The sequence below is a fragment of the Alkanindiges hydrocarboniclasticus genome (genome assembly GCF_001982605.1).
Taxonomy (GTDB): Bacteria; Pseudomonadota; Gammaproteobacteria; order Pseudomonadales; family Moraxellaceae; genus Alkanindiges; species Alkanindiges hydrocarboniclasticus.
The window spans coordinates 1-57,671 of the sequence record NZ_MLCN01000006.1; the positions used below are offsets into that span (position 1 = coordinate 1).

Genomic DNA, 57,671 nt, shown 5'->3' on the forward strand with positions numbered 1-57,671 from the left:
CCGGGTGGGAGTGGGCCATTTTAGATGACAGTCAATACCAATCAGGCCGTTGGCAATATGCAGCGTTTCAGTCCATAGCTTCATGGTAATGGACGCTGTTTGCCAGCCACTGGCTGCCAGACCATTAAACAGGGTGTCCTTGGCCAGCTCATCATCCAGATGAAACGGTTGGGGATCATATTCCCCTGCAAATTCCAGTAGTTGATCTTTTTCCAGTGTATAGGCAGGACTGGTAAATCGGTCGCCAATGTTTAAATCATCCAGATACAATGGAGCAGTCATGCAGCTATCCTCATCACTAAGGTTAAATGTTAGTGTTAAATTGTTTGGTGCCAAAAATTAATTATTTAATGATTTGGTGTGGTTGTCCATGCATAAAACTTTACCCTTTAGTCGATAAGCAGTTTGGTTAATACTCATTTTGCGATATGCCATTGCGACAGGAGGGGATAAAAAAATAGTCATCCTAAAATGCAGATAGGATGACTACGTGAGTAAAGCGACTTAAATCAAGTACAATAAAATGACTTGGCTACTGATTTTTTTAACGCTATAAAAGTTAATCAGGGTGTCAGGATCACCTTGCGGCATTCCTGCTCACGCTGCTCAAAAATACGATAACCTTCAGCGGCATCTTCCAGCTTCATGCGATGGGTAATGATAATTTCCGGATTCAGGTCGCCATTTTCAATGTGTTCGAGCAACTCTGGCAGGAAGTGATGCACATGGGTCTGGCCCATTTTAAAGGTCAGGCCCTTGTCAAATGCATCACCAAACAGGAAACCATGAATTGGCCCGGCATACACACCCGGTACACTGACTACACCACCACGGCGTACCGCAGCAATACATTGACGCAGTGCAGCGCCACTGGAACCTTCAATTTTCAGGTTGGTAAGTACCGTTTCTATCATGCTGCCCTTGGCTTCAAAACCAATGGCATCAATCACTGCATCTACGCCTCGCTGGCCTGCCGTATTGCCAATAATAAATTCAGCAGCATCCACGCGATCAAAATTTACCGGAATAGCACCATAGGTTTCACGGGCATAATTCAGGCGGTATTCGTGGTGATCCACCATAAAAATCTGTTCTGCACCCAGCAAACGCGCGCAAGCTGCTGCCATTAATCCTACGGGACCAGCCCCGTAAATGGCCACACTGGAGCCTTTTTTAACTTGTGCATTCACTACCGCTTGCCAGCCTGTGGGCAAAATATCGGTAAGGAATAATACTTTTTCATCCGGCAGGGAACCGGGAACCTTAAATGGCCCGACATTGCCTTTAGGGACGCGTACATATTCTGCCTGACCGCCGGGCACGCCACCATACAAGTGACTATAGCCAAACAGGGCTGCACCGGGTGGAATCTGTTTCTTGTTTAAAATGGCACCACGGTCAGGGTTAGTATTTTCACAGGCGGCTGTCAGGTCATGTTCGCAGAAGAAACAGTGACCACACGCAATTACAAATGGAATAATAACGCGGTCACCTTTTTTCACTTCAGTAACAGCCGGGCCAACTTCTTCCACAATGCCCATAAATTCATGGCCAAAAATATCACCATGCTTGGTGGCTGGAATCTTGCCGCGATAAAGGTGTAAATCAGAGCCACAAATAGCCGTTGCAGTGACCCGCAGGATCACGTCATCCGGTTCCTGAATCACCGGATCGGGTACGGATTCTACTCGAACATCCTTGGCACCATGGTAAGTTAATGCACGCATTGTTATATCCTCAAGCCTTGAAAAGATAAGCTGAAATAAACAGGACTTATTGTCATTTACAAAATACCGGGCTTCTAGATTGAAAACAGCTAAAAGCTTGGTCTGCATAATCAGGTCTGTAAAAAACGTCCATCCATACTGCAACGTTGCAGCTTAACCCTCAATTCAGGTTGAGTATTAAAAGCACTACAGGGATAGTAGTTAGCGTTGGTTTATACACGCTTAAGGTTAAAATTTATGCAAATCAGTAAATGAAACCAGCTATTTTAAACAGCGTTTCAGTTCTTTTTGCCAATAACTATGGCAATAGAAGCCAGCAAAAAACTGGCAGTGTGCTGCCAATGGCAGGCTTTTCTGCTATGATTGCCGCCTTATTTTTTCCTAACACTTAGAGGCAGATGATGACGCAGTCAGGTCAGCACAATTCAGGTCAAGTCACGTCGGATCAAAACACCAACGATCAGCAAATTTCTGAAAACGACTTAATTGCGCAGCGTCATGCCAAGCTGAATGCCATTGTAGAAAAGGCCAAGCAAACAGGCAGTAATGCATGGCCTAATCATTTCAAGCGCGAGCATTATGCCGGTGACTTGCAGGAACAATACAAGGACAGCAGCAAGGAAGACCTTGCAGCGACTTCGGTTTTGGTCACTGTTGCTGGTCGCCTGATGCTAAACCGTGGTTCGTTCATGGTGATTCAGGACATGACGGGTCGCATCCAGCTTTATGTAAACCGTAAAGTATTATCGGCTGATGAACTCGAACTGATCAAGCAAATGGATCTGGGCGACATTATTGCAGCCAAAGGTACACTGGCGCGTTCCGGCAAGGGTGATTTGTATGTGGACTTGACCAGCATTGAACTGCTCACCAAATCCCTGCGTCCATTACCTGACAAGTTTCATGGTTTAAATGATACCGAAGTCAAATATCGCAAGCGTTACCTTGATCTGATTACCAATGAAGATACCCGTCGTACCTTTGAAATTCGGGCCAAGGTCATTGCTGGTATCCGTGAATACCTGATTGGCGAGCGCTTCATGGAAGTTGAAACGCCCATGATGCATGTAATCCCCGGTGGGGCGGCCGCGCGGCCGTTTGTCACGCATCACAATGCGCTGGATATGGAGCTGTATCTGCGTATTGCCCCAGAGCTTTATTTAAAGCGCTTAGTCGTTGGCGGTTTTGAGCGGGTGTTTGAGATTAACCGCAATTTCCGTAATGAAGGCGTGTCAACACGGCATAACCCTGAATTTACCATGATTGAGTTCTATCAGGCTTATGCAGACTACAAAGACCTGATGCAACTCACTGAAAACATGCTGGAAAAACTGGCGCTTGATATTCTGGGCAGCACTGATGTGCCGTATCAGGGCGAAGTATTTAGCTTTAAAGGCCCTTATAAAAAGATTTCCATGGTGGATGCCATTTTGGAAAACAATCCTGAACTCACCCGTGACCAAGTCAATGACCGCGAGTTTCTGGCTGGCTTCGTGCAAAATACCCTAAAAGAGCAGGTTAAATCCGGTTTTGGTCTGGGCAAGCTGCAAACCATCGTGTTTGAAGAAACCGTAGAAACCAAACTGCGTCAGCCCACATTTATTACTGAATATCCGGCAGAAACCTCACCGCTGGCCCGTCGTAGCGATACCAATCCGCATGTGACCGACCGCTTTGAGTTCTTTATTGGTGGGCGCGAGCTGGCTAACGGCTTTAGCGAGTTAAATGACCCGATTGATCAGGCTGAGCGCTTTCAGGCGCAGGTGGCTGAAAAAGATGCGGGTGATGATGAAGCCATGCATTATGATGCCGACTTTGTTGAAGCGCTGGAATATGGTTTGCCACCGACAGCAGGGCAGGGCATCGGTATTGACCGTCTGGTGATGCTGTTTGCCGATGCGGCCAGTATCCGAGATGTGATTTTATTCCCGCATATGAGACGCGAAAAGTAGAGCACCGCTCTACCGCGTCGCAAGACTGAGAGCTATGCCCGAAGTGCGCGAAAAAGAAGCTCAATAATTGTTGGGTATAGATTTTTGCTAGTCGAGAAAGCCTCTGTTTAGAGGCTTTTTTATGGCTAAATGTTTAGCCAATCGACCCATCTATTTTTAATTTTTAAAGATTTAGATTAAGTCGTAAAGGTTCATTATAGATTGACCCTACTGAGTTATTATCATAGTGTAACCACATGCTTAGTTTACTAAGGAAAAAAAATAATGCGTTTAACCTTAGTCACTCTAGCACTTGCCCCTGTTCTCTTTGGTCAAGGAAAACGTGTCAAAAAAAACATGCTTCGTTTGCCTGAACCTGTAGGCGAAAGAGCTGGAATAGTTGGCACTGGTCAGCCACTACGACTATTAATACTCGGTGACTCAGCGGCAGCAGGCGTGGGGGTGGAAACGCAGCAGCAAGCCTTATCTGGACAACTGGTTCAACAGCTATCACAGCACTATCAGGTGCATTGGCGGCTTGAAGCCAGCACGGGACATACTTCAGAAGAAGTGATTGAGCGTATAAAATCACAAATTGAGCCGCAGCCTTATGATGTGGTGGTGACTTCTGTTGGGGTGAATGATGTAACGCGATTAGTATCACCCAAAAAATGGATTGGCTTACAACAGCAATTACTGCAACAGATTAGGCACAAATTCCAACCGAAATTAATCCTGCTGACTAGTGTGCCACCCATGCATTTGTTTTCTGCGTTGCCGCAGCCGTTGCGCTGGCATTTGGGAAGTTATGTGCAAGCAATGAATAAGGCATTGGCTGAGTTATTAAAGGCTAATCCTGAATGTGTACAAATCACTCTGCCGCTTGAACAAGGGCAGGGTGATATTCCTTTAGCCAATGACGGTTTTCATCCCAGTGCTGAGGTTTATCAGGCATGGGCGACGTTGCTGGCGGGGGTTGTTGGAGGATGGATAGGGGATTTTAAAGTAACACCGAGTTAGGCTGCTATTCTCATTTCTGATTAATCATCACCTCGTGAAGAGCGTTTTTAAGCCTTTCGATGGATTTCGGGTTAATCATTTCAGACAGTGGTCGCTTAACGTCAGCATAAGGTATGACTTTCCCATTTAACAGAATCAAATTTCCGTCCTTGTAGCTTGCAAGTGCTGAGCCGCAAGAAGTGTTAAATACAAATCCACTACCGTGTCCATCTGATGAGCCATAATTTTCAGGGATGGCAAACCATTCGCTGCCTACTGGAAATTGAGTACCGTTAATGCCGTCAAATATTACGAACACGTCTTGAATGCTCTTCTCGGGTATTCCGAACATATCTCCTACTGCTGATTCGAGATCGAAAAAAATTTCCTTTGGTTCGAATAGAACTTGGCAAGATGTATGCTGAGTTGAGCAGGTGCTCTTGAGTACTTTCCCTAGAAATGGGAATCTGCTGTTGGCATTTAGATTAATATGGTCGCCAAAAAGACTCAAAAGTGATTGTTTTGCGTATTGTGTAAGCGATGGATCAATGCACTCATGTGCAAATGCTGTTTTACTGATGCTTTGCACAAGCAGTATCAATGAAATGACGCACGCTTTCGATGTTTTCACGATAGAAACTTCTAATAATGGATTAACTAATAAACAACACACAGTAAAATTACTTCTCGTTCAGTGCTTAAATAATATGCTTTCAGAAATATATAATCTGATATTATTTAAATGTCTGAGAGTTATGTTGTATGTTATGTAAAGCACACCCCGGCAATGTATACCACTTATACATTAGCCGAGTTCATCGACACCAGAGCTTTATTTAACAATCAAATAAACCGTCACTTCTTCACGGTCATGGTACAACTGGCGAAATTGCAGTCGTTCAATTTTTTTGCCTGCCTGTTTTAAACGTTCTTCAATAATCTCGCGGCAGTATTCCACTTCATCCAGCCGGGTTTTCATAGGCAGTTTTAAGTTAAACATCGCACGCTGCGCATCGCCATCCGCCAGCCAGTCGGCCATCAATTGCGCCACACGAGCTGGTTTTTCCACCATGTCACACACCAGCCAGTGCACCGGACGCGGTGGACGATAGACAAAGCCATCGGCTTTGATGTGCTCAACCTGTCCCGTTTCCATGATTTTTTCATTCATGGCACCATTATCAATTGCAATCACCTGCAAGCCATGTTTGACCAGTTGATACGTCCAGCCACCGGGGCAAGCGCCCAGATCCACCGCTGTTAAGCCTTCACGCAACCATTCGGTCTGTTCTTCCTTGTCCATAAAATAGGCAAAGGCTTCGGCCAGCTTTAGGGTAGAGCGACTCGGGGCATCCTGCGGCATTTTCAGGCGTGGAATACCCATTGGCCATTTCAGGGTTTCACCGGGTTCGCTAATGCCAAGCCATGCTGCTGTGCCATCAATAAACACCAGATGCGCGCGCTGAGAGGCTTCACGGTTTAAAATATTGGCTTTGCCAGCCGCAGACAGCAGTGGTTTTTGCAGGCGATGAAACAAATCCGCCATGCTGTTGCCATCATTGGTGTCGGTATTATCAAAATAAATCGCGCTGTAAGACTGGCCTTCAAGTGCACTTAATATCGGCGTAATGCGGTCTTTATTATCAAAATAAACCGGTGTTTTACTAATCAGCTTAACCACTTGGCGTGCAAAAATAAGTTCGGAGGTTTTGGGAAATTGTTTGGCCTGACCAAACCAGATGACCTGACCGCCCAGTTTTTCAAATTTGACATAGCCATCTGCGCCACGTTCGCCAAACCAGCGTTCAAGCTCGCTACTGCACTCGCGCTCAAAGCCAATGCGGCACAGTGCCAGTACGCCAACTATGGCCGGAGTTTTAGAGGAATATGACATAACAGTGCTTGGCAATACAAAAAATAGACCTACTATTATAGGCGGCTTTTACCGTTGATAGGACGTTTAGCCATTTTAATTTTTCAGACGCTGTTTTGCGCTAAAACAGCCAATTGAGGCGTTGATAAACAAGTAATTTTTTAAGACAAATTTAAGAAAAATAGGAATATCTAATTATTTTTGCTGGAATTTTACTAAAAGCTTACAGCAAGCCTACATCGAATTGAGAATCGTTTGCTACGGTTAGGGGGTATTTGATCAATGACAGTTAAGGAGCAGGCCGTGTCGGTTTATTTTCGTTCTTTGGGTATTTCCGCACTCATTGTGTCCAGCTTGGGGATGGCAAGTGCTGCCTTTGCCGAGTTTAAGCAGGCACCATTACCTTATTCGTCAGATGCGCTGGAGCCATCCATTGATAAGCAAACCATGGAAATTCACTATGGCAAGCATCACAAGGGCTACGTCGATAACCTGAACAAGGAAATCAAGAATTATCCCGCACTGGACAAAATGAGTATTGAGCAGGTACAGGCACAAATTTCCAAATACAACACTGCCGTGCGCAACAATGCAGGTGGCCATTATAACCACAGTTTTTTCTGGGAAAGTTTAAGCCCTAAAGCCAAAGCCGGTAAGCCAAGTGCCGCCTTGCTAAAACAAATTAAGGCTGACTTTGGCTCGTTAGAAGCTTTTGAGCAAAAGTTTAATGAGGCCGCAACCAGCCGGTTTGGTTCTGGCTGGGCTTGGCTGATCATGACACCTGATCATAAACTGGCAGTGACTTCTACACCCAATCAGGATAATCCATTAATGGATGTTGTGGAAACCAAAGGCCAGCCTTTACTGGGTCTGGATGTTTGGGAGCATGCCTATTACCTGAAATATCAGAACAAGCGTGCCGACTACACCAAGGCATTCTGGAATGTAGTGAACTGGAATACAGTAAACCAGCGCTTTGAGGCAGCAATGAAGTAGCTATCAAATTTAAAGCTAGGGCTGAAAACAGCTTTTAGCTTTTGAAATAAAACCAGCTAAACTATGGCTGGTTTTTTTATTGAATGGGTTTAGCTGTGATCCATATTGTTTTATTTGAGCCGGAAATACCCAGTAATACCGGTAATATTATTCGCCTATGTGCCAATACGGGTGCCAAGCTGCATCTGGTTGAACCACTGGGCTTTGAACTTGAAGACAAAAAATTAAAACGGGCCGGGCTGGATTACCACGAGTGGGCACAACTTAAGATCTGGCCATCCTTGCAACCTTGTCTGGATGAGCTAAAAGCACTGGGAGTTGAAGCCATTTTCCCACTCACTACCAAAGGCCAGCATTCGCCATTTGACAGCAACCTCAATCGTAACGTGGCCTTCCTGTTTGGGCCGGAGACCCGTGGCCTGCCAGAAGAAGTACGCATGAGCTTTCCCTTTGAGCATTGGTTGCGCTTGCCGATGCAGCCTGAATCGCGTAGTCTGAATTTGTCTAACTCAGTGGCAGTGATGATCTATGAAGCATGGCGACAGCAGGGCTTTCAGCAATAGGGTTTTCAGCAATAAGCATGACGCGAGTAGGGGTTTTTATCGCAACGCACTAGGCAACTGGCAATTTCATAGTATCAGTCAACCTGCTTTACCGGACTTTATTCAGCCTGGCCATAAAATTGTCATGTTTGATGCGGTGTGCAAGCTATGCACCGGCTGGAGCCGGTTTTTGATCCGGCATGATGTGCTGGAAAAATTCAAGTTGTGCAGTGTGCAGTCGCCACAAGGACAGGCCATTTTAAAGTCGCTTGGCATGCCAACAGACCACTTTGACACCATGCTACTGATTGAAGGCCATCAGGTGTATGAGCGCAGTGATGCCCTGTTGCGCATCATGCAGCAATTGCCTTTTCCATTTAGTGTGCTGGCTGCCGGGCGCATTATTCCCAAGGCTTGGCGAGACTGGGCCTATGATCAGGTGGCAAGCCGGCGCTATACATTATTCGGGCAGCATGCACAGTGCATGGCTCCTACGCTGCAAATCCGTAAACGGTTTTTAGACCATGCAATCTAGTACCTTAGCCCGTTTAGGTTTGGGTTTTTTATTTATCTATCAGGGACTCGTGCCCAAGCTGGTTTTTCTGGATAAAACTGAGCTATCTATTAATCAACAGCATCTGGCGCTAATGCCTATGTCTATGCAAGGTTGGCTCAATTCTGAGCTGATAGCGCAAATGGCAGGTATGGGTGAAATCCTGCTCGGTTTGTTAATTCTGGTTTTTTATAAAAAGAACTGGCCAGTCTGGCTGGCTTTTACTGCACTGGCTGTACTGCTGCTGGATATTATCGTGATCACGCCCGAGTTGCTAACTGGCGCATTTAATCCGGTTATCAGTAATATTAGTGGCATGCTACTGGCGTGGATAGCATTGAAGGATAGAGGAGATTCCTGGAATATCACGTTAAGTCGTCAATAATAGCTAAGCGCTAAAATAAGCTTGCCAATAAAAAATCCCGCACTCGTGAATACGGGATTTTTATGTTTTAAAAAGAATAACTGCTTTAAAAAGGCTTATTTGAGCCAGATTGCCAAATCAATCAGCGCAGGTGTGGTGTTTGTACCAATTTTGGAAGCTTGCAAGTTAGCGGTGCCGCCTACTGCAATAGCAGGGGTAGCTGCCCCAGTGGTCAGGTTAATGCGATAGATGCTGGAAGTATTGCCACTCGCATCAGCCACGGTAGCCAGCGCCAGTCCGTTATCCCCACCAGCAATATCAAACCCACTATTTGTACCCAGCGTAATACCTAAAGCTCCAATACTGACCAAATTCCCGTCATTAGGTGGAATTTGTTGCAGTAGACGGTTGCTGGTATTGTCCAGATCAAACAGTGCGGTGGAGGAAACTGAACCCTGATAGCTGTTGGTATAGGCCGCCGCAGCCACTTGTGGATTGAGCAGGCCATTTAAATTGCCATCGGTAATGGTTGCACCAGTATCGACATTAATGCGCAGGTTTTGACCTGTCTGGCTAATAACCCGTAGGCGGTCTGCTGCCGGATTAAAGTCAACGGCAAAGCTATTGCCATTTAGCCCGGTAAAGGGCAGGGTGCTGTCATCTGCTGCTGCCGTGAGTGCCCTGCGATTGTTCGCTGCGCCAGTGCTGGCATTAATGGTATACAGATTACCTAGGCTAGACAGGCCATACAGTACACCAGATTTGTCGGCTACATCGGTACGCAGGCGATAGTCAATGCCCACAATGGTTTCACCGGAAGTCAAACCAGTGATGGCCACCGTGCTGACATCGGCAGGTTTAGTGAGTTTAAAGGAAATTAGCTGGTTGCTGTTACTCAGGCCCTGAATTGTGACACCAGCATCACTGGCTGGTTTTAAAGCCAGACCGCGTATAGCTGCGCTAGTCAGGCTTGATGGCAGATTGCCTACCAGCATGGCTACATTGGCAGAATCAGTAGCTGCTAGCTTATTAATATCAATTTTGTAAAACTGTTGTTTGCTTCCTACATTTAAAATGGCATAGCCCTGATTATTATTACTGTCAATATCAAAGCCACTGCTACCTTCGGCATTAACACCTAACGGTGCAGAAACTGCCAGTGTGCCATCATTAGGCGGGCTTTGTAGATAAAGACGATCGGCCTTAACATCCAGATCAAAGAGCCTTGTTGTTGCAGTTCCTGCAAAACTGTTGCTGTAGGCCGCAGAAGTAATGGTCGCATCTGCTCCATTAATAGCCCCATCTGTGGTGGTTGCACCCGTATCCACATTAATGCGCAGGTTCTGGCCATCATTGCCAATGACTCTTAACCGGTCTGCAGCAGGGTTAAAATCTACGGACATCAATGCCGGATTGCCACTAATTGCTGTATAGGGTGCAGTAGTATCAGCTGAATCGGCGATTAGTGTGGATTTAAGTTCAGCCCGGTTGGTAGACGGATCAATAGTATAAATAGTGCCCAGACTACCCACGGCATACAACTTGCCATCAGCAGGGCGATAATCAATACCAATCAGGCTATCGTTATTTTTTAGGCCGGTAATTTTTTCACTGGAAATCAGGGTATCGGGCTTGTCCATATTAAACGAAGCCAGATGGTTATTATCTGTTAAAACCAGCACATTCCCTGTTACAGTAGGTTTGGATTCAATCGGCATCCAGTCATCAGAGTTGCTATCATTACAGCCTGCCAGTACTAAACCACAAAGGGTAGCCACAGCAACCACCAGTGTTTTCTGTTTCATCATTTATTCCTTGCACTATTTATCAATCGGCTTTGGTTTTTACTTATTAAGGCTGATGTAGCATTTAGTAAGTTCTTGCAGCAAACCATAAAGACAATGCGGAATTCCGTAGCAGTCTAGTAGGAAAGATAGAGTGTTTTGCATCGCCAACACTGGTTAGGTGAGAGAGTTTATGCAGATTACGCAAAATTAAGCTAGATTTAATAATTCGGGTTTTTTTGTTAGTTGATATAAAAAATCCTGCCGAAGCAGGATTTTCCTTAACGATACCTTTAATGCAGTTTAGTCAAAGCAATTTAAGCCCAGGCTTTTTGTAAAATGGCTTTTAAATCTGCTTTTGACGCTTCACGCGGATTAAAGATAATCGAACCGTCATCCAGTGCCTTGGTTGCAATGTCATCCAGTTGCGCTTCAGTAACCTTGCCGGTTTCTTTCAGGGTACGTGGCAATTTGGTTCGCTCAAACAGCATATCACGCATTTGGCGAATCGTTTGAATGGCCTTGTTTGCACGCTGATCCGCAGGGGTAGCGGCATAGACTTCTGCACCAGCCAGCGGCAACAGCAGCTCAGCAATCTTGTCACCATTCACAGACTGGTTATATTCCAGCACATAGGGCATAAACAGGTTCATACACAGGCCATGTGGCAAATGAGCAACAGCGCCAGTAGCATGACCCAGCGAATGCACCAGACCAACCATGGCATTGGAGAATGCAATACCTGCCATGGTAGACGCCTGTGCCAGTTCCAGACGTGCATCCGCATTTTTGGGTTCATCCAGCACTTTAGTCAGGTTTTCACTGATCTTTTTAATGGCAGCAAATGCATAGGCATCACTGATTGGATTAGCCGCCAGACAGGTATACGCTTCTACCGCATGGGTCATGGCATCCATGGCAGTCATGGCTGTGATGTGCGGTGGCAGGGTTGAGGTCATACGCGGATCAAGAATAGCCGCATGTGGCATCAGGAAATAAGAGGCAAAAGGCAGTTTTACATTCTTTTCAATATCAGATATTACCGCAGCCAAAGTTACTTCAGAGCCTGTACCGGCAGTGGTCGGCACCACAAAAAATGGTTTTAATGGACGCGGCAGGTTATGGGCACCAGAATATTTCAGCAGGTCATCCCCACCTTCTGACACCAGAATATTCACGCCTTTAGAGGTATCAATCACTGAACCGCCGCCTACAGCAATAATGGCATCACAGTTATTTTGGCGATATAGTTCAGCGGCTGTACGTACCGTTTGCAGACTGCTATCCGGTGGAACATCATCAAAGATTACTGCAATTGTGCTGTCAGTATTTTCAAATGCTGCCTGAATCGGTTCCAGCAGGTTATTACTGCGCACACCCTTGTCGGTAATAATCATGGCGCGCTTGGCACCAAGGGTTGCCAGCTCAAAAGGAATGTGCTCAAGGGCTGCATTCCCTGCAATCACTTTTACTGGACAAAAAAATTCATAATACGGCTTGGCCATGATTAGCTCCGTTTAATATAGGTTTGAGCAACTTTAAGGTAAATTCGGGAGGCCAGATTAAGCTTCTGAGTAAAGCTTAATTGTTCCGGGTATTCTTTCACAGCTAGCTTGGCCACAACTTTTGGCAGGATCAGGGCTTCCATTTTATTCAGGCAGCGCACCATGCGAATGGCATAAGACACATCACCATCGGCTACCATGCGATCATTGGCAAACGCCCGTGCTGTTCCTTCCTGAAAGGAAAACACTAAAAACGCATGTGACATATGCTTAAAGGTAATGGTGAGGTCTGGCTTACCGTCAAAGCCATTAAACAGCTTGAGGGAGCCGTCCTGTTGTGCTTGCGCGGTAAAGTTTGGCCCTTTGGGAAATACCGTCATTCTTACAATAAAACCAGCCGGGAATCCTTTCGTTTCATTATGAATCTCAGGGTCAACCTGACTTGCTGAGGTAAGGCCGCGTCCGATGACATCCATCATAAGCGCGACATAAGCACGCTGTGCTGCCGGAAGAAGTTTATTGGTCGGTTTCACTACGCATTCTCAATCATCAATATTTAAGTGAAATGGGTAAAACTTATCTTTAGAGTATTTACTCTAATTTTCACCCCTACAATAACAGATTGTTTAGACAAGTCCAGTCTTAATGCTGGAAAATATATGCTGTTTTTCGATTAAATGCTGTATTTGCTGACAGATCTGCGCAAAATTTGGTGGATTGTCCAGTACATCAATCAGCCTGATCATTTGCAGGCCCGCATAGCCACAGGGGTTAATCCGGGAAAAGCCATCAAGGCTGCAATCCATGTTCAGGGACAAACCGTGATAGCTGCAACCCTTGCGAATCTTGAACCCTAATGAGGCAATTTTCTGCTCATTAATATAAACACCCGGTGCATCTTTTTTGGCATAGGCAGTTAAGCCATAATGTTTGAGCAGGTCAATGATGAGCTGTTCGGTAAAGTTAACCAGATCGCGCACATTCCATTTAAGCCGATTCAGGTCAAACATCAGGTAACCCACCAGTTGGCCTTTGCCATGCCAAGTGACCTGTCCACCCCTGTCTGTTTGCACAATCGGCAAGTCTGGGGAAGGAAGTAAAACATGCTCCGGTTTACCAGCCTGACCTTGGGTGAGGACATCATGATGCTGCAACAGCCAGAGCTGATCCGGATCGTATTTAGTCCGGTTTTCAGTAAACTGCTTCATGGCTGCAAAGGTAGGCGCGTAAGGTTGCAGGGTGGAGAATTGCGTAATGTGAAGAGAGGGCTGATTAGTCATAGAAATATTAATTTGTTTAATGAGGAGTACATTCCCACCCATTTTTTTGCCAAAAGCTGAGATGATGAAAAGCCATTAAATAACCTATTTTGAAGTCATCTAAATCTATATTTAGATCAGAAATAGATAACTTAAATCCCCAGCATGTAGGAAGTACGGCCATTATTGCACCTATTGACTTGCTTGATAGTCGAGAAGATTCCAAACAGTCTAAAAAATACCTTAAACCTTCTTTTCGAGTTTGGAGTGCAAAAGCTACAGCTAATTGAGGGGATATATAACTACCTCGAGAAAAACACTCTTTTAATTCTTCAGTGAAAAAATTCGACTTATTCGTCATTATCAACATATAAGCTATGAGATGTTCACGCCAAGATTCAGAAGATAGTAATATTGTGATTTGAGCTGGATCATCAATTATATTGAAAAGCTTATAATAGTAATTTAAATCAATATTTTCTAGATCATGTAGCGCGCGCAAATAGTAGGTGTTTTCACCACTTATATTAAAAAGTTGCTGAAATATATTTATCATGAAAAAATCTTTGATTAATCAATTTATTAGTCAGTAATTATTAAAAAAGCGCTGATTTCTCAACGCTCCTTTTTATGTTGCATTACAACGCGGTTTTAATATGCTCACACGCCTTTAAATCGGCATACAGGGCATGAACCTGTTGAATATTTTCAAAGCGCAACTGGGCACGAATGGAGTGATAATTACCTTTGCTGGAGGGCTGCACCACAATATTATTCGAATCAAAATCTGGAAAATGCTTGAGCAAAATGGCCTGTACCTCATCGCGTAACTCGGGCACAGCATTACCAATTAGCCTAATGGGATAATCCATCGGAAATTGCCACAGTTCTTCATTTAAGGGTTGAATGTTTTGATTGTCGCTCATCATGTACTCTCTAATTTTGCTTAAATTCTATATTGGGATGATTTCATTAAACTAAAGGCTAGCACAGTGTCTCAAGATCAATTGATCAAAAAATAGTTAATGCCATATTATCAATAGCATTAGCAATCTTTGCCCAATAAAAATGCCCGCATTCAGCAGGCATTTTCAACTTTTTCTGAAGCAGAAAAATTAATCATTTTCCAGGAATGAACGCAGGTGTTCAGAACGGGAAGGATGACGCAGCTTGCGCAATGCCTTGGCTTCAATCTGGCGAATCCGCTCACGGGTGACATCAAACTGTTTGCCCACTTCTTCCAACGTATGGTCGGTTGGCATATCAATACCAAAACGCATTTTCAGAACCTTGGCTTCACGTTCGGTCAGGTTAGCCAGCACTTCACGAGTGGCTTCACGCAGGCCTTCGGAGGTTGCTGCTTCCACGGGTGAAGTGATATTGGTGTCTTCAATAAAATCGCCCAAGTGTGAATCTTCATCATCACCAATCGGGGTTTCCATGGAAATCGGTTCTTTGGCAATTTTTAATACCTTGCGAACCTTCACTTCATCCATTTCCAGACGTTCGCCCAGTTCTTCAGGAGTAGGCTCACGACCCATTTCCTGTAACAACTGACGTGACACGCGATTGATCTTGTTGATGGTTTCAATCATGTGTACCGGAATACGAATGGTACGCGCCTGATCCGCAATGGAGCGGGTAATTGCCTGACGAATCCACCAAGTGGCATAAGTCGAGAACTTGTAACCACGACGATATTCAAACTTGTCTACTGCTTTCATCAGGCCAATGTTGCCTTCCTGAATCAGGTCAAGGAATTGCAGTCCGCGGTTAGTGTATTTCTTGGCAATCGAAATCACCAGACGCAGGTTGGCTTCGACCATTTCCTTTTTGGCGCGGCGGGCCTTGGCTTCACCAATTGCCATGCGCTTGGAGATATCCTTGATTTCAGCTACACGCAACGACAATGAACTTTCGATATCAGCAATTTTTTGCTGGAAAGCAATGACGTCAGCACGTACTGCATTCAGATAAGAGGCAATGGCTGGTTCCTGCTCAATCTGTTCATCCAGCCAGTCGGTACGGGATTCACTACCGGGGAAAGTCTTGCGGAAACGGTCACGGTTCATGCGGCCACGGCGGACACTGTAGCGCATAATTTCACGTTCGCTCAGGCGAATCTGCTCATGGGTGTCACGAATCATGGCCGTCAACTGGTCAGACAGACGAGGTGTTAGCTTGAACATCATGAACACGGTGGCCATTTCAGTCAGGGCAGTTTCAGCCTGCTTGGAATGACGACCATGCGCTTCGATGGCAGCTTTAACGACGTCCAGACGATCCTGCAATTCAGTAAAGCGAACACGCGCAATTTCAGGATCAGGACCGGACTCAACTTCATCATCGGAGCTGTCGCCGTCTTCTTCCTCTTCGTCATCATCAGCTACTTCTGCTTTGGCAACAGCCGGGGCCGCTTCATCGGCCAGCAATTCTTCATCAATGACTTCTGGAATTTCTTCATCGCTATCCGGGTCAAGATAACCAGACAGGATATCGGCCAGACGGCGTTCACCGCTAATGGTTTCCTGATATTCCTGTAATACCACATCCACGGCACCCGGCCAGTGGGCAATGGCATGCAGCACATCACGGATACCATCTTCAATGCGTTTTGCAATACTGATTTCGCCTTCGCGGGTCAGTAATTCCACCGTACCCATTTCACGCATATACATGCGCACCGGATCTGTGGTACGACCCGGTTCATTTTCTACAGAGGCAAGTACGGCAGCCGCTTCTTCGGCAGCTACTTCATCATCGCTGGCATCCGGATTATCTTCCAGCAGAATTTCATCGACTTCAGGGGCGCGGTCGTGAACAGGAATGCCAACATCGTTGAGCATCTGAATGATGTCTTCAATCTGCTCACTTTCTGTTATGGAGTCCGGTAGATGATCGTTGACTTCGGCATAGGTCAGGTAACCCTGTTCCTTGCCTCGGCTAATTAGAGCCGCTACTTGCGAGGTAGGGGATTGCAAATCGCTCATCGTTCGTCACTCTTAATGTTTATCAGTGGCTTAGGGCAATCGCGCATGGTAGCATATTTTTTACTACAGTTTTAGCCCTAACTCACAAAGCTGATTAAATTTGGCGCAACACCATTATTGTCCATCACTAGGCAAATAACGGTGTATGCAATACTAGCCAATATGAGGGATATTTTTTATTTTTCAAGTCGGTGCTTCAAGCAGCCTGCCAGTCATGGACTTAAAATTGACTGTTAAATAGTCTGCTGGGCAGCGTAAATGCTGGATTTTAAATCTGATGAAAAACAACAGACAGACCACAGGTTCTACTGTTGCACAAAAAAATTGCTTGACTTTATTTTCTTTCAACGATAAATAGCCGCCAGAACAAAATTTTTTTGGGGGTGTGCTATGTCTGGTTCAGGTCAGGATTTTGAGTTGGATGATAGCTTTAGTGAAGAAGAAGCGCCGTTTGAAGATGAAAGCGGTAGCAAGGCCGCCAGTGCCAAGGACTCCCTGTTAAAACGTCGCCTGATTGATGATTTGCTGGCCGAGCGTCGTTTGCAGCGTGAGCTTAAAGACCTTGAGTACGATTTTGATGATATTGATGATGACGAAGATTTCTAGCCCGGTTTATGCCGTACTGATCTCAGGCTAAACTATTGTCAGGTTTTAAATGGGTCATGCCGGCCTAACGGCCCCATTTAGTATGGGGCTGATAAAAAAACTAAAAGCCGCTTTGTGCGGCTTTTAATATGCGTATTGATCGCTTCTAGCTATTATTTGCATCTTTAGACTGAATGCCTGAGTAGGCAGACCCTGGAAAGCCCTTGTATCAGAATTGACCAACCTTTCACTATCAAAAGCGATTGTAATATTCGGGACCTAATACCATTTTTTAATAGCGAAGTCATGTTCAATCTTTTAAAAAAGCCTTACAACAAAAGGACATTGAGTTCTATATTTTATAGGCATTCAAAAATTTAATTTTTATTAAAACAGAGCGGTTTAACAGGATGTTTTTAGGAAGCCTGCAAATAGTCATTCACAGTTTTTAATATTTAATTTTGCAGGGGTTGTATGTCACAATACAGGAAATTTTAAATAACTGGTAAACGATATGGCAACGCTGGATTTGGATTTGCTGGCCGACTTTCTGGATGGCGAGAACAATGAGCACGGTCTGGATTTTGCAGCAACACACGGTTTTTTATGTGCTACTGTGGTTGGTCCGGAACTAAAAGACTGGTTAAGCCAGTTATTTGAAAATAATGAAGGCAAGATTAATAAGGATATCATTGAACAAATCCGGTTATGGCGTGAAGATATCCAGCAAACCCTAATCAATGAAGAAACTGTTGAATTTCCATTTGAAATTGAGGAAGCCACAGAAGATTCCAGCCTTGGCGACTGGAGCGTGGGTTTTGTTGATGCATTGTTTTTAAATGATGAAGCATGGTTTGGTGCTACAGAAGACGAAGAAGCCATTATCATGCTAACCCTGCCAATGATGGTGTTTAGCGGTATTGAAGGCGAAACAGAGATGGATAATATTCGTCGTAATGGCGACCTGATGGACGAGCTGGCTGAAGAAATTCCAGAAAACCTGACCAAGCTGTACCTGTTGTATCATGCACCGGAAGAATAATTGAAAGATCAGGGGTTTTAGTTTTTCAGGATTAAAGTAAAAAACAGGCTGCCACGTAATCAAATAGCTGCATGATTGTGCAGGGTAGCCTGATTTTTAATTCATTAAATTAGACTTATTTCATTAGTGTTTATCTGGCCATTAAAAGGCTGAAAAACATGTCACACGATACCGAAAACTTATTTTTAAAAACCTTGTTAAATTAAGCTGAAGCTTTTTTGGATTCCTGCTTGTCAGACTGACCTTTATGTTTGTAATAGCGACGAATTGCAAAGCCGGCAGCAAGTAATAAAACCACTACGATGACATTGCCTATTCCAGATAGCCAGTGCGAGAATTTTTCAACATTATTACCCAGATAATAACCCGCCAACGCTAAAATACTGGTCCAGATAATAGTGCCCATACTGGTATACAGTAAAAACAGGCCAAAGGGCATGCGTGCTATACCCGCAGGAATACTAATAACGGAGCGGACAGCCGGCACCATACGACCAAAAAACACAATTTTGCGACCATGCTGGTTAAACCAGCCTGTGGCTTTTTTGAGGTCATCCGGCTTTAGAAATAACCATTTGCCATGGTGTTCAAGCCATGTAGTGAGGCGGTCTTCATGCAATATCCGGCCAATCCAATACAGGGTAATAGCTGCCAGAATACTACCGCAGCTTCCGGCAATAATAACCCCGATAATATTCAGATCGCCCTGCGACGCCGTAAAGCCCGCAGCAGGCATAATCAGTTCAGAAGGGATGGGTGGGAATATATTGTCCAGAAACATCAACAGGGCAATTCCGAAATAGCCCAGTTGCTGCATGACTTCGTTAATCCATTGCGCAATTGATGACATATTTAATTAATCCTTAGGCTGCATTATTCATTAACTTTCAATAGCTCATCCTATAGTTATAAAAAAAGCACCCGAAGGTGCTTTTTAGTCAATGCACTTAGTGAGTAACACGGTTCCATGCATCACGGGTTGCATTTTTAGCTTGTTCCCATTTTAGACGGGACTCGCCTTTAAACTCTTCCCAGTTGCGTTCAAGATCGCTCTCGGCATCTTCAAAGCGCGCATCATTGCCATAACGTGCACGGTTTTCATAACCCAGACGATACGCAGGGCTATAATCACGGTCATAGTCCAGATCAGAATACAGGGCTGAATTGCTGGAATGATATGGGGTAGTGGTATAGCTGTTGCGCCAGTAGTTATCTTCTTCGGTTGGATTCATGGCTTCACCAGCGGCATGCCCTGCAACACCACCAGCGACTGCGCCAATTGCACCACCCACTACAGTACCTACCGGACCAGCAGCAGAACCAATGGCTGCGCCAGCCGCTGCACCACCAATGCCACCAACACCTGTACCTACAGGATGAGAACCGGGTTCACCAGTGATTGGATCACGGTTTAAGTCATTGTCAGTACGGGTTGTACTGTCATAATGACCAGTGCTACGGGTAGTGGCACGATCCCATGCATCACGGGTTGCATGCTTGGCCTGATTCCACTCTAGGCGTGATTCGCCTTTTACTTCATCCCACTTACGGCTTAGATCAGTTTCTGCATCTTCAAAGCGGTGGGTCTGGTTATAGTGCGCACGGTTTTCATAACCTACGCGGTAGGCAGTACTGTAATCGCGGTCGTAGTTCAAGTCAGGATGCTGGCTGGCATCAGACTTATAATATGAAGTGTTGCTATAGTTTTCACGCCAGTAGGCTTCTTCTTCGGTTGGATTCATGGCTTCGCCGGCAGCATGACCAGCCGCTGCACCAGCAATTGCACCAATAACACCACCAACCATAGAGCCTATCGGGCCAGCAACAGCACCAATAGCTGCACCAGCCGCTGCACCACCACCAGCACCTAAGCCAGTACCAACTGGATGGGAGCCAGGTTCTCCAGTAATCGGATCAGCATTTAAATCATCGCGCGCCTCATCCGACATATTTTTAATTTGGTCGCGGTCCATGTTGTCTAAATTATCACGTGAACTACTCATCGCTTTACTCCAATTGACTTTCAAAATTTTTAATCTGAACAGTTACCTGAATTACTAGTACTGCATTTCTTTCCATAAACAGGGCTGTACCCTATGTCGCTACTGTAGTTTGTCGCAAATGTAGTTGCTAAGCGTTTCTTGTTGGAGGGTTGAAGTAAAAAAAGCGTGAAGCGTAATGAAGCGTGACAGTTGTAGATGATGCGTAAACAATCCTTTAAGTCGGCCTAAAGATTGCTACTTTAAGGCGGTATCCGGTTTGAGTAGTGCACGTTAATAAATAGGTAAAAAATGCTGCAAGCGCTTAAAATTTTCAAAAGTGATGTTTTAAACCATGTCAATTTTTTTAATAAATTTAGTTGTTAACATACTTAAATACCAGATCTAAAAAACGGGCCAGTAAAAGCATACTGTCCCGTTAATTGTTGCTCTAATTGGCTGATCACTACATTAGCCGCTTAAACCTTGGAAGAGTTAAAGTCTCTTGCGCTTGGCACGGGTTAGTTGCGACTGACGCATACGAAAGCCTGCTTTTTGCTGTTCAGTGGTTTTATCAATGCAGTAAACACAGCTTACCCCAAGCTCATAGCTGGATAGCTCTACTTCTTCAGGTGTAAGTGGCCAGCCACAGGCATGACATTTGACACTTTCACCTTCCTGCACGCCATGAGTTACACCAGTACGGTTATCAAATACAAAGCATTCGCCTTCCCACAGACTTTCATCTGCCGGGATTTTTTCCAGATAGTTTAAGATACCACCCTTGAGATGATAGACCTCTTTAAAACCCTGTTGTAGTAGCAGACTGGTGGATTTTTCACAGCGAATACCACCCGTACAGAACATGGCAATTTTTTTGTCTTTGGCATCGCTCAGGTTTTTTTCAACATATTCCGGGAATTCACGGAAACTTTCGGTTTGGGGATCAATGGCATTTTTAAATGTACCGGCTTTATATTCATAGTCATTGCGGGTATCAATTAAAATTACATCGTCCTGTTGAATAAAGTCGTGCCACTCTTCAGGATTAAGATAATGGCCTACCTGCGAACGGGGCTGAACTTCTACTCCCAGGGTAACAATTTCTTTTTTTAGTTTAACCTTGGTTTTACGAAATGGCTTTTCGGAACTCGATGATTCCTTATATTCCATATTGGTAAAGCCATAATCCAGCAGGTAGTGACGCATCTGGTCAATGGCCGCACGCGAGCCTGCCACAGTGCCATTAATGCCTTCGCCCGCAACAATCAGGGTGCCGCAGATGTTAAGTGAGCTAAGCAAATCTAGTAATTGTTGCTGTAATGCTGATGGATCGGCAACCGGATGAAACTGGTAGAGCGCCGCCACAACCCAGTTTTGATCAGCCGTGCCTGCATTGACAGGGTTTTGATCGATGGTGGTTGTAGAAGACGCAGGTGCAAGCTGCTGGTCTAATGTTGCGGACATGAAACGCTCCTAAAGAGTCTGCCTAAATACATAAACAGGAAAATGAGACGCGCATATTCTACTGGTTTGAACTACAAAGCGCGATAAATTCCATAAAAAAATTATGGTTTAATTGCGCTCATGGCCACAATAATAAAATAGCTAAAATTTTCATTGGTTAAACGCCAGAATAAAAAACTGATATTGTCTATATATAGATTTTAATATTTAATAAAATACTAGATATTGTGTTTTTATTAATCAGTGTAGAGCATGGGAAACAAACCGTGAATAATTGGAGGTTCAATTGACTGCTGCCTTAACGCCTTGCGCCGGAAAATGCTCAACCGTATTTGGGGATAGTGTTTGCCGTGGCTGCCGTCGTTTTAGCCATGAAGTTATTCACTGGAACCGTTATTCACCAGAAGAACAGCGCCTGATCTGGCAACGACTGGATAGCCAGCTTGACCAGATTTTGTTACCACTGGTGCAAATTCGGGATGAGCAGGCACTGGACGAATTGCTGCGCTCGCAGCAGGTGCGCTTGCTGGAGAAGGCCTCGGCAGGTCGCAAGATTTACCATGCCCTACGGATTTGCCAGCGTAATCCGGCTTGTCTTGAGCGGGCAGGTTTGAACGTATCAGCCCTGCATTTGCAAAAAATATGGCAATTGTTTGAGCAGCGCATTTATTCACTGGCGGTGGCCAGCTTTGAACTGGCGTGGTTACGGGCAGCCCAATTTGGTGAAACTGCCGCAGGCGCCAATAGCTTATAAAGATTTTATAAGGAAAACCCATGAAGCAGGCAAACCCCAAAATGTTATTTTCTAATTAAAAGATTGATTTATAAAGATAATTATTAATTATTCCATTGCGATCATCTTCCATTTTGTTAATTTAAATTCATTATAATGAAAGCAATATTGTAAGTTTTTGAGTTATTTACCCACTGTTATTTACAGGATAACTTAATAATAACCAGAAAAATGCTAACTAAATAGCAAAAATTAACTTGTCTAAAATTAATTTTAGATATATCTTTTTTATATCTAAATTAAAATAAGGCCAATCTAATGGTGTCTGAATCGGCTTTACCCGCAGGCAGTAAGCAGCGTGGTTTTGGTCATGGTGGTTTACGTCTGGTGCTGCTTACCTTAATTAATGAACAACCGCGTCATGGCTATGATTTGATTAAAGCTGTTGAGGAGCTTACGTCGGGTCATTATCGCCCAAGCGCAGGTATGGTTTATCCCTTGTTAAATCAACTGGTAGACCAAGGCTTAATCAGCGCTGAAAGTACCGCGCTGGATGAAAATAAAAAGCAGGTTTATGCCATACAAACAGCCGGCAAGAAACTGTTGACTGATGAATCCCTACGGGTTGAGCATATTTTTGCCCGGGTTCGCCAGCGTGCCAAGCAGCCGGTGCAAGTAACACGCGCTATTGAAAACTTTAAGCTGGCTGTGCGGCTCAAGCTTGGTAATGAAGTATTAACTGCGGTACAGGCCAGCCAGTTGACCGAAATTCTGGACCATGCTGTCCGTCAAATTGAACAACTGTAAATCATTTAAAAACCGCTCTAAACATAGCAGAGGTAAAAATATGCAACAGAACGACCTGAACCTGCAAAATGACCCCAACAGGGAGCCACGTAAAGCGTACCGGGTTCGCCATCCGCTGAAGTTGCGCACGGCCAGCGTACAGCACATTGAAGAACTTGGCCCCAACATGCGGCGTTTCGTATTGACAGGAAGTGATTTTGCCGATTTTACCAGTGCCAGTTTTGATGATCATGTCAAAGTATTTTTTCCGGATGCACAAAGCGGCCAACTGATACTGCCACAAGTGGAAGGGCAGGGCATTGCAGCCAGTGAGGGGCCAAAGCCAATCATGCGGGACTACACCCCGCGCTATTTTGATACCAGCCAGCTTAGCCTGACCATTGATTTTGCATTACATGAGGCAGGCCCGGCTTCGGACTGGGCCAGACAGGCCAAAGTAGGGGATATACTGGGTATTGGCGGGCCACGCGGTTCTATGGTTATTCCCATGGATTTTGCAGGTTATGTACTGATTGGCGATGAAACCGCAATGCCTGCCATTGGCCGCCGTCTGGAGGAGCTACCCCGGGATGCGCAGGTGCTGGTCATTGCCGAAGTGGATTGCTTGCAGGATCAGTTGAGCTGGGATTGCCCACAGGATACCGAAATCCTGTGGTTACAGCGCATGGGCCAACCTATGGGGCAAGCTGACCTTTTTTTGCAGGCACTGAAACATGCGCCGTTTCCAATTAAGGATTTTCATACCTGGATTGCTGCAGAAACCAGCGTGGCGCGTCAATTGCGCAAAACCCTGATTGCGGAATATGGTGTGAATAAAAATTACATCAAGGCAGCAGGTTACTGGCAGCAGGGCAAAAGCGATTCGCATCAGGTACTGGAAGATGAATAAAGCTTTCAGTTAAGCAGGCCATAAAAAACTTTTGTTAATGCGGATCATATAAAAAGGTTTTTTATGGTCAGGTTAAACATGGCCGGGTTAAATAGGGTTGGGTTAAATAGGGGCCTACGTTATTGAAACTGCCACAATATTGAATTTCCAACCGCTTAATGCATAACCTAAATTGCAATACCTAGGTAAGCTAAGGCACAACAATAATAGTGACCCGACGGTTTTCAGCACGGCCTTCCAGCGTGTCATTACTGGCAATGGGCTGTTTGTCTGCCATGCCGTGCGTGTGAACTTCCGTGGCGGGCAAGCCACCGGCAAAAAGAGCCATAGCCACGGTCGCTGCCCGTTTTTGAGAAAGTTCCTGATTAAATTCGGCTATGCCCGTGCTGTCGGTATGGCCATTGATATTCAGGCGCAGGATGCCTACCTGTTGTAGTTGCTGGGCTAAAATTTTTAAGTTGGCTTGGGTTTCCGGCTTAATGGCAGATTCATTGCTGGCAAACAGCAGGCGCTCGGGCAGTGCCAGGGACCAGCCGTCATCAGTAAGTATGAATCCCTGTTGTTGCAGGGTTTTAATCTGTTTTTTATTTAGCCCGTGCATGGTCTGGCAAGCAGCCAGTACAGCAAATACAAGTACCAGACTAAGTGTTTTAAGCAAACTCATGGAAGTTTCCTTGTTGGGCCACATCAGGGTTTAAGGGTTAAATACGGCATTGTTGAGTAAAGACCAACTATTGTTTGGCACCAGTTTGGCGCGATACATGGCAGCATCGGCCTTGGCCAGCAGTTGTTCTGGTGTCTTGCATTGGGAGGACAGCGCAATACCAATACTTAAGCCAATATTGACAGATTCGCCTGTCGGTAAAATGACAGGTTCTTCTACACCGGACAGAATACTTTCGGCGACAGCAATGGCATTTTTCTTGTCATGGATTTCAGGCAGAATCACTGCAAACTCATCACCGCCCAGCCGTGCCACAAAATCATTCTGGCGCAGGCGTGCCACCAGTCGTTTACCCATTTCAATTAAAATATGATCACCCGCAGCATGACCATAGGTATCGTTAATCTGTTTAAAATGGTCATTGTCAATAAACAGCAGCGCCATGGGATTACTGTCCTGCGCCTGTGCAAACAGGGTATCCAGCTGGGCTTCAAAATAACTGCGGTTGGCAAGGCCAGTTAAACTGTCATGGGTAGCTTTGTGCAGCAAGGTGTCATTTTCGGCCTTGATGTGCTGGTGCCAGCGCTCGATTTCATCCAGCAGGCTGTTAAAGTCCTGACTTAAGTCTTCCAGTTCACGGATTTTGGCAGGGGGCAAACGCAGGTTAAAGGCCCGTTGTTCACGTACCAGATTGGCCACATTGGTGATTTTTTTAAACGAGTTGACAATATAGGTGTGAGTGCGCAGTGAACAGTAACTTACGCAAATTATTGTAATAATGAGGCAGCCAAGAAGGCCCAGCAATACTTGGCCCAGAAAGTTGATAATGCCGGCCGAGTTACCTTTTAGCCAGACCAGTCCAATTTGCTGGCCATCATGCATGATGGGTTCAGTCACCGTTTTAGAAAAAATCCACTGGTTAAAGGTGTGCTTGATAAAATCCAGCGAGCCATGATCTTCAGGCTTGAGCTGCGCAATGGTTTCGCCCTTGTTGCCCAGAACGCGGATTTCATTAAATTCATCACGATAGGTAAGCTGGTTAATGGTGTCCTGTACGGCCTGCCGGTCATTAAATACCACACCAGCCTCAACCCGGTAGCTCACCGTACTGGCAATCAGTTGCAGGTTTTTTTGGGCATAGCTGTTGAGCGAGACAAACGATACCACAGACAGTAAAGTACCCGAAACCAGCAAGGTCATTAGCAAAACCAGCAGATGGGTATTCCTGAACAGCCGTTGCAAGCTGGGCTGCGAGTGCTTGGAATTCTTCTGTTGATTCTTGGGCTGCTCCTTGGCTGGAGACTGGCCTTGCGAATGCGCAGCTGTCATGGGGCTACCTTTTTCTTGCGACCAAGTAAGAGCACATTGGGATTAACATGAATGCCACTTCTGGCCAGTGAATCCAGGTTAACCTTGAATGTAACGGGTGATGCAGTGGTATCCAGACAAAACATGCTGCCCAGCTCGCAGTCTGGATTGGCTTCACTAATGGTGAGCACCGGATGAGCCTTGCTACCAGATACCTTTTGCTGTTGCTGCGGTGAAATTTCGCCAAAATAAATGACATCGCACTGGGTATTTAGACGGTTAATATCGTATTCCTGTCGTAAGGTGACTATCTTCAAAGTTTTCTCGGGTAAAACAGCCGACTCCAGTACAGCACTATATTGTGTAGGGGCTACCACACACAGCTGCACGGGGTTTCTGGCTGGTTGCCATTTGGTATAACTTAAAATGCCCAGAACAATCCGAGCGACCTCTTCGCTTTTTAGCGCCTGCTTTGCCTCGCTGTGAAGCGGTGTAGTGGCACTAACCGTAGTAAAATATCCCATCATCAATAGCGCCATAAAAAACTGGCATGCCAGACCCCGACGCAACGGGACGGCACAACAATAAGCTGTTTTACAGGCAGCAGCCTGCAAGGCACAGCAGTACCTTTTAACTGAATTAAGGATTTCCATACCCGGGCATTGTTACAATGTGTTAAGCAAAATAAGACGCCATCATAATCTGTTTTGATGACAAGCACAGTAGACTGGAACGCTAAAACCAGCGCAATTATTGTACGGATGCCATTAAAAAAATATGGCAATAACGCCATAAACAAATTATTTTCTGGCAAATCCTGCTTATTTTGAACTGATCCGCTATGCTTGGCGGCAATTTTTGGCAACATACGATTTTTCCAATGGCCCTTAAAGCAACCATTTATAAAGCTGACCTGCAAATTGCCGATATGGATCGCCACTATTATGCCAGTCACCAGCTTACACTGGCCCAGCATCCTTCAGAAACCATTGCGCGGCTTATGATACGTATTCTGGCCTTTGCCCGTTTTGCCGATGAACAACTTGGCTTTACCAAGGATTTATTTGAAACGGATGAACCCGCCCTATGGCAAAAAGACCTGACCGGCCAGCTGGAAAAATGGATTGAAGTGGGTTTGCCGGATGAAAACAAGGTCAAAAAAGCCAGCGCCCGCTGTCCCGAAGTCGCTGTGATTGCTTACGGCACGCAAGTGGATGAATGGTGGAAGCGCAATAGTAAGCTGGCCACTATGAGTAACGTAAGTGTATGGCAGTTGTCACTGGCCACCACACAGGCTATTCAGGACTTGTGTGAGCGCACCATGCAATTGCAATTGAATATCATGGATGGTGAATGGACATTATCCAGTGATAAAGGTAGCGTGCCTGTAGAGTGGATTGCCTTAAAATAACTGATTAAGCCGCCTAATCAAGCCATATAATCAATCTATGAGTAACATCAAAAAAACAGTAAAAATGCTGCGAGCTGGTGTAGCACTTCCGGTGGCTTTATTGCTTGCTTTGGGAGTGTCATGGGCAGCACCAAGCCAGCAGCATAAAAAACACCCGGCTGGGATTGAGCCGCTCATTGCCGCCAAGGGCATTTATCCGGTAATTAACGGCAAAGCATTTAAGAATTTAAGCTCACTGGCTGCGGTGTATCAGCAACTGGGTAAGCCGATTAAGTTACTGTCACAAGGTTATGATGAATGTAACGGACAGGATTTTCCTCAGTTACTGGACTATGGCTCGTTTCAGGTGAATGAACAAACGCTTAAAGTACAGACGTTGTATTTTAATAATTCGCACAACAGTATCATGCTGCTGGGTAAGCCCGTTTCTGGCCAAACGACAGAACCGGAATTTTTAAAACGCTATAGCGGAATGTATGAGTTGAACGCTTCCCATCAATATACATTTGAGCAGGAAGGCGGCTTAACGCAATATAGTTTTGAATTTAACAAGGGTAAACTATGGCGTTATACATTTTTTCAGGATGATTGCTAGGAGTATCTCCATGACCACTGAACTGCAAATGACCGATCTGCTGGAAGGCACTGGCAAAACCTGTGTAAAGGGGGCGCTGATTACCACGCATTATACGGGCAGGCTGGAAGATGGCACCGTATTTGATTCATCGCTGAACAAAGGCCAGCCATTTCAGTGTGTGATTGGCACTGGCCGCGTGATCAAGGGTTGGGATCAGGGCCTGATGGGTATGAAAGTTGGGGGCAAACGCAAACTGGTTGTACCTGCGCACTTAGGCTATGGCGAACGCCAGATTGGCAAAATTCCACCGAATTCCAACCTGATTTTTGAGATTGAGCTGCTGGAAGTGCTGACAAGGGATGATTAAGTATGTCGACGGTCAAGCTAACCGGTTTAACAAAGTTTTTAGCAGGGTAGTATCGATATAAGCTGAAAATTAAGTAAATTTTCAGGAATGGTCACAAAAGTTAATGATATAATTTTTGTGTTTAATACTCAGCTTCATTGAATATTAACATACATTAAAAAATGACACGGACTCTGCTATGGCACATCAATTTACCATCAATGCAACCATTCACGGTATTTCAATAGACGACTTTAAACGACTGGCTGCTGATAAATCGCTGCACGAAGCGGTGTGCCGTCGCATTCCCGGAGAAAATCTGGAAATTCTGGAATCTAATATTAATGGCGATACTTATACACTCCGCCGTGAATATAATCTGGACGTGAATATTCCTGATATTGCCAAGAAATTGCTGAAAAACGCTTTCCGCTTAAAGCGCTCAGACGTGACCAACCTAAAAGCAATGACTTCAGTCGTTGAGCTGGGCGCCAACCTGCCTTTGGAAGCAAAAGGGGAGCGGACTGTAACAGGTGATAAAGATAAACTGAATATCACCATGGTGTGGACAGTGAAAGTAAAAGTACCGTTGGTTGGCGGTATGCTGGAAAAACATGCTGAGGGGGAAGTTCGCAAGTTTACCCAGCTGGAACTGGAAATTGTTGAAGATGAAGCCAAAAAGCAGCTTCGGGCCTGATGTGTAAAGACTCTCCGCAAGGAGAGTTTTTTGTTTTAGGATTTGAAAAATAAAGCTTTGAACCGCGTACTTAAAAACACATAGATGAAAAAGAAAGGTTAAACACTAAATGAGTGCTGTTTTACCGGTGGCGCAACGTGGCGAAATCATCCTGACGCTTAAAGCTGTACCTGTTGCCGCCAGTGAATTTAATTCACCGTGGCTTGAGCAACTGGCACAAGCGATGCAGGCCACCATGCTTGCGCGCAATGGCGTGGGGATTGCCGCGCCGCAAGTGTATGTGTCCAAGCGCGTGATTATTGTGGCATCCCGGCCAAATCCGCGTTATCCCGATGCACCAGATATGGCGGCGGTGGTGATGGTGAATCCTGAAATTTTGCAATTTTCAAAAGAGACTTGCTTGGGTGAAGAAGGCTGCTTGAGTGTGCCGGATGAACGTGGGACTGTAGCGCGGGCACAACGGATAATAGTTCGTTATTTCACATTGCACGGTGAGTCAGTTGAAGCTACCTATGAGGGCTTTCCTGCGCGCATTGTGCAACATGAGGTGGATCATTTGGATGGGGTGTTGTTTGTGGAGCGGTTATAAAAAAACCTTTTTAATCATAAGCTTGTTGTATTGTGGTAGCATATAATATGACCTATTTGGGCCATGCATCAATCATTTCTAGACCAATTTCATCACACCATGCTGCTATAGCGGTGTTGGCAGCAGTGAGAGCGTCTTCCAGGGAGTTGTATATTATTGCCACTTTCCCAAATAGTGCCTCCAGCATCGGTAATTCTAATAAAAACATGATCATATTCGCCGTATCCAAGTTCGATTTGGCTATCTTGAAGCCAGTTATGTAAATGTGGATATTTATTCTTTAATGCTTGAGTAGACATAAAATTTCCCTTTAACGCTTAAGATAACATGCCGGATAAAATCGCCAGCAATTCCTCAGGGGCATAAACTGGAACAGACGAATTTTTAAAATCCTTGATGTTGCGTGTTACAAGTGCATCACAACCAGCGGTTTTGGCAGCACTATATAACACAGCATCTTCAAAATCAGTAAACTTGGCAGATAGTGCATAGTCAATGACTGATTTATCAATCGTTGCCACTTCAAATAATTTTAACAGTAAGTTCATGTTTTGTTCAGCGGCAGTTTTACCTAATGTTTTAGCCATTAAATAAAATAAAGTAGTTACTGTCGTTGCACCTAAAAAACCTTGTATTTTTTTTTGTTCAACTTGGCTCATTAACTTGCTAGCTGGTACAAAAAATGGCTCACGCTGAAGTAATACATCTAGAATAATATTGGTATCAAACAGCACTTTCATAAGTATTTATTTTCTAGATATGCTTTATAATCGGTGTGTTCATTTTCAATATGAACATTTTTGAGCAAGCCGCTCAGTTGCTGGGTAATTGGTGGAAGCTGAGCTTTATCACCGAGTTGTGGTTTTTTAAGCTGCAAAAAATAGTCAGCGACTAATTGCGATACTGATTTACCAGACTGCTTGGCATAAATTTTAGCTTGCTCAATGAGTTCGTCTTCTAAGCGCAACGTTAATTTGGTTTGCATGATCTCACCTCACTTGACGTATAAAATAATATTTAATATACGTCAAGTGAATTTACCATACAAGATCAAATAACGAAAATCACTCCAGATTCGGTGCCAACCAGCGTTCAGCCTGTTCAATGCTCCAGCCCTTACGCTTGGCATAATCCTCTAACTGGTCGCGGCCAATCTTGCCGACATTAAAATAATCCGACTCTGGATGAGAGTAGAAAAATCCACTTACCGAAGAGGGCGGCATCATGGCGTAATGCTCGGTCAATTGTGTGCCAATGGCATCAGTGGTGTTCAGCCAGTTAAACAACGTCACTTTTTCCGAATGTTCCGGGCAGGCCGGATAACCCGGAGCAGGACGAATGCCCACATATTGTTCTTTAATCAGGGCGTCATTGTCCAGTGCTTCATCGCTGACATAGCCCCAGAATTCCTTGCGCACGCGCTCATGCAAATGCTCCGTAAAGGCTTCTGCCAGACGATCTGCCAGAGATTGCACCAGAATGGCCGAGTAGTCATCACCCTTGGCGCGGTATGCAACCGCCATTTCTTCCGCACCAAAAATGGATACCGTAAAGCCACCCAGATAATCCTGCGCATGTGAATCTACTGGACTAATATAATCGGCCAGTGACATATTGGGCTTGCGATTCACATTGTCGGTTTGCTGGCGCAAGTGATGGAAGGTATGTGTGGCATTCTGGCGCGATTCATCGTCATACACCACCAGATCATCCGCACTAATTCGGGCAGCAGGCTTGAGGGTAAATACGGCGCGGGCATCCAGCCTATTGTTATCCACCAAGTCTTTGAGCATGGCTTGTGCTTGTGCATACAAGTCACGCGCGGCTTCACCGACCACTTCATCTTGCAGAATTTTGGGGAATTTGCCCGCCAGACTCCATGAGATAAAAAACGGTGTCCAGTCAATATAAGGCACCAGTTTTTCCAGTGGATAATTGCGCAAAACCTGTGTGCCTAGCTGGTTTGGCACAGGCGGACGATAATTCTGCCAGTCAATTTTTAGCCCATTGTTGATCGCTTGGCTATAGCTTAAACGTGCTGATTTGGGCTGCTTGTTGGCAAGGCGCACGCGTACTTTTTCATAGTCTTCGCGGGTTTGCGCAATAAAGGCAGGCTTCATTTCTGGTGACAGCAGGGTAGTTGCCACGCCCACGGCGCGCGAGGCATCCGCCACGTAAATCACGCCATCATTGTGATACTGCGGGTCAATTTTAACGGCGGTATGGGCTTTGGAGGTGGTTGCACCGCCAATCATCAACGGAATCTTAAAGCCCTGACGTTGCATTTCCTTGGCCACAAATACCATTTCATCAAGGCTGGGAGTAATCAGGCCAGACAGGCCAATAATATCTACTTTTTCATCAATGGCTTTTTGCAGGATTTTTTCTGCGGGCACCATCACGCCCATGTCCACAATGTCGTAGCCATTACAGCCCAGCACCACACCCACAATATTTTTACCAATATCGTGCACATCGCCTTTTACAGTGGCCATCAGCACTTTACCTTTGCTACTGCCCACTTCTTTTTCGGCTTCAATGTACGGGTTGAGCCATGCCACCGCCTGCTTCATTACGCGGGCAGATTTCACCACTTGCGGCAGGAACATTTTCCCTGCGCCAAACAAATCGCCAACCACGTTCATGCCAGCCATTAGCGGGCCTTCAATCACATCCAGTGGGCGTTTGGACTTTAAACGGGCTTCTTCAGTATCCACATCAATAAAGGCAGTAATCCCTTTAACCAGCGCATATTCCAGCCGTTTTTCCACGGTTTCGTTACGCCACTCCAGATTTTCCACGGGCTTGGCTGCGGTAGAGCCACCGCCACGGTATTTTTCGGCAATATCCAGCAATCTTTCAGTGGCTTCATTACCTGATGCACCCTGATTTTTATTCAGGATCACATCTTCAACCGCGTCTTTGAGTTCTTTGGGAATGTCATCATAAATCGCCAGTTGCGAGGCGTTGACAATTCCCATGGTCATGCCTTGCTGAATGGCATAATACAAAAACACCGCATGGATGGCTTCACGCACGGGTTCATTACCACGGAAACTAAACGACACATTGGACACACCGCCTGAAATCATGGCATGTGGCAGGTTTTGTTTAATCCAGCCAGTGGCTTCAATAAAATCCACCGCGTAGTTGTTGTGTTCTTCAATACCTGTGGCTACTGCAAACACGTTGGGATCAAAAATAATGTCTTCGGCAGGGAAGCCCACATCATTGACCAATACGTCATAGGAGCGCTTGCAGATTTCCCGTTTACGTGCGGCAGTATCAGCCTGACCATCTTCATCAAACGCCATCACAATAATGGCAGCACCATAACGGCGGCACAGTTTGGCCTTTTGCACAAACTCGTCATAGCCTTCTTTTAAGCTAATGGAGTTAACAATCGGCTTGCCTTGCACGCATTTTAAGCCCGCTTCAATGATTTCCCATTTGGAGGAGTCAATCATGATGGGCACGCGCGAAATATCCGGCTCAGATGCAACCAGCTTTAAAAAATGCTCCATCGCGCCTTGCGAATCCAGCATGCCTTCGTCCATGTTAATGTCGATGACCTGCGCACCGCCTTCAACCTGTTCACGCGCAACATCCAGTGCTTCATTAAAATTTTCTTCGCGAATCAGGCGTAAAAACTTTTTTGAACCAGTAACGTTGGTACGTTCCCCCACGTTCACATACAAAGAATCGGCTTCAATATTAAATGGTTCTAAACCGGATAAACGACAGGCTGGGGCAACCTCCGGAATCTGGCGCGGTGCAATATCCTTGACCGCCTGATAAATGGCAGCAATGTGTTCGGGCGTGGTGCCACAGCAACCGCCGGTAATATTAATCAGGCCACTTTCGGCAAATTCACGCAAAAAGTCTGCGGTTTCCTCTGGAGTTTCATCATATTCGCCAAAGGCATTGGGCAGGCCAGCATTCGGATGTGCCGACACAAAAATATCGGCTTTATCCGAAATGGTTTTAACGTGTGGACGCATGGCATCAGCACCCAGCGCACAATTAAAGCCAATTGACAGCAGGTTGCCATGGCGTACCGAGTTCCAGAAGGCTTCGGCGGTTTGACCCGACAGTGTACGGCCAGAGGCATCGGTAATGGTGCCGGAAATCATTAGCGGCAACTCAAAGCCAATCTCTTCAAATACCTGCTGTACGGCAAAAATGGCAGCTTTACAGTTGAGGGTATCAAAGACGGTTTCAATCAGGATAATGTCCGCACCGCCTTCAATGAGGGCATGCGTGGATTCAATATAGTTTTCAACCAGCAAGTCAAAGGTGACATTACGAAAGGCCGGGTTGTTGACGTCTGGTGAAATGGAGCAGGTGCGCGAGGTTGGCCCCAAAACACCAGCCACAAAACGGGGCTTGTCGGGATTCTTGCGGGTAAATTCATCACAGACTTCACGGGCCAGGCGTGCCGCTTCGCGGTTGATTTCCGGCACAAGGTCTTCCATGTGATAGTCAGCCATAGAAACGCGCGTACCATTAAAGGTGTTGGTTTCAATAATATCCGCGCCCGCTTCCAGATACTGCGCATGAATGCCCTGAATAATCTCTGGCTGGGTTAGTACCAACAGGTCATTGTTGCCTTTGACGTCATGCGGGAAGTCGGCAAAACGCTCACCGCGATAATCGGCTTCCTCAAGCTTGTGGCGCTGAATCATGGTGCCCATTGCGCCATCGATAATTAAAATTCGTTTGGCCAGTAAATCTTTGAGGGTGGCAAGCGTGGACATCAACAACTCCGACAGCGGCTAGGGCAGATTAAGGATGAAACAAAGCAGGGTAAAACAAAAGGGGAATATTCTAGCAGATTTGCACTCAAGATATGGCTTGAGATCAGACCTGACGTTTCAAAAACTATGCGGACAAGGCTGAAAGTTCATACAGCAGGCGCTCTAAAAACAGGTTGCGCACCTCTGGAATCACGCGTTCATTGGGATAGCAGCGCACAATGCTCAGGTGGTCTACCTTGGCTTTGGCAGGATAGGCAATATTTTCCACATGGGTATGGAAATTTGGTGCAACAGCCAGATTGTGATGGTATTTACGGTCAGTGCCCAAGTGATCCACCGCAGCAAAATAATTCAGGTAACGCTTAATATTGGCTGGAATCTGGCGCACGTTAAAGCCCCATTGCGCCGGATATAGCCGTCCCAGTCCACCCGCAGCCAGTGACACCACCAGATCACATTCAATCCCGTGCTTTTGCAGTATTTTGGCGACTTTAATCACCTGACTGCCACCTTGACTATAGCCTATCAGTACAATGGGACGGCCTGCCTTGCCAGCCTGAATGAGATCACGGGCAACCATGGCTGGACGCTGGTGATTGCTATACAGCGAGCTGTCCTGATAACCGGCTTCACGTAAAAACTGTAATAAATGACGCTGCATATGGCTGCCTGCCAGCAACCCATGAATCAATGCAATTTTTGGTCCCTGATAATCTTTTGCGACATCAGCACGCCAGTTTTGGTAGGAAGACATTCAGTTGCTCGGTTGCCAGAAAATGGTTTCATCATAGCAACAAGCCTACTAAATGGCATTAATCACGCAAGGAACTGCCTAAAAACCAGCCATTTGATCGGGAAAACGCAGGAATTACAGCATTTGTCATGTAAATGTCATATAAGTGTCACAAAATAGACACAATTAAATTGTTATTAGATTCGTCTCTATGCACAATCCAGAGTCTCAAGGGCAGCCAGTGGCATCACCAGCAAGCCTGAGTTCAAGCAATGTTGATACGCCGCCTCCCAAATTTTTTAAGCCGGCGTTCTTTAGCATCATTACTGTGGCACTGATTTATATTGCCAGTCAGTTATTTGCAGATTTATCCCAGATTCCCCAAATGGCACTGTTTTCTTTTGCCTTGCTGGCGGCTGCTTTGATCATTGCGCTGGGTTTTGAGTTCGTTAACGGCTTTCATGATACGGCCAATGCGGTTGCAACAGTGATTTATACCAATGCCATGCCTGCCCATGTGGCTGTGATGTGGGCGGGTTTCTTTAATTTTCTGGGTGTGCTGTTTGCCAGTGGTGCAGTGGCTTATGGCATTCTGGCACTGTTGCCGGTTGAGCTGATTTTAAATGTCAGCAGTGGTGCCGGTTTTGCCATGGTGTTTGCCTTGCTGATAGCTGCAATTACCTGGAATCTGGGCACTTGGTATTTTGGTATTCCTGCATCCAGCTCACATACCATGGTGGGTTCGATTATTGGTGTGGGCCTGATGAACCAGCTACTCAATTCGGCCCATGGCACCAGTGGCGTTGATATTGAACAGGTAATCAAGGTAGGCAAAGCCCTGCTGTTTTCACCCCTGATTGGCTTTGCCTTTGCGGCTGTGGTGTTCCTGTTATTAAAGTTCTTCTTCAAAAAACGTCTGGAGTTATTCAAGCCGCCAGTCGGGAATGAGCCACCGTCACTGGGAATCCGGGCGATGCTGATTTTTACCTGTACGGGTGTTAGCTTTGCGCATGGGTCCAACGATGGGCAAAAAGGCATGGGCCTGATTATGCTGATTTTAATTGGCATTGCACCATTGGCATATTCCTTAAATAAAACACTGGATGGCACACAGGTGCAGTCTTTTGTGGCTGTATCCCAACAGGCTGTACAGGTATTGGCCCCGGCTACTCCCGCCATGACTGATGCTACAGCCCGCGCAACATTAACCCGTTATATTCAGGATCGTCAGGTTAATCCGCAGGTTATTCCGGCTTTGGCGGTGTTATCCCAGCATGTGGGTGAAGAAGTGGCAACTTATGGTAGCCTAAATAAAGTGCCTGCCAATGCAGTAGCCACCTTGCGCAATGACATGTACCTCAGCAGTGCTGCACTCAAGCGGCTGGACAAAGACAAGGCTATGCCAACACTTAGCGAGTCTGATAGCAAGGTAATTGATAGCTATCGCAAGGGCCTTGATCAGGTGACCCAATATATTCCAACCTGGGTGAAAGTAGCGGTGGCGCTGGCACTGGGTCTGGGCACCATGGTGGGCTGGAAGCGCATTGTTGTCACGGTGGGCGAGCGTATTGGCAAATCACACATGACGTACGGACAAGGCATGGCCGCTGAGCTGGTTGCCATGACCACGATTGGCATTGCTGATCGTATGGGTATGCCGGTCAGTACCACCCATGTGCTTAACAGTGCAGTGGCTGGAACAATGGCAGCCAATAAATCCGGCTTGCAGTGGTCAACCATTCGTACCATTTTGTCAGCCTGGGTTTTAACCCTGCCGGCTACGGTTGCACTGTCTGGCGGCTTGTACTGGCTATTCCTAAAGTTTGTCTAATGGTTGTAGCAAAAAAATACCCGGCTTTGGCTGGGTATTTTTTTAGGATTAACCTCTTATTTCAGGTTTAATACGGTTCTAAAACCCACATGACTGGTGGGCAAATTGGTTTCCTGTGGATGACGTGCTGCGGCTCTATAGCGTACACAGTAATTGGCAGCACACAGGTAGGAGCCACCTTTAATCACAAACGAGCGAGCCTCAAAACCCCTGTCAAAAGCAGTTGCCTGAGTCGTTGAATTCCGGGCCAGTGCCGGGTTGCCGCCATGGCCATCTGGCAGGTTATGTGCGTCTGCATCCTGTTCATGGCTGTTGTAATACGGTGATTGTGTCCATTCCCACACATTCCCAATCATGTCATACAGGCCATACGGATTAGCAGCATAACACCCTACTGGCGCAATACCGGCAAAATGGTCAGCTTGAGTGTTTTGTAAGGGAAAATCACCCTGCCAGTAATTGGCACTGGGGATGCCATGCTTATCATGGGGGGCTTTGTCCAGCAGATTTACTTTATGTGCTTTAGCCTGCTGTTCCTGACCCTGCAAAGGCAATTGGGCTTTGGCAGCATATTCCCACTGTGCTTCGGTGGGCAAGTCATGGCCCAGCCATACCGCATAGTGTTCGGCATCATTTTTAGTAACCAATACGACTGGTTCGTGATCCTTATTTTGAATGGAGCTACCGGGGCCATGGGGCTGTTTCCAGTTAGCGCCTTTGACAAAATGCCACCAGCTATTGTTGCTGATGGCTGCTCCGGCTCCAGGGGGGACAAACACCGCACCGCCGCCTGTTTTTTCAGCATCAGTCATATAACCAGTTGCTTTTACAAACCGGGAAAATTGTGCATTGGTAACTTCAGTCTGGTCAATCCAGAAGGCTGCTATATGACTGGCCTTGCCACTTTTAAGCGGTAATTCATCCTGATAGCCTTGGGTTGAGCCAATCTGCAACTCACCCGAGGCAATATAGGCCATGCCAGCTTTTGGGTCTTTGCCAAAGTTTTCTGGCAGGCCGGAATAGTGCATACAATTTTGTAGTGCCCCCAACTTCAATGGCAATGACTTTGTCGATAAAGCGGACTGTGATTGATCCCGGCTAGACACTGGCTGATGGCAACCCTGAACAGGAAGTATAAAAAGTCCCAGTGCCATCAAGCGATAGCACTGGTATAAAGACTGTTTTTTCATGGTGGCCTGACTACTTCGGCTGTTGCTGGCCAAAGAACGGTTTTATCCCATTCTGGCCGGCATACTGGGCATATTTGGCTTTCAGGTCTGCCACAATATCCGGATGCTGTGCGGCCACGTTATTGCGCTCGGCACGGTCAGTTTTGATGTCATAAAGTTCCCAGTCATCAGTGCCAAAAATGTGCTTACCCTGATAAGGGGCCTGCAATGCCAGTTTCCAGTTGGCGGTGCGTACATACTGGTTGCCATGCAACTCATCAGCAAATACAAAATTGTCGCCATACACCGTGCTGGTTTTATTTTGCAGCAAGGATAACCATGACTTGCCCGTAATCGGATGCACAGTTTTGCCATTGTACTGGCTGCCCGGATTGTTGATTTGGGCAATTTCCAGAATGGTGGGTGATACGTCTTTGACCGAGGTAAAGCTGGTATTAATGTTTTCCGCTTTGGTTTGACTGGGCAGCTTGATAATCGCTGGAGACAGTACGGCGCCTTCACCGGCAGTGAGCTTCCATAGGTGAAATGGTGTAGAGCTCACCTCAGCCCAGCGTGGCCCAATACTTACATACGAGCTAGGCTTACCAATATTATCAAGGCTATTGTCAAAACCATTAGCATTTCGGGGAAAGCCTTCGGCGCCGTTATCGGACACAAAGAAAATCAGCGTATTGTCATACTGGCCATTTTTCTTAAGCTCTGAAATGATACGGCCCACGTTGTAGTCCAGATTTTCCACCATGGCTGCATAGACTTCCATCTTGCGCGCTTCAATCTTTTTTTGTCCGTCCGTTAGCTCATTCCAGTTCCCGGCATTGCCGGGTGTGTTTGCTGTGGTTAATGGATGAGCAGGCTGAAAATCAACCGGTACAATACCGAGCTGCTTCTGGCGTGCAAGGCGCTGGGTGCGAATGGCATCATAACCGGCATCATATTTGCCTTTATATTTGGCAATAAACTCATCCGGTGCCTGCAAAGGCCAATGCGGGGCAGTGTAGGCCGCATAGGCAAAAAACGGCTTGTCATCCTTGTTGCTACTGAGGTAATCCAGCAGCTTGTCGGTATAGTAGTTGGTGGAAAAAAAACCATCAGGCAATTCAACTGCCTGCCCGTCTTCGGTATAGGTGCCGGGTCGCTGCACGCTGGCGGGTTTATCCTTATAATGCAAATCATAGCCTTGTAGCAGCACAAATGAGCGCTCAAAGCCACGTGCCTTGGGGCCATATTGTGGGGTAAGACCCAGATGCCATTTACCTGCTATATAGGTATGGTAGCCATTGTCTTTTAGAATTTGCGGCAGGGATAAGACCTTGTCATTTAAGTAGCCTTCATAGCCATCGGCACCGCGCACATGATCATTAATGCTTTCAGCCATTGAGCCAATGCCGGCCAGATGATGATCCGTGCCTGACAATAGCTGTGAGCGAGTAGGAGAACAGGCCTGTGCGGTATGATAATCGGTGAGTATCCGGCCTGTGCTGGCCAGCGCGTCAATATTGGGCGTACTGATTTCACCACCAAACGCACCAAGGTCTGAATAACCCAGATCATCAGCCATAATAAACAGAATATTTGGTTTCTTTTTTTCTACAGCGGGCACACTGGCCTCAGCGTTATTATCATTATCGGTGCAGGCAGTCAGGCCAACAGCAACGCTGCATAAGCCTGCAACCAGAAACTGCTTTGTAGTAAAAGTAGACATTGATATTCCTCTAAAAAATAACATGGAGGAATAGTAAGGACAGCGTTTATAGTTTAAAAATAATTAAAATGAACAAGGCTATCGAATAAAGATATAAGTAAAATGAAGCCAAATAAATGGATTGACCCTAAGTTTTAAAACTAGCCCTGAGTTGCACCCAATGATTTTAATGAAGTTGTAGCAGCTCCTGCATAAAGCGCGGCACTAATCTTGGTTCAATGGCAATGGTTGCCACCACACCAAAGCCTGCGCCCCATAGATGGGCACTGTGGTTGATATTGTCCTTTCCACGCCGTGCCGAATATACCGTATAAGCTGTATACAGTAAGGCATAGACTATGGCGGGCATGGGAATGAAAAATACAAAAATCAGGTTCCATGGGGCAAACAGGATATAGGCAAATAACACTGCTGATACGGCACCTGAGGCCCCAAGGCTCAAATAGTTGGGATCGTTTTTATGCTTGAAATAGCTGGGTAGCATGGCCACTACCAGCGCGGCCAGATAAAACAGGATAAAACCCATTCCTGCAAAATAAGGCCGGTAAAAGGCTTCAATGGCGCGGCCAAAAAAATACAGGGTAATCATGTTAAACAGCAAATGCGTGCCATCGGCATGTACAAATCCGTAGGTAATAAAACGGTCAAACTGGCCACGGCGCATGGCAGGCGGCCACATGATCAGGCGATTCATTACCGTACGATTGCTAAATGCAATAAAAGACAGCAGACAGGTGATAATAATGAGTGTCAGGGTATGGGAAAAAGGTAAACCTAGCATTTTAGTCGGGTTAATGATTATTGTGATGGAATAGTAAAATACTTTTGGGTCAAATTGTTGTGTATAAACGCCTAGTTACATTTTTAGCCAATAATAATTATCGGTATTTTTGCAAAGGGTTTTCTAACATTTTGCCAAAAAAATCACTTAAACTTGTGTTTGATGGTCATAGCCCTCATCTATGCGCTATGATGTGCCCTCTGCGCAGGAGTTAGTTGTAATGTCTGTTGAAAATGCCTCTACTATTGAAAATCAAGCCGCTCAAAATACAAGCTTATCTGATGAGATGACGCCTAATATGGTGATTACGCCTAGCGCTCAGGAATACCTGAACGAGCTGCTGGGCAAGCAAAATACCCCCGGCATTGGTGTACGCATTTTTGTAGAGCATCCGGGTACGGCCCGTGCAGAATGCTGCATGGCGTATTCTACGCCCGAAGAAGTCAATACACTGGATTATCAGCAGCAATATGATGGCTTTCCGGCTTATATCGATACGCCTTCCATTCCGTATCTAAAAGATGCAGTGATTGATTACAACAAGGATCGCTTTGGTGGTCAGTTGACCTTTAAGGCGCCCAATTCCAAAGTGCCTCGTGTTGGTGCGGATGCGTCGGTTGAAGAACGCATTGCTTATGTATTGCAAGCTGAAATCAATCCGGGACTGGCAGGGCATGGCGGCAATGTGTCATTGGTTGAGCTATTCAACGATGATGAACATGGCTTGACTGCGGTACTACAGTTTGGTGGCGGTTGTCAGGGCTGTTCTGCGGTAGACGTGACCTTAAAGCAGGGTGTGGAAACCACGCTGAAAGAGCATATTCCTGAGCTGGGCCGTGTGATTGATAAAACCGACCATACGCAAAAAGAAGGCGCTTATTTTAAGTAAGTTGTGCATTGTATCAGCGATAATAGCTTGCACAGCAGTATCTTATCAACTTGGGTTTGATAAGCGGATTAACCTTCGGTTCGACCTACTTTTCTTTCGGGAAAAGTAGGCAAAACCATTTTCTTTTGCAAAACTCGGCAAAGGATTCCTAGAATAGTTTTTCTTGCTAGAGTTAATTAAAACTCTAAATTAAATTCTTCCTGCCTCAAACAATTGCAAAAGACCTTCACTGTTTCATCTATAGCATGTTGTCCTATGCTGTTAAAAACAATTAATTTTGATCTAGCTTTTTAAACAAGGCAATGGTGTCTTTTGCCCATTGAATCCATGTTTTTTGCGTTTCAATGCCTAATAACAATACCCGGTGCTGAATTTGCTGTTCACGGCTAAGCACAGTGTCTTTCTTAAAATCACGCTGCTCGATGGCCAGATACAGTGCCAGTTTTTCTTCATGCAGTTTCAGGTGCCGTTTTAACTCTTCATCAATACCCAATGGGCCAAGTATTGCCTCGGCGCGCAGGCGCACCGCCATTTCTTCACGAATGAGATAGGGGTCAGTGGCCAGCATAACCCATTGTTTTAATTCCTGCTTGCCTGCATCCAGCACTTCATAGGTTTTCTTTTTGGTTTTACCGGCATCTAGCGCGGGGTTAGAGCTAATCCAGCCCTGATCTTCCATACGCTTTAGCTCGCGGTAAATCTGCTGATGGGTGGCACTCCAGAAAAAGCCCATGGACTTGTCAAAACGGCGTGCCAGATCGTAGCCGGAGCTTGGTTTTTCCAGTAGTGAGGTAAGCAAAACGTGGGATAAAGACATGCAGTGCAGTTAATGATTAATCAGAATGGCATTAAATACTGGAAAAATAATTTATGCAACCAGTTGCATAGTGATGGAAAATAAATTATAAAATCCACATACAAAATCATGCAACAAAGTGCATAGTTGTGAACCAGTCTTTTGAACAAAGCAATGTACTGCTGATCACAGCCGCCAGCGTTTTAATTTCCGCGAATAAGGAATAGCCAGCCATGTCAAACCCCAATGCCCAGCCTAATAATCAGTCACACGATCAGTTTACTGCTTATCCCCATCTGTTAGCCCCGCTTGATCTGGGCTTTACCACTTTACGCAATCGTACCCTGATGGGTTCCATGCACTTGGGACTAGAAGAGCTTCCCGGTGGACATGAGCGCATGGCAGCGTTTTATGCAGAGCGTGCGCGTGGCGGCGTTGGCCTGATTGTAACTGGTGGCATTGCCCCTAATCCTGAAGGTGCGGTAGTGCAGGGTGGATCTGTGTTAAGCAGTCTGGAAGAAGCCCAGCACCACAAAATTGTGACCGATGCCGTGCACGCTGAAGGTGGCAAAATTGCCCTGCAAATCCTGCACACTGGCCGCTATGCCTATAACCCAAGTAACGTTGCACCGAGTGCAGTCAAGGCACCCATTAATCCATTTGTACCGCATGAACTCACTGGCGAAGAAATTGAACGCACCATTGCAGACTTTGTGCAGTGTGCAAAAATGGCGCAGGTTGCCGGTTATGACGGTGTGGAAGTGATGGGCTCGGAAGGTTATTTAATTAACCAGTTTATTGCAGAGCGTACCAATCACCGGACTGACGAGTGGGGCGGTAGCTATGAAAACCGTATCCGTTTTGCGCTGGAAATTGTACGTGGCATTCGTGAGGCAGTCGGCACCAATTTTATTATCATTTATCGCTTGTCCATGCTGGATCTGGTAGAGGGCGGTTCCAGTTATGATGAAGTGGTGCAACTAGCCAAAGCCATGGAGCAGGCGGGTGCCACGCTCATCAATACCGGTATTGGCTGGCATGAAGCGCGTATCCCTACCATTGCCACCAAAGTGCCGCGTGCGGCATTTGCGTGGGTCACCAAAAAACTAAAAGCTGAAGTCAGCATTCCTTTGGTCACCACCAACCGAATTAATGCGCCGGATGTTGCCGAGCAAATTCTGGCTGAAGGTTCTGCCGATATGGTATCCATGGCACGTCCGTTCCTGGCCGATTCGCAGTTTGTTTTAAAGGCTGTAGCCAACCGGGCCGATGAAATCAATACCTGTATTGGCTGTAACCAAGCCTGTTTGGATCACATTTTTGTGGGCAAAATCACCTCTTGTCTGGTTAATCCATATGCCTGCCATGAAACCGTACTGACCGCAAAACCGTTAGAAAAAGCCAAGAAAATTGCAGTTGTCGGTGCAGGCCCGGCCGGTTTGGCATTTGCAACCACTGCAGCCAAGCGCGGCCATCAGGTTACATTGTTTGATGCCGCCAACCAGATTGGCGGCCAGTTTAATGTGGCCAAGCTGATTCCGGGCAAGGAAGAATTTTATGAAACCCTGCGTTATTTCAAGCGTCAGCTTGAGCTGGGCACAGTGGATTTAAAACTGGGCCAGTATGCTGATCTGGACGTGTTAAAAAATGGCCAGTTTGATGAAGTGGTGCTGGCAACTGGTGTGACCCCGCGTCACCTCAATATTGAAGGCATTGATAGCCCCAAAGTGCTGAACTATCTGGACGTATTGCGTGACAAGAAACCTGTAGGCAAGCGCGTGGCTGTGGTGGGTGCAGGCGGCATTGGCTTTGATGTGTCTGAATACCTGACCCATGAAGGTGAAAGCGCGACTTTAAATCCGAAGAAGTTTTTTGCCGAGTGGGGCATTGACACCAGTTATGAGCATCGTGGCGGTATTACCCAGCCTCAGCCTGAAGCCAGTCCACGCGAAGTGTACCTGTTACAGCGTAAATCCACGCCGGTGGGTGCCAACTTGGGCAAAACCACGGGCTGGATTCATAAGGCGGGCTTAAAGCATAAGCACGTCACCATGATTAACGGGGCCAGCTATGAAAAAGTCAGCGAGCAGGGCCTGCATATTCTGGTCGACGGCCAGGAAAAAGTGCTGGATGTGGATAACATTATTATCTGTGCCGGACAGGAACCCCTACGTGCCATGTATGACGACTTGCAGGCTGCTGGTATTTCCACGCACCTGATTGGTGGTGCGCTGGAAGCTGGCGAGCTGGATGCCAAGCGTGCCATTTTAAACGGTACAGAGCTGGCACTGGCCATTTAATAGAGCACTTATCTGGTTAGTCAGATTACGGCCAGCGGGTACGTTAAAAACCTGTTGGCAGTATTCATTGAGGCAATAGCATGAGATTTCTTTCATAAGTCATCTTCTTGCCTTCTACTATTTCGTCAAGCTCTCGGCATGAGCTTGGTTGAGCGCTCAATGAAAGCAGGCGGCAGTTAAGGTTGCGTGCGGTCCTTCGACCAGCTCAGGAACCGTGCTTCAATGGTAAATGAGCATGTCGAAACCAGATATTTAAAAGCACTTTATTAAATTTAACCAGCGCTGCCCAATCTGAAAATGATAAACAAACGTTCAGGGAGAACGAGAATGGCTACATCATTAATGACTGCACAGCTTCAACCTGCGGTCGCTGCCTCACTGGAAAAATGGCATCACATGCTACAAACGCGCGACATGAGCATTCTGGCCGATTTGCTGGACCAGAATGTGGTATTTCGCTCACCAATGGCGCACCGGCCCTATACGGGTTCGCTGGCGGTTGGGCTAATCCTGAAAACAGTAATTACCATTTTTCAGGATTTTACCTATCATCGTGAATTTGTAACCCCTGATGGCATGCAAGTGGTGCTGGAATTTAGCGCTGTGGTGGATGGTAAGGCGCTTAAGGGTATTGATATGATTGGCTTTGATGAACAGGGCAAGATCGTGGATTTTGAAGTGATGATCCGGCCATTTAATGCACTGGCTGCGCTGGGCAAGGAAATGGGTGCTCGCGTGGGTGCCCAGCTTGAAGCGCACAAAGGCTAATTTGCCAAGGCGAGTTTGCTGTGATTTGAAGTCATGGTAAAAAGATAAGGCTAATAAAACAAAAAGCTGGCAACCCAATCAGGTGGCCAGCTTTTTGTTTGGTTGCTAAAAATTTAACGACACACTGTTCAAGGGTGTTTAGTGCACAATCTCATCAACCAGATCAAAACCTTTGGGCATGTCTGGATTTTCAGCTTCCATCACAATCATGTCCAGATCACGCTCGGTATCCATGCCCAGCGCCAGTGCATGAAAGTACAGGTCAAAGCTGTGAAAATTGCCATACACCAGATTACGCAAAATGGTGCTGTTGAGGCCAAACCCTTCGACATCGATGCTGGTTTTATAGCGCAGTTCGCCGTCGTCCCAGTCCATCTCAAAGTTACCCAGAATCAGGCCATAATTGATGCGGCAAATCAGCTCACTGATACGTGAACGCAGATGATCCGGCACCTGATCGGGATACAGGCTATACACCAGCACACGCGAGGTATTTTCAAAACAGCGTACCATGCACGGCCATTCACCTTTATGGCCTTTTACAAAAATCCGGAAGGTAACAGTATTGTCCTCGTCTAATGCAGTGGCAGGAACAATGGGTTTCACCCGGTCTACCTTAAAGCCTTCTTCGGCCAGTAGCGTTTCTACGGTATCAGACAATAATTGGGTCATAAAAAACTGGTTCTAAAACATAAAATCTCAAGAACTAAGTGTGCCATGAAATGTCATAAAAAGCAGTTAAAGAGATGTAGTTATAAAATTTCTCGGGCAGTTAGCCTCAAGACATTATTTGACGTTAAGGCATTCCATTACCTGTAGCAGGAAACTTTAAAATAACAATGGCGCATGAATCGGCAACTTCAGCCAGCGCATGCACCATGTTAAATTAATGGCTTAAACAACAGGTTAACGGGTTAATCGGCAAAAATGGCTGCCACTTCACTGGTTTGGTAAAAATCACGCAAGCGAGCTTCTACACGCTGTGCCACATAGCCTTCTTCAACCAGTTGACGTACTACCGGCATAATCGCCAGTTTGAGTTCCTGCTCAATCAGTGCGGCATCCACATTGACATCACGCAGGATTTTGCCCAGCGTATGCTGCTTGTTCTGGCTATACCAGTGCGCTATGCCGTCATTGACCTGTGTGCGGATATAGTCACTACTGCGCAGGCTATCCCAAGTGCGGCTAATCACTTGCGCACCGCTGTTCAGGCCTTCATTATCCACATAGTTATTCACCATGCTGACTGGCTGCTGTGCCACACTTTGCCAGCCCTGTTTAATCAGTTGATACACCTGCTGGTCATTGAGGTGGCGGTTTGCCATTTTTTCACTTACGGCAATCAGGTTGTTAATATTCTTGCTTAAGTAACCCTGCAAGGCAGAATCCAGATTGCTGTCAGTGGCCTTTTCCAGCACGCTTTTGCCCATTTTCATCAGGCTACCCATGCCGGGCATTTTCTTGGCAATCACGTTGTTTTCCATGTAGTCATTAATGGCATGGCTAATGGTTTGCGACAGCATCTGGGCATAGGCCGGATTGCTAAAAATCCGGTGAATAAATGCTTCACGGTGATCTTTTTGTGAGGACAGGTACTGGGCTACGGTTTCTACTGAATCAGCAGGAATCAGGTCGGCAATCTTGATGCTGTCATTGCTGGCATGCGTTAAGGCAAACTGGATTTGCGACACAATTTGTTCTGTCAGGTGGACCTGTACCGGATAATCCAGTGCCTGCTTACCCAGCAGCGCTTGCAGGTGTTCCAGCGTAATTAGCTGTTCAATAGGCTTGTCCGACAGGTGCGCCACCAGTGTGTTGACTTCATTACTGACGGTTTGCTCGGACTGCAATTGCATCAGGATATAGCGCAACTGGGCCTGTAAAAGTTGTTCTGCTTTGGGATGAGTCATAAGAGCCTCGAAGACTAAAAGTGCTTAATAAACCAAGGCCAGTATTAAGGCGCTGATCCGGCAAACGGGTTGGGGGTTGCCACTGCTTTTTGCAAAAAGGGCAGGTACTTTTGAATAACCAGCTGTTCGGCTTCCAGAATGGGCGTATGGCCCACGTTGGGCAAAATCACCGGTTCCTGTGCGTTTTTAATTAATCCCTTGAGTTCTGGCACCACATTGACATCAATAATCTTGTCCTGCTTACCCCAGATAATCAGGGTTGGCGCTTCAATGGCACGGGCGGCCAGTGCAAAGGTTTCCGGGGTATAGTAGCCATACAGCTTGATCAGTTGCTCAATTACCTTGCGGGTATTGTCTGCTTGCGCAATCATTACTTTTTCCTGTTCCTGCTTGAGGGCAGACGGGATAAAGGGTGGATTGTACATGGCAATTTTCATGAGCTTATCAAAGTCCCCCGGCTTGGTCACCACAATGTCGCGTAGCAGGGTCGGGTCTTTGAGGTAAGGGCTTTGGGTGCTTTTAAATACGCCAGCGCTATCAATCAATAACAGGCTTTGCACATCAAAAAAGTATTGTGCAGAATACAGGCCGGCAACGGCACCACCCAGCGAATGACCTGCCACATTCAGGTTTTTATTAATGCTGGCCGCCTCAGTGAAGCGACGCAGGGCTTCCACCATATTGGGAATTTGCAGGTCAAATTCGGCTGGAACCTTGGTATCCCCATGTGCAGGCAGGTCAGGAATAATGACATGGTAATAAGGGGTCAGGTAACGTGCCACCCGGTTCCAGTTGTCGCGGCTACCGGACAGGCCATGCACCAGCATTACGGTTGGCTTGGCTTTGTCTCCACCTTCGCTATAAGTCCATTCAATATCACCCACTTTAAGGGTGCGGGTGGTTAAGCCTGCCCAGCTGCGTTCTTCCTGTAAAACCTGCTGGAAACTTTGCTGGGTCAGGGGCGCAGCCTGTGCCGCCACAGTTGTGATTCCAGTTAACCCCAGTGCCATGACAATTGGTAGCAATGGCTTGCAAATTATTTTCAACATACCTCTAGTCCCTGAAAAAAGATTGTTATCGCACTTAGCGTAGCAGACAGTAACGATTTACAATTGGCAATCACACTGTTTTTTTAATTTTTTTAGGTCAATGGCTAATCGGGGTTAAAACAAGCGCATAAAAACAAGCCGGACTGAATTTGAAAACAGTCCGGCTGGCTTGAGGCTAAAATTTTTATTTTTGATTAATGGTGCTTGTCTGGGTTATGAAACCTGTTCTGATTGATACTACTCCTGATGTTGCACCGCTGTGTGTTCAGGTTGCGCTGGCGGCATGGTAAAACCCATATTGGCCAGATCAGCACCACTGGGCTGCTGAAATACCCGCAAACCAAATTCCGGCAATATCGCCAGCAAATGATCAAAAATATCCGACTGCACATTTTCATAAAAAGTCCAGTCGGTGTTATTGGTAAAGCAATAAATTTCCAGTGGCAAACCGTGTGCAGTCGGGTCAAGCTGACGTACCAGCAAGGTCATTTCCTGATGAATACCGGGATGATGTTGCAGGTAATTCTGAATATAGGCACGAAAGGTTCCAAGATTGGTTAGCGCACGCTGGTTGAGCTTGCTACTGGCTTGCTTGCCCAGTTTTTCATTCCACGCCACAATTTCCTGATTTTTTTGATTTAAATATTTATCCAGCAAAAAAGACGACTTTAAATGCTGGTATTCATCATCATCCAGAAAATGCACGCTGGTCTGGTCTAGCAAAATAGCCCGCTTAATCCGCCGGCCCCCAGACTCGCTCATGCCGCGCCAGTTCATGAAAGTATCAGTTACAAGACGATTGGTCGGAATGGTGGTAATGGTTTTATCAAAGTTCTGGACTTTAATGGTATTGAGCGACATATCAATGACATCACCATCGGCATTAAGTCCGGGCATGGTAATCCAGTCACCCAGCCGCACCATGTCATAGGATGAAATCTGGACGCTGGCTACCAGTGACAAAATGGTATTTTGAAACACCAGCATGAGTACAGCGGCCATGGCACCAAAACCGGCCAGCAGGGTAAACACATCCTTTTGCAGGAAAGTGCCAATAATCATCAGGGCGCAAACAATAAACAGGATAATCTTGACCAGTTGCAAATAACCCTTAATGGGCTTGTTGCGTGCATCGGGCCGACGCTGATACAGGCTATTGCCCACATTAAGCATCGCGCTAATGGTCATCACAATAATAATGAATACCCAGGCCTGGGCCAGCATTTCAATAATTCTAACCAGACCTGCCGGTAAATGGGGAACCTGAGCAATCCCTACCTTAATAATCAGGGCAGGCAAAATTTTGGCAAAGCGGTCGATGACTTTATAACGGCTTAATGCACCATCACGGTTTAAGGGCAACAATTGGCTAAAACGGCGAAAACCCCGTACCAGCACATGCTTGGCCAACCAGTTGGCAAGCCATGCCACTACAATCAAAATGCCGAGGCCTAACAGCATTTCAATCCAGTTATAATGATTTAACCAATGTTCAAAACGATTCCACAGTTCAAAATTTTGCATGTCACCTAGACTATTTTTGCACCAAAGCGGTCATTGTAAGTGCCTGAATTCAGATGCAGACCAAAAAAAGGTTCCCATTTTGTTGGAAATTGTACGAAATACTTTAAACATGGCAGGGCGCAGCACATTGTAAAAACAAAGCCCAGCAACTCAGGTCAGCAAAGCATAAAAAGTTTGGCTATAATACCCAACAAGTTAACAGCAAACCGATGTTGAGCAAATACTTGATGATTACTGCACAAGATGCACTTGAGCGCTTAAAACAGGGTAATTCAGAATTTGTCGCAGGAAAGCCTGCCAAGGATACACATTTAAGTCTGGTGGAGCGTGCGACACTGGCCAAAGAGCAAAACCCATTTGCCATTATTCTGGGTTGTTCCGATTCCCGGGTTCCTGCGGAAATTGTATTTAATCAGGGTCTGGGTGACCTGTTTGTGATACGTGTGGCCGGTAATATCGTGGCACCCTCACAAGTGGGCAGTGTGGAATTTGCCGCCGAACGCTATGATGCGCCGCTGGTGGTGGTACTGGGGCATTCACACTGTGGCGCCATTGCGGCCACTATTGACGCGTTACGCCATCCCGATCAAAAACCATCCAGCAATTTAATGTCGATTGTCAACCGGGTGCGGCCTTCAGTCGAAATTCTGATGCATACCGATTTGCGCCATGATCTGGACAAATTGTGCAAATATGCCGTGCGTGCCAATGTGCAGGCCTCGGTGAACCAGCTACGTCATGGTTCAGCCGTGCTGGAGCAGCTTATTGAAAAAGGTGAGCTCAAGGTGGTAGGGGCAGAGTACTCACTGGAAACCGGTAAAGTAGAGTTTTTTGATATTTGATCTTCTAGTGTTTATACGGGTTAGATATAAGCCAGCTCTATAAAAAAGGCGGTTCTGTTGAGTACAGGCCGCCTTTTTTATGTTCAGTAATTTTTGATTAATATCTTATTTTAATGTCTTTTCAATTTGCGGCCAGGCATTGTCCAATAGGCGGGTTTGTGCGCTTGCAGCAGGGTGTACCAGATCACGCTGCATGAGCTTATTATTGCCTGCAATGCCCTGCAAAAAGAATGGCACCAGTTTCACTTGCTGAGTCTTGGCAACACTACTGAAAGTTTGTTCAAACGCTTTACTGTAGGCGCTGCCATAATTAGGTGGAATTTTCATGCCCAGTAAAAGTGGCTCGGCCTTGGCATTTTTCGTTAAATTCACCAGCCGGGTCAGGTTGCTTTGAATTCCCGCTGGCGGTTGGCCACGCAAGGCATCATTACCGCCCAGTTCTATTACCACAACCTGTGGCTTATAGGTTGTAAGCAATTTGGGCAAACGTGCCAGCGCACCACTGGTGGTTTCACCGCTCACACTGGCATTGATGACCTGATGCTGTTTGGGATATTTTTGGTTAAGGCGCTGCTGCAACCTAGCTACCCAGCCTTGCTCTACATTAATGCCATAGCCAGCACTAATGCTGTCTCCTAAAATCAGGATTGTTTTAGCACTGGCGACCTGACTAAGTAGTAATGATAATGTCATTACAAGCGTGGTGCCCAGAATGTTAACAGGCTGAAAAACAGGAATTTTAACAGAGAATTTCATATGCAAAACCAGATTCATCCAAGCTCGGTATCAGGACAACAGCCATTAAAACAGAATCATCCCAAACAGACTGTTGCAGAAGGTTTAACTGGCACTCAGGCCATACTTTCCAAGCCAATTATTATGGCAGAGCAACTTGAGCAAAAAGTGAAGACGGCCAGCAGCGAAATGACTATCTTGCATCAGCTGGATCTGCAAATTATGGCAGGTGAGCAGGTGGCTATAACCGGGCGATCCGGTTCAGGTAAATCTACCTTGCTGGGTTTGCTGGCTGGTCTGGATCAGGCTACCGCAGGCCGTATTTTTTTGTGCGGGCAGGCCTTGCATCAGCTAAATGAAGATGAACGTGCGCGGGTGCGCCTGCATTATGTGGGCTTTGTTTTTCAGTCTTTTCAGTTATTAAATCATTTATCGGCATTGGATAACGTCATGCTGCCCTTAACCTTAAGCAAAACGGTATCACCACGTCAGGCCCGCCTGCGTAGTCAGGAGTTGCTGGAGCGGGTTGGTTTGCAGGATCGTATGCTGCAAACACCACGGGTATTATCCGGCGGCGAGCAGCAACGGGTAGCCATTGCGCGTGCATTAGTGACTGAGCCTCAGGTTATTTTTGCCGATGAGCCAACCGGAAATCTGGATGGACATACTGCCCGTGCCATTGAGGATTTGCTGTTTAATTTAAACCGGGAACGTGGCACGACGCTGGTGCTGGTAACCCATGATCTGGAACTGGCCAGCCGCTGTAACCGGCAACTGCATTTGCAGGATGGCCATTTTCAGGCTGCTGGCACAGGGCATCTTAGTCGCTCAGTCGCTGAAGATCGCGCAGCAACTGGAGATTAGCCATGGGACTGTTTATTTTAATGCTGCGCCAGAGTATGGTGGGGCGTGGTGTCTGGATGCTGTTTGCAGCACTGGTGCTGGCGGTGACTGCAACGACAGCTTTGCGTTTTACCAGTGATACCCTCAGCATTGCCATAAACCAGCAGGCAGGTCAGCTTCTGGCAGGGGATCTGGTGCTTAGCAGCAACCAGCCACTGGATGCGGTGTGGCAACAGCGTGCGCAGGACAGTCAGTTGCGTACCAATGCCAGTACGGTTTTTAGCAGCATGGCGCAAACTGGTGAGCAGTTTGTACTGGTTAATGTCAAGGCAGTAAACCCCGGATTTCCCTTGCGCGGCACACTGGGCATTGAGCCTGTGCAATCATCGTCAACGGGTATTCCAGCACCACAAACCATCTGGTTAACGCCGCGCCTGTTTGACTTGCTGAAAGTCCGGCTGGGTGACCAGATTCGAATTGGCGATGCCAGCTTTAAGGTGATGGCTTCCATTGTGCGGGACCCCAATCAGGAAACCGGTATGAGCGGGTTTTCTCCCACAGTAATTATCAACCAGCAGGATGTGGCACGGACAAAAGCCATTCAGGTGGGTAGTCGCATTGATTACCGGCTGATTATGGCAGGGCAGCCGCAACAGGTGCAGGCTTTTGAGCAGCGCTATAAGGATAACCTGCCTCAGGGCGTACAGTTGCGTACAGCCAGTCAGGGCAATACCCGCCTGATGCGCCCAGTTCGCACACTGGATGACTATGCACAAATTGCCAGTATCCTGACCATGCTGCTGTGTGGGGTTGCCATTGCACTGGCTTGCCAGCGTTATGTGACGGAACAAATAGACCAGTTTGCCATGCTGCGCTGTCTGGGAGCGGGCCACCGGCAAATGATTCTGGTGTATCTGGGATTATTGGGCTTGCTCCTGCTGGCTGCTGCCATTAGCGGCACTATTGTGGGTGCCGGGGTCGCGTATGGTTTGCTGCACATTTTACATCAGGCACTACCGGCACTGGAATTACAGTTTCAGCCAGTCATTTTGCTGGGCATGCCACTATTGACCGGTATTTTTGCTGCCGCCGTATTGCTGGCGGGCTTTGCCGTACCGGACTTATTGCGGCTGATCTATGTGTCGCCGTTACGGGTCATTCGCCGGGTGGAACAGCATTTTAGCTGGTCTAAAATCCTGATTGGCGGCAGCGCCTTTCTTGCACTATTTGTTTTTTTACTGGTACAAACCGGCAAGCTGGGTTTGAGTATTACCTTGCTGGGTGGCGTGCTGGTGTTGCTGGCAGTGCTATATGTCATCACACTACTGATGCTAAAGCTCATCCAGAAAACTAGTTTTGGCCAAAGCTATATTCGTCAGCCTAGGCAAATCAGTCTGCAAATTCTGGCTTTATCACTTGGGCTGGGTTTACTTACCATCTTGCTGTTTCTGCGCAATGACCTGATGCAGCGCTGGCAAACCAGTCTGCCACAAGGCACGCCCAACCAGTTTGTATATGGCCTGCCGCCTGACCAGAAAGCTGAGTTTGTGCAGCGTTTGCAATTACAGCAATGGCAAGGTACACCGCTGTATCCCAATATTAAAGGCCGCTTGATTGCAAAAAATGGCCAGCCTTTTAGCGCAGCACAAACCAAACAGCACAATAGTCTGCGCCGTGAACTTAACTTGACCCAGTCCAGCCAGTTTCCAGCCGACAATCAGGTGTTGGCCGGCAAGCCTTTTAACGCTGTCAATCAGGTATCAGTCGAGCAGGAAACGGCAACCAGCCTGGGCATTAATCTGGGCGATCAACTCACCATGAGCCTGCCGGAAGGTAATTTGGTCGCAGAGGTGGTCAGTATCCGCAGTGTCAACTGGGATAGCTTTAGCCCAAACTTCTTCTTTATTTATTCACCGGGTAGCATGGACGAGTTTGCAGGCAGTTATCTGGGCAGCTTTTATGTACCGCCAACCCAGCATCAGCAACTGGCACAGCTTATTGCAGACTTCCCAACCACAGTTTTTATTGATATTGATGCAGTGTTAAATGAAGTACGCCGCTTGCTGGAAGTACTGGGGCAGGCATTGGCATTACTGGCTGCTCTGGTATCCATAGCCGGCGTGCTGGTGTTGCTGGCCAGTTTGCAGTTACTGGTCGACCAGCGCCAGCGTGAAGTCATTTTATTACGGGTAATTGGCTTGTCACGCCAGCAATTGCGCATGCGTTTAAGCGTGGAAATGGCCTTGATTGGGGTGCTGGCTGGCTTTATGGCTGTCATTCTGGCAGAAAGTGTGGCTGCCCTGATGAGCTGGCGTTTAAATATTCCATTTGGCCTGCATTACAGCTGGTGGATTATTCTGCCGGTTATTATGCTGTGTCTGGCATTATTAATTGGTCAGTCCCGTTTACGGCCACTCTGGAATACATCACCCCTAATGATCTTAAGGCGAGAGTGATTGTAAGAGGAAAGGACTTTAAGATAAGAGTGATTTTGAATCAGCAATGATATTGAGGCAGGCCTAGCATCCTGCCTTGGCTATGCTGTAAACAGATATTTCATCAATTTTCGTTACCAATCAGTATAAGGATGCCACTTTGAACGACCAGACTGTCCAGCAATCATTCAATAACAATACCCTGAAAGTTATTGCCGATGAAAATCTGGCCCTGACTGATTACTTTTTTGCGGATCTGGCCGAAATTGACTACCGGGCAGGCCGTGGTATTCAGGCTGAGGATCTAACTGCAGCCAATGCCTTACTGGTACGTTCGGTCACCAAGGTAACGCCAGCGTTACTGGAAGGCTCAGCCGTTGAATTTGTGGGCAGTGCAACTATAGGTACTGATCATATTGACCTGGCTGGCCTTGCTACAAATCATGTTGAAGTGACTCATGCACCGGGTTGTAATGCGCAGGCCGTGGCTGAATATGTCGTGACAGCCATTTTAACCCTGCAACCTGAAAGGGTTCAGGCTGGCACAGATTTTTGCCTTGGCATTGTTGGCCTTGGCAATGTAGGCAGCAGGCTGGCACAACTTGCACAGCGACTGGGCTGGCGCGTTATTGGCACTGACCCAAACGTGCAACTGCCAGAAATTGAAAACCTGAGCTTTGCGCAACTACTGGCAGAGTCGGATGCTATCAGCATTCATGTACCGCTCACGCATACCGGTCAGCATGCCACCTATCATTTGTTTAATACCCAAACCTTTGAACAGATGAAGCCTGCCTGTTTGCTGATTAATTCAGCCCGTGGCGAAGTGGTGAGTGAACAGGCATTATTAAATGACATTGCAAAAACGCAGCGCCCAGTGGTACTGGATGTGTTTGAGCATGAACCAATCATTAGTCGCAATTTGTTGGATCATCTGGCGCTGGCTACACCGCATATTGCCGGTTATAGTCTGGAAGGCAAGGCACGCGGCACACAAATGGTGTATCAGGCATTTTGCCAGCATTTTAAGCGGGAAGCCTCCAAACAGTTTGAAAGCCAGCTTGCTGACATGCCTGTATTGTTTAACCTCAAGCAGCCCTTATCCACGCAATTACTCCCCTTGCTACCACAGCTTTATAATATCCGTGCTGATGATCAGGCATTACGGGCAGGACTCAATAAAGATGGCATGGTAGATGCTGCACATTTTGATTACTTACGTAAAACTTATCCTTTGCGCCGTGAGTGGGCTGCCTATGGCGATCAATCATTTTAATTGGGCTTGATCGTTTTGATGCTCATTGTGTTATTAACTAAAAAATATCGCCGGAAACCTGTTCCATGAATGCAACTTCTTCCCAGCTTTCGGGCAGATTACAAGCCATACGCGCGCGGGCCATCCTGTATCAGCATATTCGTGAGTTTTTTAGCCAGCGGCAGGTGCTGGAGGTGGAAACTCCAGTTTTGCAGTCAGTTCAAAACAGTAACAATCCGGCCATAATTGTCCAGCGGCAGATTATCGGAGAGGCTCAACGCAGTGATTTGCCAACCTGCTTACACACTTCGCCAGCCTTTGCCATGCAGCAATTACTAACATGTGGCTGTGGGGCAATTTACCAGATTTGCAAGGTATTCCCTCATTCTATAAAAGCGCACGAGCAGCAACGTAAACACAGCAGTGAATTTTCCATGCTGGCGTGGTACACACCGGATACCACCTTTGCGCAACTCATGCAGGATATTGATGAGTTGCTGGCCCACGTATTTGGTTATCGGGTTGATTTTGAAGTCATCAGCTATCAGCATGCTTTTATGCGTCGGCTGGATATCAATCCGCATCGGGCAGAAATCAAACAGCTTAAGGAGCTGGCGCGCCGTGTTGGCTTAAATGTTAATTACGGGGAAGACCGTATGGCATGGCTAGAGGCGCTCTTTTGCCATTTTGTCGAACCCACCTTGGGCTATAACCAGCCTGTGTTTTTAACGGATTTTCCACTGGAAATGGCTGCCACGGCGCAAAGCAAAGTTAATGATGATGGCATTACAGTCGCCACAAAATTTGATTTATATATTGATGGCTTAAAACTGGCTAGCGGCCAGCAAATGCACATTGAACAGTCATTAAATCACATGCCAGAAAACCCAAAATTAGAAAACCAAATATTGGAGAATGAAATTCTGGAAAATCAGCACACTGTTTTACCCCATGGCCGAATTTTACTGGGGCTGGATCGTCTGCTGATGTTACTGATGGATAAGCGCCGGATTGATCAGGTAATGAGTTTTCCTGTATACCCGGATTAGACCTGCTCAGAAAATGCTTTAGGTCATCTGTTTGTTAATGCAAACACAACAGGCTGAAACAAAGGCCGGGACATACGGCGTAGGCAAGCTGCTAGACTCTTAAGCTCTTGCCAGCTAAGGAATGAACACATGAAACTGTATTATTCACCCGGTGCCTGTCCTTTAACTATTCATGTACTGCTGAATGACCTCGGGATTGATTACCAACTGGTGAGGGTGGATTTAAAAAGCCACAAAACAGAAGATGGCCGTGATTATTATGAAATTAATCCAAAAGGTTACGTTCCAACCCTAGAACTCGAGAGCGGTGAGCGCATTACCGAGCTGCCTGCTGTGGCGCAGTATTTATCGGAAAGCCAGCAAAATTATCATTTATTCCCACAACAGGGCCTGCCCAAAATTCGTGTAATAGAGTGGCTGGCTTTTATTGGTTCAGAAGTTCATAAAAGCTTTGCACCCCTGTTTAATCCTGCATCCAGTGAGGAGGCCAAAAAAGCGGCACAGGATAAAATCAACAACCGTTTTGGATATATTGATCAGGTGCTGCAACAGCAGGCTTATGTGACAGGTGATGTCCTCAGTATTGCTGACATTTACTTGTTTGTGATTTTAACCTGGGCCAATAACATGAAACTGGATTTAAGCCAGTTTCCTAATTTGCA

Annotated in this window: 58 protein-coding genes and 2 pseudogenes (1 of these 60 running past the window's edge); 27 read left to right on the top strand and 33 right to left on the bottom strand. The window is 46.3% G+C overall.

The features are described 5' to 3' along the window. A partial coding sequence (locus BKE30_RS01875; protein ID WP_264754278.1) for a MaoC/PaaZ C-terminal domain-containing protein occupies positions 1–282 on the bottom strand: 282 nt, incomplete at its 3' end. A gap of 281 nt (positions 283–563) precedes the next feature. Beyond that, complete coding sequence (locus BKE30_RS01880) at positions 564–1,727, bottom strand: zinc-dependent alcohol dehydrogenase (protein WP_076876983.1); 1,164 nt, start codon at positions 1,725–1,727, stop codon at positions 564–566. A 251-nt stretch (positions 1,728–1,978) separates the two neighbouring features. Between BKE30_RS01880 and BKE30_RS15930 the strand changes: the two genes are divergently transcribed. The 3 genes from BKE30_RS15930 to BKE30_RS01890 all read left to right on the top strand — a co-directional run bounded on the left by BKE30_RS15930 (position 1,979) and on the right by BKE30_RS01890 (position 4,678). Then, positions 1,979–2,119: a hypothetical protein gene (locus BKE30_RS15930; RefSeq protein WP_158073145.1), complete on the top strand. Its 141-nt coding sequence runs from the start codon at positions 1,979–1,981 to the stop codon at positions 2,117–2,119. A 9-nt stretch (positions 2,120–2,128) separates the two neighbouring features. Next, the gene (gene lysS, locus BKE30_RS01885) at positions 2,129–3,679 is read left to right on the top strand and encodes a lysine--tRNA ligase (protein WP_076876984.1); all 1,551 of its coding nucleotides are present in this window, start codon (positions 2,129–2,131) and stop codon (positions 3,677–3,679) included. Between the two features lie 264 nt (positions 3,680–3,943). Continuing rightward, entirely contained in the window at positions 3,944–4,678 is a 735-nt protein-coding gene (locus BKE30_RS01890; protein ID WP_076876985.1) for an SGNH/GDSL hydrolase family protein, read from the top strand. A 10-nt stretch (positions 4,679–4,688) separates the two neighbouring features. Here the strand turns inward: BKE30_RS01890 and BKE30_RS01895 are convergent, their stop codons facing one another. After that, complete coding sequence (locus BKE30_RS01895) at positions 4,689–5,288, bottom strand: hypothetical protein (RefSeq protein WP_143253626.1); 600 nt, start codon at positions 5,286–5,288, stop codon at positions 4,689–4,691. Positions 5,289–5,489: 201 nt separating this feature from the next. After that, positions 5,490–6,551 (bottom strand): 23S rRNA (cytidine(2498)-2'-O)-methyltransferase RlmM, encoded by a 1,062-nt coding sequence (gene rlmM / locus BKE30_RS01900; protein ID WP_076876987.1) that lies wholly within the window; start codon positions 6,549–6,551, stop codon positions 5,490–5,492. Positions 6,552–6,890: 339 nt separating this feature from the next. On the opposite strand from rlmM, the gene BKE30_RS01905 reads away from it, so the two are divergent. The 4 genes from BKE30_RS01905 (at position 6,891) to BKE30_RS01920 (ending at position 9,006) form a co-directional block, all read left to right on the top strand. Continuing rightward, entirely contained in the window at positions 6,891–7,526 is a 636-nt protein-coding gene (locus BKE30_RS01905; protein ID WP_227518297.1) for a superoxide dismutase, read from the top strand. 95 nt (positions 7,527–7,621) lie between these two features. Then, complete coding sequence (locus BKE30_RS01910) at positions 7,622–8,089, top strand: tRNA (cytidine(34)-2'-O)-methyltransferase (protein ID WP_076877079.1); 468 nt, start codon at positions 7,622–7,624, stop codon at positions 8,087–8,089. Between the two features lie 124 nt (positions 8,090–8,213). Further along, entirely contained in the window at positions 8,214–8,603 is a 390-nt protein-coding gene (locus tag BKE30_RS01915) for a thiol-disulfide oxidoreductase DCC family protein (RefSeq protein WP_227518292.1), read from the top strand. After that, complete coding sequence (locus tag BKE30_RS01920; protein WP_076876989.1) at positions 8,593–9,006, top strand: DoxX-like family protein; 414 nt, start codon at positions 8,593–8,595, stop codon at positions 9,004–9,006. The genes BKE30_RS01915 and BKE30_RS01920 overlap by 11 nt, the downstream gene beginning before the upstream one ends. A gap of 95 nt (positions 9,007–9,101) precedes the next feature. Here the strand turns inward: BKE30_RS01920 and BKE30_RS01925 are convergent, their stop codons facing one another. The 7 genes from BKE30_RS01925 to rpoD all read right to left on the bottom strand — a co-directional run bounded on the left by BKE30_RS01925 (position 9,102) and on the right by rpoD (position 16,523). Continuing rightward, positions 9,102–10,790 carry a DUF4394 domain-containing protein gene (locus BKE30_RS01925; RefSeq protein ID WP_076876990.1) on the bottom strand — a complete coding sequence of 563 codons (1,689 nt, stop codon included), beginning with the start codon at positions 10,788–10,790 and terminating at the stop codon, positions 9,102–9,104. A 296-nt stretch (positions 10,791–11,086) separates the two neighbouring features. Continuing rightward, positions 11,087–12,274 carry an iron-containing alcohol dehydrogenase gene (locus BKE30_RS01930; protein ID WP_076876991.1) on the bottom strand — a complete coding sequence of 396 codons (1,188 nt, stop codon included), beginning with the start codon at positions 12,272–12,274 and terminating at the stop codon, positions 11,087–11,089. A gap of 2 nt (positions 12,275–12,276) precedes the next feature. Then, positions 12,277–12,807: a hypothetical protein gene (locus tag BKE30_RS01935; protein WP_406564653.1), complete on the bottom strand. Its 531-nt coding sequence runs from the start codon at positions 12,805–12,807 to the stop codon at positions 12,277–12,279. Between the two features lie 93 nt (positions 12,808–12,900). After that, positions 12,901–13,554, bottom strand: a complete 654-nt coding sequence (gene lipB, locus BKE30_RS01940; RefSeq protein ID WP_076877081.1) for a lipoyl(octanoyl) transferase LipB — start codon at positions 13,552–13,554, stop codon at positions 12,901–12,903. A 16-nt stretch (positions 13,555–13,570) separates the two neighbouring features. Beyond that, positions 13,571–14,089, bottom strand: coding sequence for a hypothetical protein (locus BKE30_RS01945; protein WP_076876993.1), 519 nt, complete (start codon positions 14,087–14,089; stop codon positions 13,571–13,573). Between the two features lie 82 nt (positions 14,090–14,171). After that, positions 14,172–14,459 (bottom strand): YbeD family protein, encoded by a 288-nt coding sequence (locus BKE30_RS01950; protein WP_076876994.1) that lies wholly within the window; start codon positions 14,457–14,459, stop codon positions 14,172–14,174. Between the two features lie 189 nt (positions 14,460–14,648). Further along, positions 14,649–16,523, bottom strand: a complete 1,875-nt coding sequence (rpoD, locus tag BKE30_RS01955) for an RNA polymerase sigma factor RpoD (RefSeq protein ID WP_076876995.1) — start codon at positions 16,521–16,523, stop codon at positions 14,649–14,651. Positions 16,524–16,913: 390 nt separating this feature from the next. On the opposite strand from rpoD, the gene BKE30_RS01960 reads away from it, so the two are divergent. Both BKE30_RS01960 and BKE30_RS01965 read left to right on the top strand, forming a co-directional pair. Further along, a complete protein-coding gene (locus BKE30_RS01960) occupies positions 16,914–17,129 on the top strand; it encodes a PA3496 family putative envelope integrity protein (protein ID WP_076876996.1) in 216 nt (71 codons plus the stop codon). Between the two features lie 493 nt (positions 17,130–17,622). Then, on the top strand, positions 17,623–18,150 hold the full coding sequence (locus BKE30_RS01965; protein ID WP_076876997.1) for a YecA/YgfB family protein: 528 nt from the start codon (positions 17,623–17,625) through the stop codon (positions 18,148–18,150). Positions 18,151–18,352: 202 nt separating this feature from the next. Here BKE30_RS01965 and BKE30_RS01970 read toward each other — a convergent pair whose 3' ends face one another. The 4 genes and pseudogenes from BKE30_RS01970 to trhO form a co-directional block, all read right to left on the bottom strand. Then, positions 18,353–19,000 carry a DedA family protein gene (locus tag BKE30_RS01970; protein ID WP_076876998.1) on the bottom strand — a complete coding sequence of 216 codons (648 nt, stop codon included), beginning with the start codon at positions 18,998–19,000 and terminating at the stop codon, positions 18,353–18,355. A 97-nt stretch (positions 19,001–19,097) separates the two neighbouring features. Continuing rightward, positions 19,098–19,571: pseudogene (locus BKE30_RS16250) on the bottom strand (hypothetical protein); the annotation flags it as partial. A 42-nt stretch (positions 19,572–19,613) separates the two neighbouring features. Next, positions 19,614–20,153, bottom strand: a pseudogene (locus tag BKE30_RS16255) (hypothetical protein); the annotation flags it as partial. A gap of 471 nt (positions 20,154–20,624) precedes the next feature. After that, on the bottom strand, positions 20,625–21,596 hold the full coding sequence (trhO, locus tag BKE30_RS01980) for an oxygen-dependent tRNA uridine(34) hydroxylase TrhO (protein ID WP_076876999.1): 972 nt from the start codon (positions 21,594–21,596) through the stop codon (positions 20,625–20,627). A 286-nt stretch (positions 21,597–21,882) separates the two neighbouring features. On the opposite strand from trhO, the gene BKE30_RS01985 reads away from it, so the two are divergent. From BKE30_RS01985 to BKE30_RS01995, 3 genes are all read left to right on the top strand, one after another. Continuing rightward, positions 21,883–22,350: a DUF1289 domain-containing protein gene (locus tag BKE30_RS01985; RefSeq protein ID WP_227518293.1), complete on the top strand. Its 468-nt coding sequence runs from the start codon at positions 21,883–21,885 to the stop codon at positions 22,348–22,350. Between the two features lie 297 nt (positions 22,351–22,647). Beyond that, complete coding sequence (locus tag BKE30_RS01990; RefSeq protein WP_076877001.1) at positions 22,648–23,136, top strand: PadR family transcriptional regulator; 489 nt, start codon at positions 22,648–22,650, stop codon at positions 23,134–23,136. Positions 23,137–23,176: 40 nt separating this feature from the next. After that, positions 23,177–24,025, top strand: coding sequence for a siderophore-interacting protein (locus BKE30_RS01995; RefSeq protein ID WP_076877002.1), 849 nt, complete (start codon positions 23,177–23,179; stop codon positions 24,023–24,025). 190 nt (positions 24,026–24,215) lie between these two features. On the opposite strand, the gene BKE30_RS02000 is transcribed toward BKE30_RS01995, so the two are convergent. Genes BKE30_RS02000 through BKE30_RS15935 form a run of 4 tightly spaced genes read right to left on the bottom strand, consistent with a single transcriptional unit; the run spans position 24,216 to position 26,865 of the window. Next, positions 24,216–24,689, bottom strand: coding sequence for an OmpA family protein (locus BKE30_RS02000; RefSeq protein WP_076877083.1), 474 nt, complete (start codon positions 24,687–24,689; stop codon positions 24,216–24,218). 30 nt (positions 24,690–24,719) lie between these two features. Further along, the gene (locus BKE30_RS02005; RefSeq protein ID WP_076877003.1) at positions 24,720–26,018 is read right to left on the bottom strand and encodes a diguanylate cyclase domain-containing protein; all 1,299 of its coding nucleotides are present in this window, start codon (positions 26,016–26,018) and stop codon (positions 24,720–24,722) included. Continuing rightward, on the bottom strand, positions 26,015–26,524 hold the full coding sequence (locus BKE30_RS02010; RefSeq protein WP_158073146.1) for a YfiR family protein: 510 nt from the start codon (positions 26,522–26,524) through the stop codon (positions 26,015–26,017). Before BKE30_RS02010 ends, BKE30_RS02005 begins: the two co-directional genes overlap by 4 nt. After that, positions 26,524–26,865, bottom strand: a complete 342-nt coding sequence (locus BKE30_RS15935; RefSeq protein ID WP_076877004.1) for a hypothetical protein — start codon at positions 26,863–26,865, stop codon at positions 26,524–26,526. Before BKE30_RS15935 ends, BKE30_RS02010 begins: the two co-directional genes overlap by 1 nt. 12 nt (positions 26,866–26,877) lie before the next feature. Between BKE30_RS15935 and BKE30_RS02020 the strand changes: the two genes are divergently transcribed. From BKE30_RS02020 to def, 5 genes are all read left to right on the top strand, one after another. Beyond that, complete coding sequence (locus tag BKE30_RS02020; RefSeq protein WP_076877005.1) at positions 26,878–27,408, top strand: YaeQ family protein; 531 nt, start codon at positions 26,878–26,880, stop codon at positions 27,406–27,408. 37 nt (positions 27,409–27,445) lie between these two features. After that, a complete protein-coding gene (locus BKE30_RS02025) occupies positions 27,446–28,003 on the top strand; it encodes a hypothetical protein (RefSeq protein ID WP_076877006.1) in 558 nt (185 codons plus the stop codon). 10 nt (positions 28,004–28,013) lie between these two features. Then, a complete protein-coding gene (locus tag BKE30_RS02030) occupies positions 28,014–28,352 on the top strand; it encodes an FKBP-type peptidyl-prolyl cis-trans isomerase (protein ID WP_076877007.1) in 339 nt (112 codons plus the stop codon). Positions 28,353–28,530: 178 nt separating this feature from the next. Beyond that, positions 28,531–29,028, top strand: a complete 498-nt coding sequence (locus BKE30_RS02035; protein WP_076877008.1) for a DUF2505 domain-containing protein — start codon at positions 28,531–28,533, stop codon at positions 29,026–29,028. A gap of 109 nt (positions 29,029–29,137) precedes the next feature. Next, positions 29,138–29,617: a peptide deformylase gene (gene def, locus BKE30_RS02040; RefSeq protein ID WP_076877009.1), complete on the top strand. Its 480-nt coding sequence runs from the start codon at positions 29,138–29,140 to the stop codon at positions 29,615–29,617. Positions 29,618–29,709: 92 nt separating this feature from the next. Here def and BKE30_RS15795 read toward each other — a convergent pair whose 3' ends face one another. The 5 genes from BKE30_RS15795 to BKE30_RS02060 form a co-directional block, all read right to left on the bottom strand. Next, a complete protein-coding gene (locus BKE30_RS15795; RefSeq protein ID WP_143253627.1) occupies positions 29,710–29,916 on the bottom strand; it encodes a hypothetical protein in 207 nt (68 codons plus the stop codon). A gap of 18 nt (positions 29,917–29,934) precedes the next feature. Beyond that, a complete protein-coding gene (locus BKE30_RS02045) occupies positions 29,935–30,357 on the bottom strand; it encodes a PIN domain-containing protein (RefSeq protein WP_076877010.1) in 423 nt (140 codons plus the stop codon). Next, on the bottom strand, positions 30,354–30,602 hold the full coding sequence (locus BKE30_RS02050; protein ID WP_076877011.1) for a DUF6364 family protein: 249 nt from the start codon (positions 30,600–30,602) through the stop codon (positions 30,354–30,356). The genes BKE30_RS02045 and BKE30_RS02050 overlap by 4 nt, the downstream gene beginning before the upstream one ends. Positions 30,603–30,681: 79 nt before the next feature. Next, the gene (gene metH, locus BKE30_RS02055) at positions 30,682–34,374 is read right to left on the bottom strand and encodes a methionine synthase (RefSeq protein WP_076877012.1); all 3,693 of its coding nucleotides are present in this window, start codon (positions 34,372–34,374) and stop codon (positions 30,682–30,684) included. 124 nt (positions 34,375–34,498) lie between these two features. Then, positions 34,499–35,128, bottom strand: a complete 630-nt coding sequence (locus tag BKE30_RS02060; protein ID WP_076877013.1) for an alpha/beta hydrolase family protein — start codon at positions 35,126–35,128, stop codon at positions 34,499–34,501. A 190-nt stretch (positions 35,129–35,318) separates the two neighbouring features. Between BKE30_RS02060 and BKE30_RS02065 the strand changes: the two genes are divergently transcribed. Further along, complete coding sequence (locus BKE30_RS02065) at positions 35,319–36,938, top strand: inorganic phosphate transporter (protein ID WP_076877014.1); 1,620 nt, start codon at positions 35,319–35,321, stop codon at positions 36,936–36,938. 56 nt (positions 36,939–36,994) lie between these two features. Here BKE30_RS02065 and BKE30_RS02070 read toward each other — a convergent pair whose 3' ends face one another. The 3 genes from BKE30_RS02070 to BKE30_RS02080 all read right to left on the bottom strand — a co-directional run bounded on the left by BKE30_RS02070 (position 36,995) and on the right by BKE30_RS02080 (position 40,611). Next, positions 36,995–38,128, bottom strand: a complete 1,134-nt coding sequence (locus BKE30_RS02070) for an SUMF1/EgtB/PvdO family nonheme iron enzyme (protein WP_076877015.1) — start codon at positions 38,126–38,128, stop codon at positions 36,995–36,997. A gap of 10 nt (positions 38,129–38,138) precedes the next feature. Next, complete coding sequence (locus tag BKE30_RS02075) at positions 38,139–39,830, bottom strand: arylsulfatase (protein ID WP_076877016.1); 1,692 nt, start codon at positions 39,828–39,830, stop codon at positions 38,139–38,141. 166 nt (positions 39,831–39,996) lie between these two features. After that, positions 39,997–40,611: a rhomboid family intramembrane serine protease gene (locus BKE30_RS02080; RefSeq protein WP_076877017.1), complete on the bottom strand. Its 615-nt coding sequence runs from the start codon at positions 40,609–40,611 to the stop codon at positions 39,997–39,999. Positions 40,612–40,831: 220 nt separating this feature from the next. Between BKE30_RS02080 and nfuA the strand changes: the two genes are divergently transcribed. Further along, positions 40,832–41,500 (top strand): Fe-S biogenesis protein NfuA, encoded by a 669-nt coding sequence (gene nfuA / locus BKE30_RS02085; protein ID WP_076877085.1) that lies wholly within the window; start codon positions 40,832–40,834, stop codon positions 41,498–41,500. Positions 41,501–41,771: 271 nt separating this feature from the next. Here nfuA and BKE30_RS02090 read toward each other — a convergent pair whose 3' ends face one another. Continuing rightward, on the bottom strand, positions 41,772–42,317 hold the full coding sequence (locus BKE30_RS02090; RefSeq protein WP_076877018.1) for a PadR family transcriptional regulator: 546 nt from the start codon (positions 42,315–42,317) through the stop codon (positions 41,772–41,774). Positions 42,318–42,529: 212 nt separating this feature from the next. On the opposite strand from BKE30_RS02090, the gene BKE30_RS02095 reads away from it, so the two are divergent. Together BKE30_RS02095 and BKE30_RS02100 are read left to right on the top strand one after the other, a co-directional pair. Next, positions 42,530–44,596 (top strand): NADPH-dependent 2,4-dienoyl-CoA reductase, encoded by a 2,067-nt coding sequence (locus tag BKE30_RS02095; RefSeq protein WP_076877019.1) that lies wholly within the window; start codon positions 42,530–42,532, stop codon positions 44,594–44,596. Between the two features lie 327 nt (positions 44,597–44,923). Then, positions 44,924–45,364, top strand: a complete 441-nt coding sequence (locus tag BKE30_RS02100) for a nuclear transport factor 2 family protein (protein WP_227518294.1) — start codon at positions 44,924–44,926, stop codon at positions 45,362–45,364. A gap of 138 nt (positions 45,365–45,502) precedes the next feature. On the opposite strand, the gene BKE30_RS02105 is transcribed toward BKE30_RS02100, so the two are convergent. The 4 genes from BKE30_RS02105 to BKE30_RS02120 form a co-directional block, all read right to left on the bottom strand. Further along, complete coding sequence (locus BKE30_RS02105) at positions 45,503–46,036, bottom strand: YbjN domain-containing protein (RefSeq protein WP_076877021.1); 534 nt, start codon at positions 46,034–46,036, stop codon at positions 45,503–45,505. Positions 46,037–46,278: 242 nt separating this feature from the next. Further along, positions 46,279–47,277, bottom strand: coding sequence for a hypothetical protein (locus BKE30_RS02110; RefSeq protein ID WP_076877022.1), 999 nt, complete (start codon positions 47,275–47,277; stop codon positions 46,279–46,281). 44 nt (positions 47,278–47,321) lie between these two features. After that, positions 47,322–48,326 (bottom strand): alpha/beta fold hydrolase, encoded by a 1,005-nt coding sequence (locus BKE30_RS02115; RefSeq protein ID WP_076877023.1) that lies wholly within the window; start codon positions 48,324–48,326, stop codon positions 47,322–47,324. A 237-nt stretch (positions 48,327–48,563) separates the two neighbouring features. Then, positions 48,564–49,850: a mechanosensitive ion channel family protein gene (locus tag BKE30_RS02120; protein ID WP_076877024.1), complete on the bottom strand. Its 1,287-nt coding sequence runs from the start codon at positions 49,848–49,850 to the stop codon at positions 48,564–48,566. A 227-nt stretch (positions 49,851–50,077) separates the two neighbouring features. Between BKE30_RS02120 and BKE30_RS02125 the strand changes: the two genes are divergently transcribed. After that, complete coding sequence (locus BKE30_RS02125; protein ID WP_076877025.1) at positions 50,078–50,692, top strand: carbonic anhydrase; 615 nt, start codon at positions 50,078–50,080, stop codon at positions 50,690–50,692. A gap of 105 nt (positions 50,693–50,797) precedes the next feature. On the opposite strand, the gene BKE30_RS02130 is transcribed toward BKE30_RS02125, so the two are convergent. Beyond that, positions 50,798–51,448, bottom strand: coding sequence for an arylesterase (locus BKE30_RS02130; RefSeq protein WP_143253628.1), 651 nt, complete (start codon positions 51,446–51,448; stop codon positions 50,798–50,800). A gap of 123 nt (positions 51,449–51,571) precedes the next feature. Here BKE30_RS02130 and BKE30_RS02135 point away from each other — a divergent pair, with 123 nt between their 5' ends. From BKE30_RS02135 to gstA, 5 genes are all read left to right on the top strand, one after another. After that, positions 51,572–52,291, top strand: coding sequence for an ABC transporter ATP-binding protein (locus BKE30_RS02135; protein WP_227518299.1), 720 nt, complete (start codon positions 51,572–51,574; stop codon positions 52,289–52,291). A gap of 2 nt (positions 52,292–52,293) precedes the next feature. Next, the gene (locus BKE30_RS02140; RefSeq protein WP_076877027.1) at positions 52,294–54,726 is read left to right on the top strand and encodes an ABC transporter permease; all 2,433 of its coding nucleotides are present in this window, start codon (positions 52,294–52,296) and stop codon (positions 54,724–54,726) included. A 181-nt stretch (positions 54,727–54,907) separates the two neighbouring features. After that, positions 54,908–55,981: a 4-phosphoerythronate dehydrogenase gene (locus BKE30_RS02145; RefSeq protein ID WP_076877087.1), complete on the top strand. Its 1,074-nt coding sequence runs from the start codon at positions 54,908–54,910 to the stop codon at positions 55,979–55,981. A gap of 65 nt (positions 55,982–56,046) precedes the next feature. After that, positions 56,047–57,009: an amino acid--tRNA ligase-related protein gene (locus BKE30_RS02150; RefSeq protein ID WP_076877028.1), complete on the top strand. Its 963-nt coding sequence runs from the start codon at positions 56,047–56,049 to the stop codon at positions 57,007–57,009. Between the two features lie 129 nt (positions 57,010–57,138). Further along, positions 57,139–57,671, top strand: partial view of a glutathione transferase GstA gene (gstA, locus tag BKE30_RS02155; protein WP_076877029.1) — the 5' portion only. It continues 70 nt past the right edge of the window; only the first 533 of its 603 coding nucleotides appear in the window; it begins with the start codon at positions 57,139–57,141; its stop codon lies off the right edge, out of view.

Coding starts and splice junctions, on each gene's coding strand:
- BKE30_RS01880 (WP_076876983.1), bottom strand. CDS start 1,727: ATGCGTGCATTAACTTACCATGGTGCCAAGGATGTTCGAGTAGAATCC.
- BKE30_RS15930 (WP_158073145.1), top strand. CDS start 1,979: ATGAAACCAGCTATTTTAAACAGCGTTTCAGTTCTTTTTGCCAATAAC.
- lysS (WP_076876984.1), top strand. CDS start 2,129: ATGACGCAGTCAGGTCAGCACAATTCAGGTCAAGTCACGTCGGATCAA.
- BKE30_RS01890 (WP_076876985.1), top strand. CDS start 3,944: ATGCGTTTAACCTTAGTCACTCTAGCACTTGCCCCTGTTCTCTTTGGT.
- rlmM (WP_076876987.1), bottom strand. CDS start 6,551: ATGTCATATTCCTCTAAAACTCCGGCCATAGTTGGCGTACTGGCACTG.
- BKE30_RS01905 (WP_227518297.1), top strand. CDS start 6,891: ATGGCAAGTGCTGCCTTTGCCGAGTTTAAGCAGGCACCATTACCTTAT.
- BKE30_RS01915 (WP_227518292.1), top strand. CDS start 8,214: ATGTTTGATGCGGTGTGCAAGCTATGCACCGGCTGGAGCCGGTTTTTG.
- BKE30_RS01920 (WP_076876989.1), top strand. CDS start 8,593: ATGCAATCTAGTACCTTAGCCCGTTTAGGTTTGGGTTTTTTATTTATC.
- BKE30_RS01925 (WP_076876990.1), bottom strand. CDS start 10,790: ATGAAACAGAAAACACTGGTGGTTGCTGTGGCTACCCTTTGTGGTTTA.
- BKE30_RS01930 (WP_076876991.1), bottom strand. CDS start 12,274: ATGGCCAAGCCGTATTATGAATTTTTTTGTCCAGTAAAAGTGATTGCA.
- lipB (WP_076877081.1), bottom strand. CDS start 13,554: ATGACTAATCAGCCCTCTCTTCACATTACGCAATTCTCCACCCTGCAA.
- BKE30_RS01945 (WP_076876993.1), bottom strand. CDS start 14,089: ATGATAAATATATTTCAGCAACTTTTTAATATAAGTGGTGAAAACACC.
- BKE30_RS01950 (WP_076876994.1), bottom strand. CDS start 14,459: ATGAGCGACAATCAAAACATTCAACCCTTAAATGAAGAACTGTGGCAA.
- rpoD (WP_076876995.1), bottom strand. CDS start 16,523: ATGAGCGATTTGCAATCCCCTACCTCGCAAGTAGCGGCTCTAATTAGC.
- BKE30_RS01960 (WP_076876996.1), top strand. CDS start 16,914: ATGTCTGGTTCAGGTCAGGATTTTGAGTTGGATGATAGCTTTAGTGAA.
- BKE30_RS01965 (WP_076876997.1), top strand. CDS start 17,623: ATGGCAACGCTGGATTTGGATTTGCTGGCCGACTTTCTGGATGGCGAG.
- BKE30_RS01970 (WP_076876998.1), bottom strand. CDS start 19,000: ATGTCATCAATTGCGCAATGGATTAACGAAGTCATGCAGCAACTGGGC.
- trhO (WP_076876999.1), bottom strand. CDS start 21,596: ATGTCCGCAACATTAGACCAGCAGCTTGCACCTGCGTCTTCTACAACC.
- BKE30_RS01990 (WP_076877001.1), top strand. CDS start 22,648: ATGGTGTCTGAATCGGCTTTACCCGCAGGCAGTAAGCAGCGTGGTTTT.
- BKE30_RS01995 (WP_076877002.1), top strand. CDS start 23,177: ATGCAACAGAACGACCTGAACCTGCAAAATGACCCCAACAGGGAGCCA.
- BKE30_RS02000 (WP_076877083.1), bottom strand. CDS start 24,689: ATGAGTTTGCTTAAAACACTTAGTCTGGTACTTGTATTTGCTGTACTG.
- BKE30_RS02005 (WP_076877003.1), bottom strand. CDS start 26,018: ATGACAGCTGCGCATTCGCAAGGCCAGTCTCCAGCCAAGGAGCAGCCC.
- BKE30_RS02010 (WP_158073146.1), bottom strand. CDS start 26,524: ATGATGGGATATTTTACTACGGTTAGTGCCACTACACCGCTTCACAGC.
- BKE30_RS15935 (WP_076877004.1), bottom strand. CDS start 26,865: ATGTTGCCAAAAATTGCCGCCAAGCATAGCGGATCAGTTCAAAATAAG.
- BKE30_RS02020 (WP_076877005.1), top strand. CDS start 26,878: ATGGCCCTTAAAGCAACCATTTATAAAGCTGACCTGCAAATTGCCGAT.
- BKE30_RS02025 (WP_076877006.1), top strand. CDS start 27,446: ATGAGTAACATCAAAAAAACAGTAAAAATGCTGCGAGCTGGTGTAGCA.
- BKE30_RS02030 (WP_076877007.1), top strand. CDS start 28,014: ATGACCACTGAACTGCAAATGACCGATCTGCTGGAAGGCACTGGCAAA.
- BKE30_RS02035 (WP_076877008.1), top strand. CDS start 28,531: ATGGCACATCAATTTACCATCAATGCAACCATTCACGGTATTTCAATA.
- def (WP_076877009.1), top strand. CDS start 29,138: ATGAGTGCTGTTTTACCGGTGGCGCAACGTGGCGAAATCATCCTGACG.
- BKE30_RS15795 (WP_143253627.1), bottom strand. CDS start 29,916: ATGTCTACTCAAGCATTAAAGAATAAATATCCACATTTACATAACTGG.
- BKE30_RS02045 (WP_076877010.1), bottom strand. CDS start 30,357: ATGAAAGTGCTGTTTGATACCAATATTATTCTAGATGTATTACTTCAG.
- BKE30_RS02050 (WP_076877011.1), bottom strand. CDS start 30,602: ATGCAAACCAAATTAACGTTGCGCTTAGAAGACGAACTCATTGAGCAA.
- metH (WP_076877012.1), bottom strand. CDS start 34,374: ATGTCCACGCTTGCCACCCTCAAAGATTTACTGGCCAAACGAATTTTA.
- BKE30_RS02060 (WP_076877013.1), bottom strand. CDS start 35,128: ATGTCTTCCTACCAAAACTGGCGTGCTGATGTCGCAAAAGATTATCAG.
- BKE30_RS02065 (WP_076877014.1), top strand. CDS start 35,319: ATGCACAATCCAGAGTCTCAAGGGCAGCCAGTGGCATCACCAGCAAGC.
- BKE30_RS02070 (WP_076877015.1), bottom strand. CDS start 38,128: ATGAAAAAACAGTCTTTATACCAGTGCTATCGCTTGATGGCACTGGGA.
- BKE30_RS02075 (WP_076877016.1), bottom strand. CDS start 39,830: ATGTCTACTTTTACTACAAAGCAGTTTCTGGTTGCAGGCTTATGCAGC.
- BKE30_RS02080 (WP_076877017.1), bottom strand. CDS start 40,611: ATGCTAGGTTTACCTTTTTCCCATACCCTGACACTCATTATTATCACC.
- nfuA (WP_076877085.1), top strand. CDS start 40,832: ATGTCTGTTGAAAATGCCTCTACTATTGAAAATCAAGCCGCTCAAAAT.
- BKE30_RS02090 (WP_076877018.1), bottom strand. CDS start 42,317: ATGTCTTTATCCCACGTTTTGCTTACCTCACTACTGGAAAAACCAAGC.
- BKE30_RS02095 (WP_076877019.1), top strand. CDS start 42,530: ATGTCAAACCCCAATGCCCAGCCTAATAATCAGTCACACGATCAGTTT.
- BKE30_RS02100 (WP_227518294.1), top strand. CDS start 44,924: ATGGCTACATCATTAATGACTGCACAGCTTCAACCTGCGGTCGCTGCC.
- BKE30_RS02105 (WP_076877021.1), bottom strand. CDS start 46,036: ATGACCCAATTATTGTCTGATACCGTAGAAACGCTACTGGCCGAAGAA.
- BKE30_RS02110 (WP_076877022.1), bottom strand. CDS start 47,277: ATGACTCATCCCAAAGCAGAACAACTTTTACAGGCCCAGTTGCGCTAT.
- BKE30_RS02115 (WP_076877023.1), bottom strand. CDS start 48,326: ATGTTGAAAATAATTTGCAAGCCATTGCTACCAATTGTCATGGCACTG.
- BKE30_RS02120 (WP_076877024.1), bottom strand. CDS start 49,850: ATGCAAAATTTTGAACTGTGGAATCGTTTTGAACATTGGTTAAATCAT.
- BKE30_RS02125 (WP_076877025.1), top strand. CDS start 50,078: ATGATTACTGCACAAGATGCACTTGAGCGCTTAAAACAGGGTAATTCA.
- BKE30_RS02130 (WP_143253628.1), bottom strand. CDS start 51,448: ATGAAATTCTCTGTTAAAATTCCTGTTTTTCAGCCTGTTAACATTCTG.
- BKE30_RS02135 (WP_227518299.1), top strand. CDS start 51,572: ATGGCAGAGCAACTTGAGCAAAAAGTGAAGACGGCCAGCAGCGAAATG.
- BKE30_RS02140 (WP_076877027.1), top strand. CDS start 52,294: ATGGGACTGTTTATTTTAATGCTGCGCCAGAGTATGGTGGGGCGTGGT.
- BKE30_RS02150 (WP_076877028.1), top strand. CDS start 56,047: ATGAATGCAACTTCTTCCCAGCTTTCGGGCAGATTACAAGCCATACGC.